A 55,378-nucleotide genomic window follows, 5' to 3' on the forward strand; every position below is an offset into this window, starting at 1 on the left:
GTTCCGGGCGGAATCGAGGTGATCGACCAGGCGCTCGTGTGGGCCGAAACCTATGGGCTCAAGGTACTGTTGGATCTGCACGCCGCGCCGGGGTGCCAAAACGGCTTTGACAACGGCGGGATGCTCGATGTCTGTGAATGGCACACCCAAACGGAATACATCGATTTTTCGGTCGAGCTGTTGGGTCGGATCGCTGAGCGCTACCGGGCAAGCCGCGCGCTCTGGGGGATCGAGCTTTTGAACGAACCGCGCTGGGATGTTCCGACGGCGATTTTGCTTGACTATTACCGCCGCGCCTATGACGCGGTGCGCCGCCACCTACCGCCGGAACGGGCCGCGGTGATGTTCCACGACGGTTTTCGCGATTGGCGTGAATACCTGGGGGCACTTCCCGCGCCCGAATATCAGAACGTCTGGTTCGACGTCCACCGCTATCAGTGCTTTACCCGCGAAGACCTCGACGCCGATATTTTCGAACATCTGCGCAAGACGGCGGTCGATCTGCGCCAAGAGGCCGATGCAATCCGGGCAACCTTGCAGCTGCCGACGATCTGCGGCGAGTGGAGCTTGGGGCTCGACCTCGAGGTGGTCTCGCTTTGGGCCGAAGGGCCGTTCAACCATCCGCTCGAACACCTCGACCCGTTCCAGCAGGAGGTGGCGATACGCGCGTTTGCCGCGACCCAGCTCCTGGCGTTCGAACGCTACGATGGTTGGTGTTTCTGGAACTACAAGACCGAGACAACACCGGCGTGGTCGTTTCGTGCCGCGGTGGAACGTGGGTGGCTGCCCCCGTCGTTCGCTGCGAACGCCTACCCATCGCTCGACTAGGAGCGAACGTCGCCTGGGTCAGTGGGGGCATCCGGTAGCGTCTCCGTTGCGTTGCGTGCCTCAGATGCCGATACGTGCGCCGTGACGATCACGACGCCAGGCGTTTTCTCGAGGGTGCGGCGAGTGTACGCGAGCGCTTCGAGGACCAGCGGGTCGGGCCAGTGGTCGCACTCGACCACCCACCATGCCGCAGGGGTGCGTACCAAGCGAACGAGGGCAAGCTGTCGCTGTTTGACGGGGGGCAATGTCCGGTTCCAATCTTCGCGTTGTTCCAGCCGAGGAACAAAAGGCTCGAGATGTAAGTCCCTGAGCGCCGCTTCGAGTGCGGCGCGCGTGCTCGGCGTCGGTTCGTTCGGATAGGTGAGTGCCGCAAGGAGCGTGCCCTCCGGCAGGTAAGGGCGGATCGGCAAGATCGCGACCGTCTCTCCTTCCGGATAGAGAATCCGACCGCTTCCCCATGACCAGAGACCGGCAAGCGATTTCATCAACGGGAGTTTCCCCTCTTCCGGTACCTTCCAGACGGTAAGGCGATGGGGAGGTGCGGTCGCGGAAAAATCGGCAAGGAGGGTCTGACCACCCAGAGTGGTGAGCGTGAGGTGTTCGACCGTCAGAGCCGAGACGGCGGCTGCACGCACGCACGGTGCGTCGAGAGGGCAGATTCGATCCTGTTTGTCGAGCTGTTGGAGGTTCTCCCAGAGATGGGTGAGCCGCTCGATCGAAGCGCGGCAACGCGCGATCTCCCCTTGGTTGTCGATCGGCCAGGAAAGGGCGCTGGTGAGTCGTTCGAATGCCTGTGCTGCCTGCATCAAAAGACCGAGCGAAATCGTTCCCAAGATATAGGGGGTAGCGAGCACCAAAAGGGGGAAAACCGGAAGGAGCGTCCCGTATGCGGTCGAAAAGGTGACGATTCCCAGGTAACCGCGGGTCTGTGCCCGCCACGCTTGCGCAAGCCATGCAAAAAGGCGAGCGGCCAATTGCCGTTCGTGGTGCTCGCCACGCGCGATCGCGATCGCTTCCGATTTTTCTCGGACGTGCGCGAGCGCGAAACGGAAGTCGGCTTCGCGGCTCTGCAGCCGATCGGTGGCATGGGTGAGAGGAAGGCCGAGGAGCCAACCGATACCACTCCCCGTTCCAGCGTAGAGCAGCGCAAGGAGAATCATCATCCCAGGTGGGCCGTAGTCGAGGTCGAGGGTGATTTGCCACAGGATGTCGGCAAAGAGGGTGATCGACAGCAACGAGTAGAGAAGGGAGTGAAAGAGCTCGATCGCTACTTCGGTCGCGATCCGCGCGTCTTCGGCGATTCGGGCGTCGGGGTTGTCCGCGGCGTCCGTCAAGTGGCGGAGCCGGTGGTAATGGCCCTTGTCGAGCCAATGGGCGATGAACCGTTCGGTAAGGAACTGACGCCAAGCAAGTTGCCATGCCCGTTTGATCCACAGGTGGGCGCTGGTGACGGCAACGATCGCGATCAAGAGCGCCGCGAAGCGCCAGATCAGTTCGGGAAGCTGCGTGAGCGCCCGGTTTTCGAATGCGTCGAAGAGCAGGCGCATGAAATGGTTGAGCGCAACGGCAAGCAGCACCTGCGCGACGGTAAGGACGATGAGCCCTACGGTGACGGTCCAAGCGCGCCACGCCGTTTCACCGCGATAGAAGGCAAAGAAAAGCGCTAACCAGATGCGCCAATGGGAACGCGCCGCTTTCGCGCTCATGACCGCGCTTCCTCGAAATGGGCGGGGGAGGGGTCGATCGCGACGGGTCGCCCTTCGCTACGGCTTTGCCGCCACCACAGCTCGGCGTAACGGCCATTGTGCGCCAAAAGCGTTTCGTGGGTGCCTCGTTCGACGATGCGGCCGTGTTCCAAGACCAGGATTTCGTCGGCGTCGCGCACGGTGGAGAGGCGGTGTGCGATCATCAGCGTGGTGCGGCCGGCGCGTGCGGTGGCGAGTTCTGCTTGGATTTCCCGTTCGGTTTGGCTGTCGAGCGCCGAGGTCGCTTCGTCGAGCACCAGGATGCGCGGGTTTTTGAGGAGGACGCGGGCGATCGCGACGCGCTGCTTTTCACCGCCGGAGAGCTTGAGCCCCCGTTCGCCGACCACGGTCTGCAGTCCGTCCGGAAGGCGCGCCACCAGCGCGTCGAGGCGGGCGGCACGAATCGCCCCCCAGAGCGCGTCGTCGCTTGCTGCGGGGTTTCCGTAGCGGATGTTGTATTCGAGCGTGTCGTTGAAGAGCACGGTATCTTGCGGGACGATGCCGATCGCGCGCCGCAACTCGGCTTGCGCGAGGTGCCGCACGTCGACGCCGCCAACCCGCACTGCGCCCGTCTGCACGTCGTAGAAGCGAAAGAGGAGCCGCACGAGGGTCGATTTGCCGCTCCCGGAACTGCCGACGACCGCGACGGTTTTCCCTGCCGGGATCGTGAAGGTGACGTCGTGGAGGATCGGTCGGCGGGGGTCGTAGGCGAACGAGACGCCGTCGAAGGTGACCGTAAGGGGGCCTTCGGGCAACGGCACGGGGTGGTCGGGGTCGCGCACTTCGGGCGGAACGGTAAAGAGTGCGAAGAGGCGTTCGAGATCGACGAGGCTTTGCCGGATTTCGCGATAGACCACACCCAGGAAGTTGAGCGGCATGTAGAGTTGCAGCATCAGGCCGTTGATGAGGACGAGGTCGCCCACGGTCATCGTACCGGCTTTAACGCGCGCGATCGCCTGCAGCAGCAACAGGGTGACGCCAGTGGCGATGATCAGCGCCTGGCCGAGGTTGAGCGCCGAGAGCGAATATTGGTTTTTGATCGCCGCCTCTTGCCATTGCGCGAGATCCCGGTCGTAACGCGCCGCCTCCCACGCTTCGTTGTTGAAGTATTTCACGGTCTCGTAATTGAGCAGCGCATCGACCGCGCGGGTATGGGTCTGCGCGTCGAGCCGGTTGAGGTGGCGTCGCAAGACGGTGCGCCAGTTGGTGACGATCACGGTAAAGAGGATATAGAGTGCGAGGGTTGCCGCGACGATCGTCCCGAAGCGGGCGTCGTATTGGCTGAAGAGGAGGGTGAGGACCAGCGCGATCTCGACGAGCGTCGGCGCGATCGAGTAGATGGTGAAGTTGATGAGTGTGCCGATCGCGCGTGTGCCCCGTTCGATGTCACGGGTGATCGCACCGGTTTGCCGTTCGAGATGAAAGCGTAGCGACAACGCGTGCAGATGGTTGAAGACGGCGAGCGACAACTGACGGCTGATGCGTTGGATCACGCGCGCAAAGAGGATTTCGCGCAATTCGGTGAAGAGCGAGACTCCGGTGCGCGCGATGCCGTACGCGACGACGAGCGCAGCGGGCGCGACCCAAAACGCCGGTTGCGGTGGGGTTGGGGCCAGGGCGTCCACGATCGCTTTGAATAGCACAGGATTGGCGACGAGCGCCACTTTCGCGGCGATGAGCGCGACAAAGCCCAAGAGGACGCGCACGCGATACCGCCAGAGGTGTTTGAGCAGCTGCTTGACCGCTTGCCACGGGGCGGTCGCTTGGGTGGCATCTGGCGGAGGAAGCGCGGATCGCATCTCAACCGGCAGCGCGTGCGCTCAGGGGCGCGTGCTGAGCAAGCAACGCCAGCAGCGTCTCCTCTTGGTAGGGTTTGCCCAAATAGTCGGTGGCGCCCAGCTCGAACGCGTGGGTGCGGTGTTTTTCAGCAAGGCGCGAGGTGATCATGATCACTGGGGTATCACGCGTCGTCGGGTGGGCACGGAGGTGACGCAGAAGCTCGAATCCGTCCATCCGCGGCATTTCGATGTCCGATAGAATCGCAGCCGGTGCGGCGTCTTCGAGTTTTTCGAGCGCGTCTTGGCCATCTTTGGCAGTCAGGACGCGATAGCCTTGGCGTTCGAGCAACCGCTGCGTGAGGCGCCGGACGGTGAGTGAGTCGTCGACGACCAGAACGAGCGGAGCGGCGTGGTGTGCTTCGTGCACCGCAGAACTGGCGTCGTCCGCGGTGGCAGCGCGCACCGTGGCGGATGCACTCTCTGCGGTGCGCTGCCGCGTGGTTGCGTGACGCGCCGTTCGGAGGAGCTGAGTTGGGTGGAGGATCAACGTGATCTCTCCGTCGGGAAGCAGCACGGCACCCAAGATCCCGCCGACGCGGCGCAGGAACGGCCCGGTTGGTTTCGCGGCGAGCTCTTGGCGGCCGGCGATCGCCTCGACCCAGATTGCGATCCGTTCGTCGCCGATCCGCGTGAAGATCACCCAATGGCGCCCTGCGCGCGCCGGTTCTGGGGCAGCGATCAAGGTGTGGAGTCCGACGAGGGGATAGGTTTCGCCCAGATGTTCGATCGTTCCGGCCGCCAAAAGGGGTTCGAGCACGTCGGCTTTGAGCTGTTGCGTATGGACGATCCATTCGGTGGGAATGCCCCAGCGGCGCCCATGACCCACAACCAGGAGGAGTTGCGTCAGCGCAAGTTCGGTGGGGATGCGGATCTGGAAACGCACCCCGCGGCCCCGTTCGCTGGCGACATCGATGCGCCCACCCAACGCGGCGATTTCGGCCTGGACCACGTCGAGCCCGACCCCACGCCCGGCGATCGGGGAGACGGTGTCGGCGGTGGAGAAGCCCGAGCGGAAGATGAAACGCAAGAGCTCGTTTTCCGTTGGGATCTCACCGGGTGCGATCCACCCTTTTTCACGCGCTTTGGCGGCGATCCGCTCGGCGTCGAGGCCGCGACCGTCGTCGGTGAGCACCCACTGCGTCTCCCCTTGGGTGGCTTGAACGGTGAGGGTGATGCGCCCGGTGGGGGGTTTGTTGCGCGCTTGTCGTTCGTCGGGGGGTTCGATTCCGTGGGCAACGGCGTTGCGTAAGAGGTGCTCGAGTGCTGGCGTGAGGCGCTCGAGCGCCGCGCGGTCGACACGGGTTTCGCCACCGACGAGCGCGAATTCGACCCGTTTGCCAAGGGTTTCTGCGGTTTGCGCGACGATGCGCGTGAAACGCTCGTGCAGCGTCGCGACGGGCACTGCGCGCAATGCGGTGATCTCTGCTTGCAGGTCGCGGGTTTGCCGCGATTGCCGATGGAGGCTCACCTCAGCGGCATCGACGGTGCGCACGATCGCTTGTTGCAACGTGCCGACGTCGGCGATCCCTTCGGCGAGGATCCGGGTGAGTTCCTGGAGCCGCGTGTAGCGGTCCATTTCGAGCGGGTCGAATTCGGTGTGTTGCGTTTCCGCGACTTGAATCCGCGCTTGGAGTTGCGCTTCGGCTTGGATTTCGAGTTCGCGCAGGTGGTGGCGAAGCCGCTGGACGTTTTCGGTGAGGTCGGTCGCAGCCCGCCGCAGGGTGACGAGTTCGCTTTCGGCGCGGGCCCGTTGGATCGCGATTTCGCTGAGTTCATTGACCCAGCGGTCGATCGTCGGTGCGGGAATCCGAAGCGTCATCGGCAGCACCGCAGTGGTGCCAAGCGGCGTTTCGGTTTCGGGCGCGTCGGTAGGCAGCGTGATCGGTCGAGCGTCGGGTGCTGCTTCGGCAGACGGTTCGGTCGGTTGGGTGAGGAGCTGGAGGAAGTGGGCGCGGGCAGCGGCAACGAGTTCGGGGAGCGTGCGCTGCGCAATGGCAACGGGCGTCTCTTTCAGGTGTTGTTCGATCTGGTGGATGCGGTCGCCCAGCGCGAGTGCGCCCGCCATTCGGGCGCTCCCTTTGAGGGTGTGCAAAAGCCGCAGGATCGGTTCGAAGGTTTCGGGTTGCGCCGAATCCGGCTCGGGAAGGTGTTCGAGCGCCGCTTCGAGTTGCGCGAAGAGGTCCCGCCCCTCTTCGGCAAAGATCGGCAGGAGCGCTGCGTCGAGGTGATCCTGCGTTTCGCCGCTTGGTTCGGTTTTAGGCGCCAGGTCAGGTTCCGGATTCGGTGCGGGGGAAACGGCGGAGGGGGTGGCTGCGGCTGGCGTTTCTGGCGTGCCCTCAGAGGAAGCTGCAGCGGGCGCTTCTGCTGGGACTGCGGAGGTGGCTACAGCGGACGGTTCTGGCGCAGCGGCGGGTGGCGTTTCGAGCGTGGCGATCAATTCGTCACGCCGTGGCGGGATTTTCCCGTCTTCGACAGTGACGAGGTCGTTGTGTAGCGCCGAGTGCACTGCGTGGAAAACCGTGAGGTCTTGGTCGTTCGGCGCTGCGCCCGCGCGTTGCATCGCCAAGAGCCGCAATTCCCACGCCCGGGCCAAGTCGTGCATTTCAGGGATCTGTGCGGTACCGCAAATGCTGGCCAGGGTATGGGCAGCACGCACGACAGCGTCCGAAGGGGTTTCGGGGTCGTGCAGGAAGCGTGCGAGCGTGGCCAGATGTTCGCGCGCTTCGGTGCGGAAGATTTCGAAGATGGCGCGCGAGACTTTGCGGTTGCCAAAGGTGAAATAGCGGTCGGGTTGGGGGGGTGCCGGCTGGCTGGGAACAGGTTCCGAAGTTGCGGCAGCCTCCGGTTCGAAATCGATGGTGTGCCAATCGGGATGCGGCGCGTGTTCTTCCTTGGCGGAGGTGGGGGGTTCCTGCGACTGCGGTGCAACGGGTTCGGGCGTGGCGGTTTCGCCGCGCTCTGCGTCGCTTTCGGCGCACGAAGTGGTGGGTTGGGACTTAGCGGCTTCGCTTTCTGATCGTGGCGTTGCGCGCCAGCGCTGCGCCGCTTCGACCAGCTCCGCGATTGGGACGGGGAGGTCTTCGCCACTTTGGGCGATCGTTGCGGCGGCTTGTGCGAACGCGTTTTCCGCGTTCGCCAGGAACGCGAGAAAGTTGGCCGAGGGGACGAAGTCGGTGTGGCGCAGGCAGTGGTTGAGTGTCTGCTCTACCTCCCACGCCGTTTCCCCGAGTTGGGTCAAGCCGACGATGCGGCTACTGCCTTTGAGGGTATGGACTTGCCGACGCCATTGGGTAAGCGCGTCCCGATTCGTCGGTTGCTGTTCGAGCTGAGCGCGGGCGGCGCCCATCGCCGCGAGGATCTCGTCGCATTCGGCGAGGAAGATCGCACGCAGCTCGGCGGTTTCGTCGGCTTTCGTGTCTGCGGCGCTAGGGTCGTGCGCTGTGACCACAGGGGAGGCACTCGGTGCCGGTTGGGGCACGTCGGTTAGGGGTTCGTGTGCCTCGGCTCGCGGTTCGTGCGGTGGCACGGGGACCTGCTTGGACTGGGTCGCATCGGTCGCGGTGGCTTCTGTCGCGGGGACAGACGCCGGGTGCTGGGGAAAGAGGCGATCCCACGGGATGGGGTCGGGATTCGGTTCGCTGTCTCTGGGCAGGGCAGGTTGGCTGATCCGTTGCGCCCAGGTAGCGATCTTGGCGATCAGCGGGTTTTGCGGGTCGAAGCGCTGTTTGCCCGCAGCGACGGTTTGCAACCAGTCGCGAACCGCGTCGATTTCGGAAAGCAGCGCGGTGTGGTCGGAGACGACGCAGATCGCGGCCAACTGGTCGAGCGCTTTCTTGATCGCTTTCAGGGGCAGGGTCGCGTCGGGGGTGCGCCAAAAGGTGTCGAGCGCGTGCTCGATCTCACCACACAGTTGGATGACTTCGGCGTCGAGCGCTTGCGCGAGCGATCCGTCCGATTCGACCAAAGTGGGTGCGTCCGTGCGGCTTTGCTGTCCAGAGCGCGCCGCTTGCCATTGGGTGACGAGCGGGCGGCACTGCGCTGCGGTGAGGGTTCCCGCTTGGGCGTCCCGTTCGAGCGCGAGCAGCGTGGTTGCGAGCAGAAGGGAGCGCTGTGGGTCGGTCGTCGCAGCGTCGGGTAACTGCTGAGCAAAGGTCTCCAACGCGGCTGCCAGCGCTTGGATCTCAGAGTCTGGGCGGTCGTAGAGTGCGCGTGCGACCGCAAAGAGCGCTTCGATCCGCTCTGGCCACGGGGCTTCTTGCTCCCAGAGCGCTTGGGCGTGTTGTGTTGCAGCGATCAATGCCTGGTCGAGCTCGATCAACGGCCGCTCGGGTAGCGGAAGCTCGGCGTCTTGGAGCCAATCGTGCGGGTGCCAATATTGGTGGATGAGACGCTGCAGGCGCGTTTGCGGCGCGCTTGCCGCAAGCGGCAAGAGCAATTGGCGAAAGAGCGTCAGACGGGATTCCGCGGTGAGCGGTCCTTTTTGCGCCCGCTGCAGCAAACGGAGGAGTCGTTGCGACTCGGGGTCCCTATCGAGTTGCTTGCGGATGAGCGCTTCGACGAATGCCGTCGCGGCGATCCAGAGGGGCTCGTCGTCGCGGCCCGCATCGAGTACGAGGCGACCGACCAGCGCTTCTCGGGCGGGCAAGAGCGCGACGGGGTCGCCCGTTTTGAGCCAACGCGCAAGGCTCCGGGTGAAGCGGTGCCGGAGTTTTGTTCGGGCGGCCTCTTCTGCTTCGGACGAGCGGATCTGCGGTGTGCCTCCCGGTTTGGGTAACGGAAAAGGCCAGAGATCGGCTGGATGCGCGTGGGTTTCCTTGACGTATTGCGCAAGTGCCAGATAGGGGTCACGGAGCCGTAACGACTGCCAACGGTGGTGGTGCGTCAGTTCGTACCAGAGGTTTTCGACCGCGACAAGCGCTCGCTCCACAGTTGCGAGGGCGGCGGACGAAAGGTCCGGAGCATCGAAGAGGGTGTCGATCGCCTTTTCCAAAAGCGCGAGGAACCGAGGAAGGGGCTCGATCGCTGCGACTTCGAGCACGCTTTTTGCGGCGAAGAGGTGGGTTTGCGCTTCGCGTAAATTGGCTGGGTCGAAGTGGGTGGTGCATGCCGCGACGAGCGTGCGCGCCGCTTGCAGCGAACGGGAAATTTCGTCGGCGATCCAGGAAAGCGCGTCGAAGTCGATGCGAGGCACGTCGCAAAACTCCCTCGGTTAGACCCGGAACCCGGCGACCGAACCGCGCAATTCCGCGGCTAGGTCGGCAAGCCGCGCGATCTCTTCGGCGGTTTGTTCGGTACCGGAGCGGGTGGTTTGGGTGAGCGTCAAGACGTCGCGCATCAGGCGGGAAATGGTTTCACCGCGCTGCGCTTGGGATTGGATCTCTTGCGCCACCCGCGCGATCTGCGCAGCCGTCTCGCGCGAGGTTGTCGCGATCTCGTCGAGTGCGCGGCGGGCTTCTTCCGAGAGCGCAGCCCCTTGCACCACCTCTTGCGTGGTCGCTTCCATCGCGGCGATGGTTTCGTGGGTGTCGGTCTGAATGGTGCGCACGATCGCGGCGATCTGTTTCGTCGCTTCCGCCGAACGTTCGGCAAGGCGTTGCACCTCCTCGGCAACCACCGAAAAGCCCCGTCCCGCTTCCCCCGCTGCAGCGGCCTGAATCGCGGCGTTCAACGCGAGCACGTTGGTCTGTTCGGTAATGTCGGAGATGAGTTCGACGATTTCGCCGATCTCCTGCGACGATTCGCCCAACCGTTTGATCCGTTTCGCGGTCTCTTGGATCTGCTCGCGGATCCGGTCCATCCCTTCCACCGACTGGTTCACCGCAAGCGTCCCTTTTTGCGACGCTTCGAGCGAGCGGCGTGCCGCCTGCGCCGCTTGGTTGGCGCTTTCCGCCGCCCGGGAAAGCGCTTGCGCCACTTCTTGGGTGATCGCGTCTGCTTCTTCGATCTCTTCCGACTGTTGTTGCGCAGCGGTCAAGAGGTTCGTCGAGCGGGCTTGCGTCTGTGCCGTTGCGTGCGCCACTGCTTCAGCGGTTTCGTTGATGCGGCGCACGAGGTTGCCAAGCTCTTCGATCGCGAAGTTCACCGAGTCGGCAATCGCCCCGGTCACGTCCTCGGTCACGGTCGCGCGAATGGTGAGGTCCCCTTCGGCGAGGTCGGCCATTTCGTTGAGGAGGCGCAAAATCGCTTCTTGCGTCCGCCGGTGTTCCGCTTCCGCTTTGGCCCGTTCGGCCTGTTCTTTCGCACTTTGCGCGGCTTGGAAATCGACGTAACGCTTCACTACCTGGACGAAGATCCCGACGAGCGCGATACCGGTGAGCATGAGAATCAAGTTGGTTGCCGAGCGGCCGGTTTCGAGTTCGAGCTCGACCAGGGTGTAGATCGTGTTCGCTTGCTGCTGAAGCTGTGGAATCCACTGCTGGAGCAATGCGGCACTGTCGTGCTGCACGAAATAGGTGGCGGCCGCGTTGAGTAGGGTCGTTGCGTCGTCGCGCAACGATTGGGCGGCGGCAACGAGCGCATCGAACCGGTCTTTGAGCGCAAAGGGGACGGCGCTGCGGTTCCGGTCGTTCGCCAGTGAGCCGAGCTTTTCGATTTCACTTTCCAGCGCCGCGAGCAGCGCTTCGCGGTCGGCCGGGGCAGCGGTAAGCAGCCGGTTGGCTTGTTGCGCCACGTTTTGCGCCGTGAGCGCGGTCATGAGCAGTTCGCGTGCAGCAGTGCGGTCTTCGAGTTGTGCCGCGATCGCTTTCGCTTCTTCACTGAGGTTGTCGGCTGCTTGGCTGATTGCGGTGAGCTGGGCGCGAAAATCGGCAACTGTCTGGTTGGCGACCAACAAAGTGCGCAATTCTTGCTGCGCCTGCTGCCACTGTTGGTAGAGCGCTGCGAGATGGTTTTCGATTTGTTCGGAGCGGTTGCCGCCAAACTCCGTCCAAAGGGCGAACCCGACGGTATCGCGCAATGCCGCGACGCTTTCGCGCAATTGCTGCAAACGGGCCTCCTGTTCGCTGGCGATCGTTTCCAGCGGCGTCGTGCTGCGACCACTCGTGGTCAATTGCGTCAAAGCGTTTTGGAACGGTAGCAGTGCGTTTTCGAATTCCCGCAAAAGCATGTCTTGCTTTTCGGCGATCTCGACTGGCGCAGAGACGAAACGCAAAGCGACGAGCGTGAAGAGCAACGTGATGACGAGCGCAATCGCGGGGCCGCGGAACAGATCCCAGCCGCTGGTGCTGGACGGCGAAGCGGGGATGGAACGGGGGGGGGAGTGCCGTTTGGAGCGTTGAAACAGCGACTGAAGCATGGCCGTCGATTCCTTTCGTGGGTGATTCACTCGTGCAGGGGTTCGGTGGTGAAGGCCTGGGCGGCTTGACGAAGCCAGAAGGGCAAATCGATCTCTTGCCAGACGGGGGCGTTGGGGTCCTCACTTTCTTGCCACATGGCAACAACGCCTTCTTTAGGCGTTGAATGGTCCAGCGGTCGCATCGCTTCAGGGCGGCGAAGACCGACGACCCGCGCAGCAAGCAGCGCAGTGCGCGGTGCGATCGCAGACTGCAACACGACGAGGCGGGCGGTTCCGCTCAGGGGGGTCTCGGTCTGGGTGAAGAGCGGTGCGAGATCGAGCACGTCGTGGAGCTCCCCACGGACGTTGGTGAGGCCGCGCAAGTGGGGCGGGGAAAAGGGGGTGGACGTGAGCGTGAATTCGTGGATAACGCCCGCGGTGGCCGACAGCGGGAGCAGCACCGGTTGGGCTCCGACCATCACGCCGAGCCAGCGCGCGGCGATCCCTTCGCTCTGGTGCTGCGCTGCCGCGAGCTTTTGCGCCAGCGTTTCCTGAAAACGGCGGATGTCGGTCCGTTTGGCCATCGAATCAACCCAGTTGTTTGAGTGCGTCCAAAAGCGCCGCCGGGTCGATCGGTTTGACGAGGTAGGCGATTGCCCCCTGCCGCATGCCCCAGATTTTGTCCGTCTCCTGGCCTTTGGTGGTACACATGATCACGGGAATTGCGCGCGTGGCTTCGTCGCGCGAAAGCTGTCGGGTCGCCTGAAAGCCGTTCAGCCCCGGCATCACGATATCCATGATGATCGCATCCGGTTTTTCGCTTTTGGCGAGCGCGATCCCTTCTTCGCCTGAGGCGGCAAGGATGGTTTCGTAACCGGCATCGCTCAGGATTTCTTGAAACGCTGCCCGTTCGGTGGGGGAATCGTCGACGATGAGAACACGTTTGATGGCCATAGCGGGTTGACTCCTTACGTGATGTGGCGGGCGACCGCCTCCAATAGTTCGCTTTTGGTAAAGGGTTTCGTGAGGTATTCGTCACAACCGACCAATGCGCCGCGGGCGCGGTCGAAAACCCCGTCTTTCGAGGTGAGCATGATCACGGGAATGTGCCGGAAACGGTCGTTTTTTTTGAGGAGCGCGCAGGTTTGGTAGCCGTCGAGCCGTGGCATCATCACGTCGATGAAGATCACATCGGGGGGATTGCCGACGATTTTGGTGAGCGCGTCGAAACCATCCGTCGCCAAGATGACGTGGTGCCCTGCCGATTGCAAAAAGAGCTCGGCGCTGCGGCGGATGGTGTTGCTGTCATCGATGACGAGCACGGTGGCCAACGCGTCCTCCAGGCAGAGGGGGAGGGGAAGCGGTATAATAAGAAATAATCCGCACTTTGCCAAGATCGATGACAGCATTCGCGCGCCATGCCACCGCCCGCCCGTTTTGGTACCTGATCACTCCAGACGACCCCGATGGTGCGCAGTGGCGGGCACGGGTTGCAGCAGCGCTCGAGGCGCGGCCTGATTGGGTGCAGTACCGTAACAAGGCCGCTACGCTTTCGGAGCGCCAGAAAGAGGCCGAATGGCTGTGTGCCCGTGCCGCAGCGGCGGGGGTGGCGGTGGTCGTGATCAACGACGATTGGCGTCTCGCGCAAAGCCTTGGAGTCGGTGTCCATTTGGGTCAGGGAGACGGTTCGCTGACTGAGGCTCGGCAGCGGTTGGGGCCGCAAGCAGTGATCGGGGCGAGTTGTTACGCGTCGCGGCTGCGCGCCGAAGCGGCAGTTGCCGAAGGGGCGAGTTACGTCGCGTTTGGTGCGGTCTTTCCCTCCCAAACCAAACCCGGCGCGCAGACCGCGCCGCTTTCGCTTTTTGCGGCGACGCGCGCGTTGGGTGTGCTGCGGGTGGCGATCGGTGGGGTGACGCTTGCGCGGGTGCCGGAGTTGCTCGCAGCTGGAGTAGACGGGGTTGCGGTGATCGCAGACCTATTCGCGCAACCGTCGCTGAGCGCGGTTGCGGTGCGCGCTGCCGCGTGGCGGGAAGCGTTCGACCGCTGGCAATGCGATTGCCCTTCGCAACAGATCGAACCGAAACGAGGAGCTGAAGATGGATGTCAATGAAGCGTGGTTTGCCCGAGCGCAACAGGTGATTCCAGGCGGGGTCAATTCGCCGGTACGGGCGTTTCGCTCCGTGGGCGGTACACCGCGATTCTTGCGTCGGGGGGAAGGGCCGTTCGTCTGGGACGAAGCGGGCGTGCGCTACATCGACTACGTGGGTTCTTGGGGGCCGGCGATCGCCGGCCACGCGCACCCGAAGATCGTGGAAGCGGTACGGGCGGCCGCGTGCGACGGCTTGTCGTTTGGGGCGCCGACGGTGCGCGAAGTGGAATTCGCCGAACGGCTGTGTGCGCTGCTGCCGTCGCTCGAGATGGTGCGGCTGGTGAGTTCCGGCACCGAAGCGACGATGAGCGCGATCCGCCTGGCGCGTGGGGTGACGGGACGCTCGCTGTTGGTGAAGTTCGAAGGGTGCTACCACGGCCACGCCGATAGTTTGTTGGTGAAGGCGGGTTCTGGAGCGCTCACCTTCGGCCATCCCAGCTCGGCGGGGGTGCCGGAGGCGATCGCGCAGCAGACCGTGGTGCTGCCGTACAACGACAGCGCAGCCGTCGAAGCGCTCTTTGCTGAGCGCGGTGACGAGATCGCCGCGGTGATCGTCGAACCGATCGCGGGCAACATGAATCTGGTGCGGCCGATTCCGGGTTTTTTGGAGACGCTGCGCCGGTTGTGCGATCGCGCAGGCGCGGTATTGATTTTCGACGAGGTGATGACCGGCTTTCGCGTGGGGCTCACCGGGGTGCAGGGGCTTACCGGGGTGACGCCCGACCTCACGACGTTGGGTAAAGTGGTCGGCGGCGGGATGCCGCTTGCCGCGTTTGGTGGCAAACGGGCGTTGATGGAGCATCTGGCGCCGCTCGGCCCCGTTTATCAAGCAGGCACCCTTTCGGGCTCCCCCGTTGCGGTCGCGGCAGGACTCGCGGCGTTGGATCTGATCACGCAACCCGGATTCTATGATGCGCTCGAGGCCAACGCTGCGAAACTGGTCACTGGGCTCACGCAAGCGGCGGCTGCGGCAGGCGTGCCGTTTGCCGCCGACAGCGTCGGTGGGATGTTCGGGATCTACTTCGCCGCGAAGGTGCCGACCTCTTACGCCGAGGTCACCGCGTGTGATGGCGAACGCTTCAAGCGGTTTTTTCACGGGATGTTGGCGCGGGGGCACTATTTTGCGCCGTCCGCATTCGAGGCGGGTTTTGTCTCCGCAGCGCACGGTGACGCGGAGATCGCGGCGACGATCGCGGCAGCGGAAGCGGTTTTTGCCGAACTAGCACGCGGTTGATGCGGCCAACTGCGTCCTGAGCGCCTGGAATACCGGTTCGGTCTCAGGGCGTACGCCGCGCCACAACCAGAAGCTTTCCGCTGCCTGTTCGACGAGCATCCCCAGGCCGTCGATCAGCCGCGCGGCCCCCTGTTGCTGCGCGGCCATCAGGAAAGGTGTCGGGGTGGCGCCGTACATCAGGTCGTACGCAACGGCGTCTGGTGCCCAAAGCGCGCGCGAAAGGGGTGGAGTGCTGCCCGCGAGACTTGCGCTTGTCGCGTTGAGCACGAGGTCGAACGGTGGCGTTGTTTCTCGGTGCACAAGTTGCGCCCACGGCAGTGTGGTGAGCGTGACATCAAATCGAACCGCGAGCGGCGCAAACGCGGTCGTCAGCGCTTCGGCGCGCGCCGCCGTGCGGTTGGCCACCGTGATTGCGCGCGGCCGCGCCGCGATGAGCGGGGCAAGGATCCCTTTCGCGGCGCCCCCCGCGCCAAGGAGTAGAATCCGTTTCCCTTCGAGTGATAGGCCCCAGCGGTTCGTGAGGTCGCGAATGAGGCCGACGCCGTCGGTGTTGTCGGCGTAAATGGCCCCGTCTGCGGTGAAAAGGAGCGTATTGGCCGCGCCCGCTTCTTGCGCCCGCGGCGTTGCGTCGTCGGCAAGCGCCAGCGCGGCCTCTTTGTGCGGGACGGTAACGTTCGCCCCTTTGCCGCCTTCGGCGAAAAACGCTCGAACTGCCGTCGTGAACGTTTCGGCAGGCGCGTCGATCGCGGTGTAGGTTAGATCCTGTCCCGTTTGCTGCGCAAACGCGCTGTGGATGAACGGGGATTTGCTGTGGTGAATGGGGTGGCCAAAGACGGCGTAACGATCGGTCATCGGTCGTGCTCCCAAAATTGTCGGGCTATTGTGTTGCAAAGCGGGCGTTGCGGGTGAAGGTCCAGCGCCGGGTGATCACGAGGATATCGGTCTCTTTGGCCATTTCGGGCGGAAAGCGCGCAAACGGTGCCGCCAGGCGAACGATTCTGAGCGCCGCGTCGTCAAGCACCTTGTGGCCGGAAGAACGGACCACCTTCGCATCGACAAGCCTTCCTTCGCGATCGATCGCTACTTGCAAAATGAGCGAACCGTAGATTTTGCCCTTAGCTTCGCTCGGGTAGTTGAGCGTTCCGATCTGTTCCACCTTTTGGCGCCACGCTTCGAGGTAGAGCGCATAGAGGTGCGAACGGGTCGAAGCGCCGACGTGGCGAACGCGGGGGCGCTCGGCGATCGCTTTGGTTTCCCGATCGATCTGCGCTTGCAACTGCGCGATCGTCTGCGCGGCGTTGAGGAGGTCGATGCCGCGCAGCGGCTCGGTGGGGTGCGGCGCGCGGCCCGTTTCGGTTGGTGCCGGAGCGTGATCCGTGCGTTTGGGGGGCTTTGGGGGCGTTGGTTTCGGTTGCGGTTGCGGTGCGGGGCGGGAAAGCGGAGCGGTTGGCGACGATGCCGAGTGCGTTGAGTGATCGACTTCGGTGGGTTTCGCGGCTTCGGGGGCGGCCCGCTGTTCGACAAGCGTCGTTTCCGCTTGCGCATCGGGTAGCGGCGGCAGCGGCGCGGTGGGGGTTGCCGGGGTGGAGGATTCGCCCCCGCCGTCGAGGTCGACCTGGGCAAAGCGCTTGGCTGTTTCGGGTGCGTGCTGGGTGCGGGCATTGACCAGAACGACCTGTAACGAGTCGTCGTGGCGAACGGCAGGTTGCGGCGGTGGCGCGACGAAAGTCAGGGAAAAGAGGAGTGCGTGCGCGACGACCGAGATCAGCAAGAACCGAACCAGGGTGGGGGGGCGCGCGTCGCTCATACGGTGGCAACGTACCGAACCTTGAGGTCGAGGTCGACGAGATCGACCGTTTCGATCGCGATGCGGACGCGCGTGCCGGACGCCAGGAGGGGAAGCGAGGGAACTTTTACCGCGAGCGGCGCGCTTTCGAGCCGGACCCAGTTTTCGCGCAGGACGAGCGCGGTGGTGGTTTCGACGCGCTCTTGACGCAGCCAACGCAGCGCCCAGTAGCGCTCCATATGCCGCTGCCACTCTTGATACTGCGCGTAGCGGGTTTCGAACGCGGGGATGAGCTCTGCCAAGCGATCCGCTGGGAGCGGTTCGCCGTGCCCCAGGGTGGCGAGCAATTGACGCTGGTTGGCGAGGTCGACGTAGCGACGCAGCGGCGACGTGGCCCACAGGTAGCAAGGAACCCCAAGGCCTTCATGCGGTTCGGTGTGGATCGACATCCGGACCTTCTCGCCGGGTGGTTGGCCGCGGTAGATCCCCGCGACGTCGTGCGCGCGCAGCCATTCGCCCCAACGGACGTTGGTGGCGATCGCCCATTCGCTGACCAGTTTGTCGAGCGGCGCGCCGCGGGGGCGAGGCACCAGCGTGACGAACCCTGGGCCGTCTTCGGTGGTGATTGCCCAATCGACGTAAAAGAGAAAGTCGACGATGCCGTTTTGTACCGACGGTTTGCCCCGTCCCGCTTCGAAAACAGTGGCGACGTCCCACAGGAGTTTCAGTTCGTCACGCCAGGGAAAAGGTTCCGGGAGCCCGTCGCTCAGAGTCTGTTCGTTGAAGTGGGGCTCCAGAGCGTTCAGACGAAGGTTGGCGGCAATGAAGACGCGTTCGAGTTGGGTTTCGGTGCGTTCGAGCGCAAGCGACGGCGCGAGGTCGAAATAGAGCGAGAGCGCCGGAACCCACTGGTTTTCGGCAAGGGTATGGGGGGCGATCGCGCTTGGGGGGAGCATCGTGATTTTGTGCCCCGGCATATAGATGGTCGAAAGGCGTTTCCGCGCCCAGCGGTCGAGTTCGGTGCCGTCGGCGATCGAGAGGGCAGGCGCGGCGATGTGGACCCCCACGCGCCAACCGCCGTCGGCACGGCGAAGCACTGAGAACGCGTCGTCGATTTCGGTGGTCGTGTGGTCGTCGATCGAAAAGGCAGGGGCATCGGCTTGCGGCAACGACGACCAGGCGGTAGCGAGCGCTTCGTCCCAATGGGGCGGCGCGGTCTCTTCGGGGAGGAGCTCCCGAGCAAAACGCCCGAAGTGGTAATCGTGGGTCGAGGCAACGGCACCAAGGTCGATCAAAAGCCGCGTGGGTGTGGTGTTGCGTTCGGTTGCCGCCGCTTCGAGCGCTTGGGTTTCGATCTGGTTGCGGTCGGGCGCGTACAAGAGCTGGTCAAGGAGCGGTGCCCATTCGGGGGGAATCTTCCCCGCGAGCAGTTCGATGCGCCACGCGTCGATCTGGGCTTGACGCTTGCGTTTTTTTTCGAGTCCAGCCAGTGCCGCTTGCAGGATCTCCGGTGGCGCTTTGCGAAAAAGACCTTTCCCTTTGCGGTGAAAGTAGATCGGGGCGCTGTGGAGCTTCAGCAACATCGCCGCCCGTTCGACCGCCGAGGCTTGTTTGCCGAAGTACGCTTCGGCAAGGGTCTCGAACGAGATCGTCTCCTCGGGGCTCACTTCCCAGAGAAAGTCGATATCGAGGGTTTCGGCAAGCGCTTCGGCCTCCGTCAGGAGTTGAGCGGGATTGGGTTCGCGAAAGCGCAGCAACACGTTGGCCGTTTTGACTTTGACGCGTCGGCCGCTCGCAAGTTCGACCTGGACCGAGGCATCCGTTGCGGTCCGTTCGATTCCCGTTTTGAACGCACCCGCTTCTTCGAAAAGGAGATACATAGCGCCTTGTCGTTCGCCGAAGAAAGGGAGAGTTTACCGTACTTGCGCGCAGACGCCCGCGCGGTGGCACCAATCGAGCACCGCGTCGAACGCAAAGGGAAGGGTTTCGGCGAAGCCCCCAGTGAACTGCTGCCAGGCCGACAACCAAACTTCGGCAACCGCGGTCAGAACCGGCAAACCAAGGTCGAGCGCGTACACGATTTCATCGCAGAACCCTTCGCCTTGCGCCTCCATTTCGCCGAATTTGCTGAAGAGGACGAGATCGGGACGGGGATGCTCGGACAAGATCGTGCGCACGCGTGCCGCAGCGAGCGCGAGCGTGGCCGGATCGAGGCGGCACGATTGGGCATGGCGGCCCAAATCTTGCGAAAGCGAAAAGCGTTCTCCGGTGGGAAGGATCTCCAGCGCCATCGCGCACGGGTCGTCCGGAATGCACAACCAGTGTTGCAAGGTGCCATAGACGGAGACGTTCTGACGCCGTAATGCGGTCACGACGTCCGCGAGTAAGGTGTCGGCGTGCTCCCCTTTGCGATAGCCGATTGCCGCGAGTTTCATCGCCTGCTCAAGTTTTTTCTTCACATGCCGATAATAGCGTCAAAGGACCGACAATGTGCACCCCGTTGCCGGGTGTGGGGTGTGCGCACGATGGGGGAAACGATCGTGTGGAAAGGTTTGGTGTCGCTGGCCGTGATGGTCGCTTTTCTGGGCTGGAGTGGACCCACGAGGGCAGCGTGGGTGACGGTGGCCAAAGACCGCGAGCGCGAAGTGCAGGTCGACACCGAAACGATTTTGCCTGCGGAGGCCGGTATCAAAGTGGCGTGGGGGCGTGTGATCCTTGCGCCGAGTGAAGCAGAGCGTCTGGGGTTTGCGATGATTCGGGCGCTCAACCGTTTCGATTGCCAGCACCGGACGTTTACCACGGTCAAACGGGTCTATCACGACGCCGAAGGGTTGCCGATCCGGGACGAAGCCGTCGCTCAGGAACAGGCGGTTCCCGTCGTCAAAGGGAGTGTCGATGAGCGGTTGTGGCGGGCGGTTTGCGAACCGATGTCGCCGCAAGCGTTGCAACGGGTAGCGGCGCAAGCGCTTGCTTCGGCAAAAAGCGCGATGGAACCAGGGGACCCCACGACGCATGAGGGGGCTTCACACGAGCGTGCCGCTCCTGCCCACGCCGCGCCAACCGCTGCGCAGGCAGCACCCGCTATGCAGCTTGCCGAAGGCGCCCAAAAAACACACGAACCGAGCGAGGGCGCCATCCCCATCGGCGTCGATTTGGCCGACCCGAGTCAGTTGCCGCCCGAGATCGCGCAATTGCCTGTGCCCAATCTGCTGCCGAAAAAACCGAAAATCGTCACAACGCCAGGCGCCCACGAAGCGGTGGCACCGAGCCCACCCTCCAAGATGGCGGCACAAAGCGCTGCGAGTGACCGTCACGCACCGGGGGGGCAGGTAGCGACGACGCACGAAGCGTCGACGCAGCACGGTGCGAATCCCCCGACCACAGAAACGGCGCATGCGGTGACGCCGCATCAACCATCGGCTCAGAAAACCGAACGGGGGGTACCCGCGGTCGCGGAGCATCGAACCTCAGCAGCGCCCAGCGTCACGCGCCAACCGCGCGCGCACACCGGAGCACAGACGGCGCTTACCGTAACATCCCAGCATCGCCCCGTGGCGACAGGCAACGCTTCCTCGGCACGCAGCCGTACGCGCCGCGTGCTGCCACCGCCCGATGCCTGGCGGTATGAAGGGGCGGGTGGTCCGGCGGTGTGGGATCGGATGGATCCCGAGTGGCGCATCTGCCGCGCGGGCAGGCGGCAATCGCCGATTACGCTGCGTGGTGCGATTCCTTCGTCCGTGCCGCCACCCGAATGGTTCGTGCGCCCTGCATGGCACACGGTTTCACAAAGCCCGCAAGGGGAGATCGTGCTGGTGCCCCGGGCGCCTCAGAGCCTGCGTTGGCGCGGCGTCGTTTGGCAGTTGCAGCGCGCTTCGTGGCACCATCCTGTGCTCCATCCGGGGCGCAGCGGTGGGCCTTGGCTGGGGTCTTGGGTGTTAGCGTTCGTGGGCAATGGGGCGCGCCTCTTCGTCGAGATCCCAGTTGCACAGAGCACACGCACCGCACCAGAGTTGGAAGCGTTGGCTCAGTGGGCGCAGGGTGGGCGTAACGCGTCCCGGTTGCGGTGGGATTGGCGTTCGCTGTTGCCGGTTTTCGATACCTTTTATCTCTACGAAGGGTCTGAGCCGTGGCCGCCGTGTCGCGAAGGGGTGGTGTGGCTGGTCTATCAGAGCGGAACGGAGGCAGAGGGGGGGGTGATTGCGCCACTCTTGGCCGGACCGCGAACCAGCCGCCCGCCGCAACCCGCAAATGGGCGCCTACTCCTTGAGGCGATCCGGTGATGGCCCAGCGCAGCAACACCCACTTTCGCGCGGCGCGGGAGGTGGGGCGGGCAGCCATTTTAGCCTGCCTGTTGCGGTTAGTTGTGGGGAAGGGGCAACCAGAAAGGGGCCGCTCCTTTGAGGAGCGGCCGTGCCCGTTCGGTGAGCGCGTAGCCACCGGCGTCAGTAAGCGTGAGCGCCCCTGTGAGCAACAGGGCTTGGAAGAGCCAGTGCCACCGTTCGGGCGGAATTCGTACGCCGACACCAAAGGTTTTGATGCGGTCGTACCCGGCGGCGACCACGCGGCTCGTCGCGTTGCCGCGCAAGACGTCGACGAGAAGCTGCGCGCCGTGTCGTTGGCCAGTGCGATAGACTGCCGAGAGCGCCATTTGGGCCGCTTCGCGGGCGTCCCACCGTTTCGGCGGTGCCAGGCAATGGTCACAGCGGCCGCACGGCCCGATTCGCTCCCCGAAATAGGCAAGAAGCGGCTGTCGGCGGCAGCCGGAGGCGAGCACGAGCTGGGCGAGCGCGTCGAGCCGCGCCCACGCAGCGCTTCGTTGTTCGGGGAGTAATTGCGTGTTCGTGTCGATCGCAATGCGCCAACGCGCTGCGTCTTCGCCGCGCCAAAAAAGCTGCGCGAACGCAGGCGCGCCGTCTCTCCCAGCGCGGCCAGTCTCTTGATAATACCCTTCCAGCGTACGGGGCAGGTCGAGGTGGGCGACAAAACGCACGTCTGGTTTGTCGATTCCCATGCCAAACGCGATCGTCGCGACCATCACCATGCCGTCGCGGTGTAGGAACTGGTGCTGTCGGGCGCGCCGCGTCGCAGCGTCGAGCCCGGCATGGTAGGCAAGCGCCGGGACCCCATGCGCAGCAAGCCAGGCGGCGATCCGTTCGGTCTTCGCGCGACTGCCGCAATAGACGATGCTGCTGCCTTCCAGTGGGCGCGCGCGCAATGCGGCAAGAAGCTGCCGTTTCCCGTCGCCACTGCGCGGTGTCATCGCGTAAAAGAGGTTGCTGCGGTCGAAACTGGTGAGGAAGATGCGGGCCCGGTGGAGGTTGAGCCGGGCGATGATCTCGTCGCGCGCCACGTGGTCGGCGGTTGCGGTGAGCGCGACGCGCGGCACCGTGGGGTAGCGGGTAGCCAAAAGCGCCAACTGCAGATACTCGGGGCGAAAGTCGTGTCCCCACTGCCAGACGCAATGCGCCTCGTCGATCGCAAAAAGCGCGAGCCGGTTGCGTTCGTGGAGCGCGTCGAGGAGTGCCAAAAAACGCGGCGTGGGGAGGCGTTCAGGAGCGACGAACAGGAGTTTGAGCCGCCCTTCGAACGCCGCGTCGAGCACCGAATCCTGTGCTGCTTCGTCCAACCCGGAATGGAGCGCCGCGGCAGGGATCTTTCGTGCGGTGAGCGCGCGTACCTGATCGTCCATCAGCGCAATGAGCGGAGAGAAGACGACCGCAAGCCCCGCGCGCAGCAACGCAGGCAGTTGGTAGCAGAGCGATTTGCCGCCCCCGGTTGGCATCAAGACGAGCGCATCGCCGCCTGCGGCGATATGGCACACGATCTCCTCTTGCTGGGGGCGGAACGACGCAAGACCGAAGCGCGTGCGCAGCAAGCGCCGCGCCCGTTCCGCGAGCGTCGGATCGGCCCCGTCCGCCGGGGCAGAGGCGGGCGGACGGTCACGCAACTGCGCTTCGCTCACGAAGCGTCGGACGCAGGAACGTAGAGTTCGCCCCCCAGCTTCTTGAACGTTTCGGCCTGGGATTTCATTCCCGCAGTGAGCGCTTCGGTCTCGTCGAGCCCCGCTTGCTCAGCGAACTGCCGCACCTCCTGCGTGATCTTCATACTGCAGAAATGGGGGCCGCACATCGAGCAGAAGTGGGCGACCTTCGCCGACTCCTTCGGCAGTGTCTCGTCATGGAATTCACGCGCTTTGTCGGGGTCGAGCGAGAGGTTGAATTGGTCGACCCAGCGAAACTCGAAGCGCGCCTTGGAGAGCGCATTGTCGCGGATCTGCGCGCCGGGGTGTCCTTTGGCGAGGTCGGCGGCATGCGCGGCGATCTTGTACGCGATGATCCCTTCTTTGACGTCGTCCTTGTTCGGGAGTCCCAAATGCTCTTTGGGCGTGACGTAGCAGAGCATCGCGGTGCCGTACCAGCCGATTTGCGCAGCACCGATCGCGCTCGCCAGATGGTCGTAGCCGGGCGAAATGTCGGTGACGAGCGGGCCAAGGGTGTAGAACGGGGCTTCATGACACCACGCCAACTCTTTCTCGACGTTCTCGGCGATGAGCTGCATCGGTACGTGACCAGGGCCTTCGATCATCACCTGGACGTCGTGTTGCCAAGCGATTTGGGTCAATTCTCCCAGCGTCTTGAGTTCGGCAAGCTGCGCTTCGTCGTTGGCGTCGTAGATCGAGCCGGGGCGCAGTCCGTCGCCCAAGCTGAACGCGACGTCGTACGCCTTCATGATTTCGCAGATCTCTTCGAAGTGGGTGTAGAGGAAGTTCTCTTGGTGGTGGGCCAGGCACCATTTCGCCATGATCGACCCACCGCGGGAGACGATTCCCGTAAGCCGATCTGCGGTGAGCGGAATGTAGCGCAGCAGCACGCCAGCGTGGATCGTGAAGTAGTCCACCCCTTGTTCTGCTTGCTCGATCAAAGTGTCGCGGAAGATTTCCCACGTCAGCTCTTCGGCTTTGCCGTCGACCTTTTCCAGCGCCTGGTAGATGGGCACAGTGCCGATCGGAACCGGGCTGTTGCGGATGATCCATTCGCGGGTTTCGTGAATGTGCTTGCCGGTGGAGAGGTCCATCACGGTATCGGCACCCCAACGGATCGCCCACGTCATTTTGTCGACTTCGGTTTGAATGTCGGAGGCGAGCGCCGAATTGCCGATATTGGCGTTGATCTTCACCAGGAAGTTGCGGCCGATGATCATCGGCTCCGATTCGGGGTGGTTGATGTTCGCCGGGATGATTGCGCGACCGGCAGCGACCTCTTGGCGAACGAATTCCGGGGTGATCGTTTCGGGAATGTGCGCCCCAAATCGCTGCCCTTGGTGCTGACGGGTGAGACGCTCGGCCAGTTTTTGCCCCCTCGGCCCGGCGGCGCGCAATGCTTCGAGATAGGCCTGCCGGTTGAGGTTTTCGCGAATCGCGACGAACTCCATCTCCGGGGTGATGATGCCGCGCCGCGCGTAGTGCATTTGGGTGACGTTACACCCCGGTTTGGCGCGCCGCGGTGTGCGTTTCAATCCGGGAAAGCGTAAAGGTTCGGTCGCTGGGTCGGCAAGGCGCGCCTGTCCGTATTGGCTGGTCGGGTGGGGTAGCAATTCGGTGTCGCCACGCGCTTCGATCCAACCCGCACGCAGTGGCGGCAGGCCATGGCGGATGTCGATTCGGGCATCCGGGTCGGTGTATGGCCCCGAGGTGTCATAGACGAAAATAGGCGGGTTGGGCTCGAAACCGCCGCCAGGAAGTGGGGTGGGCGCCTGGTGGATTTCGCGCATCGGGACGCGGATGTCGGACCGCGATCCGGTGACGTAGATTTTTCTGCTGTTGGGGAAGGGTTGAACCGCAGCGGCGTCCGGTTTCGCCAAGCGGGCATCGAAGGGTGCGTTCATCGCGCAACTCCGTTGTTGGGAAAATGGTACGTTAGCGCAACTCAGCAGGCGGTGCAAGTAGCAGGCAGATAGCGCATCGGCACACGGCGCACGTGACACAACAGTTCATAGCCGATGGTGCCCACGGCGCGTGCGACCTCATCGACCAAGACTTGCCGACCCCACAGTTCGACCGCGGCGCCCACCCCTACCGATTCGGGGAGATCGGTGAGATCCACGGTGACGAGATCCATCGAGACTCGCCCAATGAGCCGCGTGCGGTGACCCGCCACGGCAACGGGTGTTCCGGTCGGTGCGGTACGCGGATACCCATCGCCATATCCGATTGCGACCACACCGACGCGCGTCGCGCGCTCGGCAACGAAGGCCGCGCCGTACCCAACCGCTTCCCCCGCGGCGATCCAACGGGTTGCGATGATCTCTGAGCGCAGTGTCATCACCGGCGTCAATGCGGCGGGCAACGGTTCCGTGGCCAAGGGGTTCGCGCCGTAAAGCGCGATCCCGGGGCGCGCCCAGTCGCCATGCGCGGCTGGCCACGCAAGGAGCGCAGCCGAATTGGCGATGCTGCGTGGTACTTGGGCGTAGCGTTCGGGAAGTGCCTCCAATGCTTGGGCGAACCGTTCGAGCTGCGCGGCGGTGTGGGGGTGTTTGGGTTGGTCGGCGCACGCGAGATGGGTCATCCAGACGAGATGTCGGGGTTCGACTGCAAGGCGCTCCAGGCGGGCGATCACGCCAGAGAGCGCTTCCGGAGCAAAACCCAAGCGGTGCATGCCGCTATCGACCTTGACCCAGATACGCTCGGGGTGTGGCGCGCCGCGTCGGGCGTGGGCTTCGAGCCAGGCGAGTTGCGGTTCGCAGTGGACTACCGTCCAGAGCCGGTGCGCGCAACACGCGGCGTACTCGTCGGCTGCCAGACACCCTTCCAAGACGAGGATCGGCGCAGTGATGCCGTTTTTCCGCAGCGTCAGCGCCTCTTCGAGGAACGCTACCGCAAAGCCGTCGACGAAAGGCGCGAGCGCCGACGCACATTGCACTGCACCATGGCCATACGCGTCGGCTTTTACTACCGCTAGGGTGCGCCCTGGTTTTCCATGCTCCTGCAGCCAGCGGTAGTTGGCCACGAGCGCGTCGAGGTCGATCGTTGCGAGCGCAGGGCGCACGGTTCGGTCCGTCGCGTCAGTACGGAACGTGGTGGGTTGCGGCCGCGGCGTGATGGGTGCGGTGGCGCGGTGTCTCATCCGTTGGCGTGGGCGCTTTCGGCCCGAAAATGCTTCCTACGACCATCGCCACCGCTGCGGCAAGCATTCCGATCACTTGCGGCTCGATCGCCATCTCGGGGAGATAAAATTCGCCGAAGAGCCAGACGCCCAGCCCCGTGACCACCGCCATCGTCGCCCCGAAGTTGGTCGCGCGCCGCCAGAAGATCCCGAACGCCAAGGGCACGAACGCGCCTGCCAACGTGACGCGATAGGCATTCTCCACCATTTTGTGGATCGAGTCGTTGGTGGAAAGCGCGTACGCCGTGACGAGGGCCGCAAACCCGACGACCGTCCAGCGGGTGATCCGCAGCAGTTGCTGGTCACTCATTCCGGGCCAGACGCTTTTGACGATGTTTTCGGTGAAGGTCACCGATGGTGCCAGCAGGGTGCCGCTCGCGGTACTCATGATTACGGACAAGAGCGCGCCGAAGAAGACGATCTGCAGCCACAGCGGCATCTCCACGGTCACGAGCGTCGGCAGAATCAACTGTGAATCTTCCTGGAGCAATTTCGCGGTGGTCTCCGGGGCGATCATCGTCGCGCTGTAGGCGATGAAGAGCGGCACCGCGGCAAAGAGGAAATAAGCGACACCCCCGAGCGTCGTCCCCCAAACCGCGACGAACTCGTTTTTCGAGCTATTCACCCGCTGAAAGACGTCCTGCTGCGGAATCGAACCGAGCGCCACCGTGACGAGCGCTGCGAACCAAGTGAGGACCGCCTGTGGATCGGCAAGGGAGGGAAACCATTCGAGCTTGCCCGCCGCTTTGGCGTGGTCGAGCACTGCTGCGACGCCGCCAGCCTTCTCCCCAGCAAAATAGGCAACGAGCAACAACCCGACGACGATCAGGATCATCTGGATGAAGGTGGTCCACGCAACAGACCACATGCCACCGAAAACCGTATAGACGAGCACGACCGCGCCGCCGATGAGTACACCGGTATGTTGTGAAATTGCGCCATCGGAAAGTACGTTGAAGACGACCCCAAGTGCCGCGAACTGCGCGCTGACCCAGCCCAGATAGGAGATCACGATGCAGAAAGAGAGCACGATCTCGATGGTGGGGCTAAAGCGGCGACGAAAGAAATCGCCCAACGTCAGCAGGTTCATGCGGTAGAGCGGTCGCGCGAAGATCAGACCGAAGAGCACGAGACAGAGCGATGCGCCCAACGGGTCGGAGGCGAGTCCCACCAACCCTTCCTCGAGAAATGTCGCGCTGATACCCAGCACCGTTTCCGAACCGAACCAGGTCGCAAAGACCATCGCCAGCACGACGATGAAGGGGAGGTTACGCCCCGCGACGATGTAGTCGCGGGCGTTATGCACCTTGGTTGCGGCCCAGAGGCCGATCGCAACCGAAACCAAGAGGTAGAGGATAACGAACGTCAGGAGCATCTCGGCCTCCTTAGAACGAGCACAAGGTGAACACGGAAAAACCCGCTTCCCGTAGTCGTGCGCTGCCGCCCAACGCGGGCAGGTCGATGATCGCCGCGGTCTCGACCACGTTCGCGCCCAGACGGGTGAGCAAATTGGCTGCAGCGACCATCGTACCGCCGGTTGCGATCAGGTCGTCGATCAGCAAGGCGCGCGCGCCCGGCTCGATCGCGTCGGTGTGGATTTCGACTTCGGCCTCACCATATTCGAGCGTATAACGTTCGCGCAGCGTCGTGAACGGGAGTTTACCCGCTTTGCGGATTGGGATGAACCCGGCGTTCAGTTGGTGGGCGACGACACTCCCGATGATGAACCCGCGCGCGTCGATTCCGGCGACGCGGTCGATCTTTTCGTGCATATAGCGGATCACGAAGGTATCGACGAGCAGGCGAAATGCTTGCGGGTCGAGGAGCAACGGCGTGATGTCGCGGAACAAAACGCCCGGTTTGGGCCAATCGGGAATCGTCCGGATGCGCGCAACCAGCGGCGCCGGGTCGGGCAATGGGGGCGGCAGCGCACTCATGGGCGGGTCTCCTTACCACAGCGCGAATTTGACGAGGAAGAGCGCTGCGATCACCGCAACCGCGATCGGCAGTTCTTTGATGCGGCCGCTCAAAATCTTGAGCGCCGCGTAGGTGATGAAGCCGAACGCGATCCCGTGCGCGATGGAGAAGGTGAAGGGCATCGTGATCGCGGTGACCGCCGCAGGGGCGGCTTCGGTGAGATCGTGCCAATCGACTTCGGCAAGCCCGCGCGACATCAAGATCGCCACGTAGAGGAGCGCCGGCGCCGTTGCGTACGCGGGGACCATCGCCGCAAGCGGCGAGAAAAAGAGCGCCAAGAGGAACAGCACCGCGACTACCACCGCGGTGAGCCCCGTGCGCCCCCCTACGGCGGTGCCTGCAGCTGATTCGATGTATGCGGTGGTCGACGAGGTGCCGAGCGTTGCCCCGACCACGATCGCCGACGAATCGGCAAGCAGCGCCCGCCCCATCCGGGGGAGTTTTCCTTCGGCGTCGAGAAGTCCCGCGCGATGAGCCACCCCGATGAGCGTTCCCGAAGCGTCGAAGAGTTCGACCAAGAAGAACGTCATCACGACGGAAACCAAGCCGACGTGCAGTGCCCCGGCGATATCCATCGCGAGGAACGTCGGAGTGAGCGACGGCGGTGCGGCGACCACCCCCTGGAACGGGGTCAACCCCAGCCCAACGGAGAGGAAGGTGATCGCGAGGATCCCGATCAAGATCGCCCCTTTGACGCGGCGCGCTTCCAACGCCAAAATGAGCACGAAGCCGAGGCAAGCCAACAAGGCCGGGGTTTGATGCAGGTCGCCCAAGGTGACGAGGGTGGCGGGATGGGCGACGACGATGCCAGCGTTTTTCAGCCCGATGATCGCGAGGAAGAGGCCGATGCCAGCGGAAATCGCGTATTTGAGGCTTTTGGGAATCGCGTTGATCACCCATTCACGGACCCGGAAGAGCGAAACCAGGATGAAGAGAACCCCCGAAATGAACACGGCACCCAACGCCTGCTGCCACGTGAAGCCGAGCGTTCCCACCACCACGAACGCAAAATAGGCGTTGAGCCCCATCCCTGGGGCGAGCGCGATCGGCAGGTTGGCCCACCATCCCATGATGAAGGAGCCGATCGCGGCGGTCAGACAGGTGGCGACGAAAACGGCGCTCTTCGGCATCCCGGTGGTCGAGAGAATTTCCGGGTTGACGAACAGGATATACGCCATCGTCAAGAACGTGGTCAGACCCGCAAGAAGCTCGGTACGCAGCGTCGTTCCATGCGCCGCGAGCGCGAACTGGCGTTCCAGGAAAGTCGGCATTGTCGTTTTCTCATTCAAGTGGTTGATCGCGGAGCGAATTGTACCGGTTATCGGGCGCGACTTGCCATGGGGGGGTTCCCTGGATATGATGTTCCTGAAGGAGTGCGTCATGGCGATCTCGGCAGTTTCCGCTATCGCTTCCCTGCCACCCAGGGTGGGCTCGGTGCAGCAAAGTACTTCAGATGCTTGGGGTGCGCGCACTCCGGTGCGGCAAGACGCCGAAACGGCGCAAAAGGTGGCTCGGTTGCGTGAAATCGACCGCAAGGTGCGCGCGCATGAAGCGGCGCATGTCGCTGCGGGCGCTGGATTGGTGACACGGGGCGCACAATTCACCACGGTGCGTGGCCCCGATGGTCAGCAATACGCCGTTGCCGGTGACGTGCGGATCGACGTTTCGCCAGGCAAGACGCCGGAAGAGACGCTCCAGAAAGCGGAGCGGATTCGCGCAGCAGCGCTTGCACCAGCCGACCCGTCTCCGCAGGATCGCAAAGTGGCGGCGCAAGCGGCGCAGATGGCAGCGCAAGCGCGAATCGAATTGGCCAAAGCGCAGCAGGAAGCGACGCAGCGCGGGCAGGACCCCACCCAGCCTGAGGACTCGACCCGTTTTCAGGCGCAACGCGCGCTTGCCCGCTACCGCGCAAACGGCGCCTGACGGCGCCGCAACGCCCAGACGCCCACCGCTGCAATCCCGGCATAAGCCAGAAATGCCCAATTCGCGAGCGACAACCCGAATAGCACCAAGCCGGGGTCGCTGCAAAAACCAGTGGGCAGAAAGAGCGTTTCGGATAGCGACGCCAGCCATTCCACGAACTGTTCGAGCGGCGAGAGCTCCGCGCCCCCGCACGTGAATGATTCGGGTCGCCACTGCAAGAGCGACTGATACCCCGCAACGCCTAGGCCAAAGAGCGCGGTGAGAATGGTGCCGACAGCAGTGAAGCGCAACAGCAAGCGAGAACGTGCGCAACTGAGCGCCGCACCGCTTGCGAAAACGGCGAGAACCAGGAACAGAAACCGCTGCAGGATGCACAAATGGCACGGCGCCAAACGCAAAAGATGGGTGAGCACGATGCTGGCAACGGCAAGTGCACAAGCGACCGCAGCGATCCCCCACCACGGTGCGGTTGGGGCGCGGCCAAGCGTAACGAAAAAAGTGCGCCATCGAGCCATGCGTTTTTGTCCGGATCGCTCAGAGTTTCGGGATAATAACGCGTTTTGACGCAGACAAGGGTACGCAGATGCGCAGAGGCAAGACGACGACGCGAACGGTTCGATGGCCACGCCGCATGGTGACGCTGATCGCAGCGGTTCTGTTGGCGCTCGCCGCCTGGTTCGTGCCCGATGCGCGGCTGCCCGCAGACGATCCCTACGGTTGGCCGCACGGTGGGAGCTGGTTCGCAACGACCCTGGTCAATCCCGGTTTCGTCGTCCGCTACAGCGAATGGCACGGCGTTCCCGAGTGGGTTGCGTACCGTGCCGATCCGCCGCCGCGCTATCGTCTGGAGCCGCGTCCCGATCGTTTTTCGCCCGACTCACGCACCTGGCGCTGCCGGTTGCATCTGGGGTGTGTGACGCACGAAAGCTATAGCCGTTCCGGGTTCGATCGCGGCCACATGGCGCCCAACTTCTTGATCGGGACGCGCTACGGGCGCGACGCCCAGCACGCGACCTTTCGCATGAGCAACATCGCGCCGCAAAAACCGGAGCACAACCGCGGCAGCTGGGAGCGGCTCGAACGGCTCGAAGCAAACCGTTTTGCGCCCGGTGCCAGCAAGCTTTGGGTGATCGTCGGGCCGATGTGGGGGGAGAATCCTCCGCGCTTTTCATCGGCGTGGGTGGCGGTTCCGAACGCCTACTATCGCATCTTGCTGCGCGAAGAGACGGACGGTTCGCGGCGTGCGATCGCGTTTCTCGTGCCGCAGGATGCCCCTGCGGACAGCGACTTGCGCGACTTCATCGTCGCGATCGACCGAATCGAGGCGCTCACCGGCTTGGACTTTTTCCCGGCGCTACCGGAAAACGAGCAGGCGCGGTTGGAGTCCGTCGAAGCCGACCCGATTCAGTGGGGACTCGACGACGCTTGGGCGCGTCAGCCAGCGGGGTACTTTGGCGGAGATCGGGCCTTGCCGTGATTGGGTTTAGGAATGTTTGGGAATCGTGAACATGCGCACGAAAGGATTGTTGGCGCGCTCCTCGCCAAAAGTGCTCTGCGGCCCGTGCCCCGGTATGAAAAGGACGTCGTCACCCAACGGGAAGAGCTTGTGCTGAATGCCTTGGATGAGCGCCTGGTGGTCTCCGCCAGGAAAGTCAGTGCGTCCGATCGAACCGGCAAAGAGCACGTCGCCTACCAGCGCCAGCCGATATTCCGGTTGAAAGAAGACCAGATGGCCGGGGGTATGGCCGGGCAGGTGGATCACCTGAAAGGGGATCTCACCTGCCATGACCGCTTGGGTTTCGTCGAGCCACTCGTCCGGCGTGAACGCCACCGTTGGCGGAAAACCGAAATAGGTTGCTTGCTGCGGAAGTCCTTGTAGCCAGTACTCGTCCGCCGGATGGGGGCCGAGAATCGGGATGCCGCCTACGGCTTTAGCAAGCGCAGGCGCGCCCGCGGCATGGTCGATATGGCCGTGCGTCAGCCAAATGGCGCGCAGCGCGATCCCATGCGATTCCGCGGCGTCCAAGATCTTGGGGATCTCTCCGCCCGGGTCGACCGCGACCCCTTCCTGGGTTTCGCGATCCCAGAGCAGCGTGCAATTCTGCTCGAACGGTGTGACGGGAATGACGATCGCACCCAGACGGCTCTTCTCTTGGCTTCCGGTTGCGGTGTATGGTCGACTCATCGCAACAAGCTCTTGACGTGGCTGTCGAGTGCGAGCACGCTGTCTTGCGCGGCAAGGATCGTCCCCTGGGTGGGGTCGACCAGCTTGGTGTTGATATGGACCGCGCGTTTCCCCACCGCATAGGTGCCGACCAAGACCGCCCGCGCCGATTGTTCGCGGGCGATCTGCCCGATTTCGCGGCTGAGGAGCAGTTCCCCCGTATCCTGCTTGACGAAGAGGCTCGCGCGCAGTTTGACTTCGACCACCGGAAAGCCCAGTTGCACCAGACGGGTGCTCGCCTGTTCGGTGATCGCGCGGCCCAATGTCGAAGAATGCTCCAATTGATCGACGTCGACGAACGTTGCAACCAGCACCGGGCCATTCTTGACCCAAGCGGGCGCCTGTTGCGCGATCGCGTCGATCAGCCCGTAGGTGGTGTCGAGCACGGCGCTGGGGTTTTCCTCAGGGGCGCGCAGCGGCTCAGGCTGCGTCGTGAGGCAACCGCTTACCAGCGCAGCGCTCACCAAGAGGAAGGCAGCGGTTCGATTGCGGTGGTTCCAGCGCATGGCTCAGCTCCCGCGGACCGGCAAGACCATTGGGGCGGGGTACGGCGCAGGCGGCGGTGTGTAGAGCGCCAGGTCGCTCTCTGCGATATAGAAAACCTCAGAGGTGCGCGCCAGATAGACCCCCTCCCGAACGGCGGAAACATTGACCATCAGTTCGACTTCTGGGGTCGGCCCTTGCGCGAACTGACTCGTTTGCCAGCGCCAGAGATCCGTTGCGGCAAGACCGACGAGCGCAGAGGCACCCGGCGAGACGTGTTCCCATACGCCGATGTTTTTGTCGTCGCTCAGCACCCAGAGGCCCGCCCCCAAAGCGGCAGCGCTGGTGAATTTGCCGTCGGCAGGGCGGTTGCGAAAGCGGTTCGCCTGGACGTCCAAGCGCAGCGTGATATCGGCAGGCAATTCGGTTCGTACTTTCCAGCCGTGGCGCACCAATTCGGTGGTGATTGCGGCGATCAGCGCACGTTCGAAGGGCGATGGGCGATCCGGCGATGCGAACGCGAGCGTCGGGCACGCGAGCGGCGCGGTGCGGCACCCTTGCTCTTGTTGCAGGGCTTGCGTGATCTGCGCGGCGATGCCTTCGGCGATCACCTGCCAGTGGTGTGCCGATTGCAGTTTTTCTTGGGTGGTGGTCGGAAAATTGGTGGCTACGGGCACTTCGCTGTACGGCGTCATACAAGCGGTTGCGCCAAGGGCGATCGCGCCAAAGATCAGCGCACGCGACACGATTGGGCGGTTCATCGGTTCCCTCTCCTCGTTTCTGCCCTGCTATCGTACAGCGAAAAAGGCGATTTCGGCAAGAGGCACGCCGTTGACACCAGTCAGGTCAGCGGCGGTAGCGCAACGGCATCTCTTCCTCCGGAATGCGGTATTCGTGCGTGTCGGATTCGACGGTTTCGGGCGTTTCCTCCGTGAGCGCGAGCAGTTCGACCATTTGGCGCGCGAATTGTCGCGCTGCGTTGTTGAGTGGTGTGGGCAGATGCGCAGGGATCTGCTTCAGCAAGAGCAGCTTGGTGGCCGAAAGTGCAGGAACAGGCCGCAAAATTCGGTGTCGGTACGGGCCCATCATCTGCGCGACCAGTTTGTCCGCGGCCTGGCGCTGCCAGCGGTTGCTCACCGGCCACTGTGACGGCACGGCGTACGCGCGGGGGTACTGTTCGAGGTCGCGGATCACCGTACGGATGTCCTCGGCCGATTCGCGAAAGGGTAGGAGCGCCAGGTCTGCGATACCGTAGAGCCGTTTGTCGATTTCGGGGCGGTTGCCGCCGCCGTCGAGCACGCCCACCCAATCGTCGAGCGTGCGCAGCTTGGTGACGATCCGTTCGAGCGTTGCCGCAGAACGGGCGTCGGCGATGACGTAGCGGCGCCCTTCGGGGCTCAACGGTTCGCGCGCGGTGTCGGTGAGGATACAGGCCGATTTGTATCCGAGCAACCCCAGACCGTGGCAGAGCAGATGGGACAGGGTGGTTTTGCCGGTCCCGCCTTTGTTGCCGATGATCGCGATCAAAATGGCCATTGCCGCGGCTCCTCTCCGTTCGTCGTCACAGCTTCTGCGTAGACTATCGGCAACCGAGGTCGGTTCTTGAGCGAAAAAGTGGGGAAAAAGCGGGGCAAATCAGAACGGGTACCAATAGAGCGTGCGTCGTCCGGCCTCGTCGAGCGGTTGAACCCGGCCGGGTTCCCGATCGGGCAGGGGAAAAGAGTTGCTGATCAGCACCGCGCCAGGCGTCAGTTCCTTGCGCGCTTTGCGCGCCACCCGACCCATCGGTGCAGGCGAAAGGAATGCATAGACGAAATCGTACCCCTGCCACGATTCGGCAAAGATATCGCCGCTGCGATAAACGAGGTTGGGTTGTCCCTGCGCTTGCCAGCGCGCCCACCAAAGCGGCAACGGCGCGCTTTCGATGCCGACGAAGATGCCGTTGGGAAAGCGGCGCGCAAGCGGCAGAAGGAGCGCACCGGTGCCGCTCCCCAGGTCGAGAAACCGAAAGGGGCGATCGGTGGGGAGCTGCTCCGCGATCGCCTCGACCGCCTGCGCGTTGGAGAGGTAGAGCGGTACGCGCGTCCGGATGGTGTTGCGAAAGATCAACCAAGACGCCACGAATGCCACGAGGTACCAGTAGGGGGCGATCTCAAGCCGTTGCGCGGCGATGATCGCGGGCATGAAGGCCAGATGGATCGGGATCCACCAGCGGTCGCTCGCAAGCAGCCAGGCGATGCCCGCAGCGCCGGCGGCTTGGATGGTGATGATCCAGGCCGGGGAGAGTCCACTTTCGCCCAGCGCACCCAGACGCGCTGAGACGTAGGCAAGCAGCCACCCCCCCAGTTGCGCGAGGAGCGCTTTGGCAATGGGGGGGAGTGCATGGAGCGAAAGGGTCATAGGTAAGCGTGCGGTTCGCCTTTGTCAGAAGGGGATGCTGGGGTGGAGCCGCGCGTCAGCGCAGCGTTTGCGCGCCATTTTGGGTGGTGTCATTCACGCTGACTGGCGCGTTGGTGTTGAGCGCATAGAGGTTCTGGGCGCGCTGCACCGCAAACGGCGTCTGGGTCGCTTCGGGTTGTGTCGGAGGCGTTGTGCTGTTGGGGGGTGGGGTAGGCGCACCGGCGGTGGCTTGCTGTGCAGCCGCCGAGAGGGAGACCCGAACGCTGGCCGGTGCTTGGGTCGGTTCGTTTACGGGGGGTGGTGGCGGTTGGCCAACGGTCGGATTTGGATTTCCGGGTTGCGGTTGCGTGAGGCGCTGCACCTCCGCTGGCGACGCTGCCGAGGTGCTGAGTCGCTCGCCCGTTGGACCGATGATTCCGAAACCAGCAATGGACATGGTTCGCTCCCGAAAGAAATGGATGTGGCTATTACCAGTATAGAAGCGAATGCGAAGAAAGGCAATGTGGTTCCTCAGTAGGAAAGGACCAGCGCTAACGCCAAGGGTAACACGACAAGCGCCGCGGCGTTGCCGACGAGTACCATCGAGGCGACGATCTCAGGCTCTTGGCGGTAGCGTTCCGCGAACAGGTAGTTGAGGACCGCTGGCGGGAGCGCGCCAAACAGGAGGATTTGCGCGGCGTCCCGTGGCGAGAAGGGGTGACCCAATGCGTTTGCTGCGAACAAAACGCCGATCGCGAGCGCCATTCCCGCAAGCGGGCGGGCGATCGCGACGATCAATCCGTCGACGAACGCCGTGATCTGCGCGGTGGCAAGGCGCACCCCCAACGCAAAGAGCATCAATGGGATCGCGATCTGCCCCACCATCTCGATCGCGGTTTGTAGCGGTGGCCACAAGGTGACACCGCTCATACCCACCGCAACGCCGGCGAACGAGGCGAGCACCACCGGAACCCGCCACACCTGCCACCAACGGAAGCGGTGGTCGAGCAGCCAAACGCCGTAGGAGAAGTGGAGCAGGTTGCTGACCAAAAAGAGCGTGACGGCAGCGGGTACGGCGCTTTCGCCAAACGCAAGGAGTGCAAGTGGAATGCCCAGGTTGCCGCAGTTGTTGAACATCATCGGCGGCACGACGGTCTGCGCTGGACGTCGCATCGCTTTTGCCAAGAGCCAGCCGGCGGCGCCCGAGCCGATCACCAGCACGAGGGCCGCGAGCGCCAACGGACCGAACTGCGACCAGACGATCGGTTTGCTCGCAAGCGCATGAAAAACAAGCGCCGGAACGAAAACGTCCATGTTGAGGCGGTTCGCCACGCCCATCTCCGGGCGTTGTCGGGCGCCCACCCAGATCCCCAGAGCGACGATCGCAAACAGGGGAAAGAGGATCGCAACGATCCGGTTCGCCAGTTCCATCGCCGTCTGCTGTCACGAACGCAGTGGCAAAACCGTAGGGCGGGGCGTCACAGGACGTAACGCGCGAGATCTTCGCTCTGCGCGAGATCGCTCAGGCGTTGGTCGACGTCCGGTGCGTCGATCGTCACCGCATTGGGACATTCCGGGGTGCCCGCAAGGAACGCAATCTCTTCGAGCAGTTTTTCCATCACGGTGTAGAGGCGGCGTGCGCCGATGTTTTCGACGCGTTCGTTCACTTGCCAGGCGATTTCGGCCAGGCGGCGGACCGCAGCGTCGGTGAAAGTGAGCGTGACCCCTTCGGTGGCGAGCAGCGCCTGGTATTGGGTGATGAGGTTCGCCTCGGTTCGGGTCAGGATATGGACGAAGTCGTCGACGGTGAGCGGGTCGAGTTCGACGCGGATTGGGAACCGCCCTTGCAGTTCGGGGATGAGGTCGCTGGGTTTGCTGAGGTGAAAGGCCCCAGAGGCGATGAAGAGGATGTGGTCGGTGCGCACCGTACCGTATTTGGTGGTGACACTGGTGCCTTCGACGAGCGGCAGGAGGTCACGCTGCACCCCTTGTCGCGAGACGTCGGGGCCGCGTCCGCCGTCGGAGCCTGCGACTTTGTCGATCTCGTCGAGAAAGACGATGCCATTTTGTTCCGCGTTCGCGATCGCGCGGCGCTTGATCTCCTCTTCGTCGAGGAGTTTTGCGGCCTCCTCTTCGGTGAGCGCCGCTTTGGCTTGGGCAATCGTCATTTTGCGCCGTTTTTTCTTGCCGCCGATCGCTTGGAAGAGCCCTTGCAGCTGTTCGGTGATCTCCTCCATGCCCGGAGGCCCCATCACGTGCGCCGCGAGTGCCGCTTCACGCACCTCGACCTCGATCTCCTTGTCGTCGAGCGCGCCCTGAAGCAGCTTTTCGCGAAATTTGGCGCGCGTTGCGCTCTCTTCCCGTGGAGGAGGTACGGCGGTTTCGTCGGCTGCGTTGGCAAAGAGGGCGGCGAGCCCGGTCGGTTCGGGTTCTTTGCGGGGGGGCGGAAGGAGGATATCGAGGATCCGCTCGATTGCCGCGGCTTGTGCTTTTTCACGGACCGCGGCGATGGCGCGTTCCCGCTCCTCTTTGACCGCGACTTCGACGAGGTCGCGGATGATGGTATCGACGTCTTTGCCGACGTAGCCGACTTCGGTGAATTTGGTCGCTTCGATTTTGACGAACGGCGCTTGCACAAGCCGAGCCAAGCGGCGTGCGATCTCCGTTTTTCCGACACCAGTTGGGCCGATCATCAGGATGTTCTTCGGCGTGATTTCGTGGCGTAGGGGCTCCGGAACCCGGGCGCGCCGCCAGCGACTGCGCAGTGCGAGTGCGACCGCGCGCTTCGCCGCGTGTTGCCCGACGATGTATTTGTCCAGTTCGGCGACGATCGCACGACAGGTGAGCGGGTTGTCACTCATTCCAGCACCTCGATCACGTGGTTCTCATTGGTGTAGATACAAATTTCGCCGGCAACCTTGAGCGCTTCGGCGACGATCGCTTGTGCCGAAAGCTCGCTGTGACGCAGGAGCGCTTTCGCAGCGGCGAGCGCGTAGGCGCCGCCCGAGCCGATCGCGACCACGTCGTCTTCGGGTTCGAGCACGTCGCCGGTACCGGTGAGGATGAGGAGGTGTTCGCGATCGGCCACCGCGAGCATCGCTTCGAGTCGCCGCAGGACGCGGTCGGTGCGCCAATCTTTGGAGAGCGCGACTGCGGCGCGCAGGAGGTGCCCTTGGTGTTTTTCGAGTTGCGCTTCGAAGCGCTCGAAGAGGGTGAAGGCGTCCGCCGTCGCGCCGGCGAAGCCGGCTAGGACTTTACCGTGGTAGAGGGTGCGGACTTTGCGAGCGGTTCCTTTGACGACGATCGCGCCAAGGGTGACTTGGCCGTCGCCGCCCAGTGCGACTTGACCGTTGCGGCGCACGCCGACGATCGTGGTGCCGTGGAGTGTGGTGGACATAGTGAAACGGTTTGGTGGGTTCAACGAGAAGTAGAGGCGTTATTGTCGGCGAATTGCACGAATGGTGCAAGGCCGGCCAATGCAACGACCAATTGGAGCCACAGCGGCGCGTGAAGGAGCCGCAGAACGGGTTGCGCGGTGGACGAAAGACGGGGCGTGACTTGCCGGCGGATGAGGTGGCCAAAGCGCGCGAGGCTGCGAAACGGCCACGTCTGGAGCCGCCGTGCCTGGCAGTTGAGTGGTAGGTCTCCGGTGACCGCCGCGTCACCGATCCGCTTCAACAGGACGGTGACATGGTGGTCGGTCATTTGTGCCGGTAAGACCACGAGGTGGTCGGTCGCGGTGTCCGTTTCTAGGGCAGGTTGCGTTGTTTCTGGTTCGTCGGCGCTCTGGTTGGCGACGCGATCGAAACACCAATCGGGTGGGGTGCTGTCGAAGCGCAGCGCGTATTCGAGCGCGAGCGCTTCGGCTTCCTCTTCCCGCTTCGCGGCACTGAGCCAGAGCAGCAGCAATTGGATCTCTTCGGGGGTATGCAGAAGGGTGTTCGGGGATAGCAACACCAAGATGCCGTTGTCAAGGCCGCGCCAGCGCAGTCGCTTTCCCGCACGCAGCGTTTCGGCGAGCGCCTGCGTCAGTTCCGCTGCGGCTTCCGAAGCGATGGTGTGTACGTCCGAAAGGTCGAAGTGGAGCGTCGGGCTGTTGGGCCAGTGGGTGACGAAATCGTGTGCGTTTTGTGCGTTCAACTCCGCCGGCCACCGGATCCAGCTTCGTCGCTCGCTGTGGGTTTGCGCTGTGTCAGCCGCGGTAAGTGCAAAAGGGGCCAGTTCGCCGAAGGTGGCTGCGTAGTGTTCCGAGAGTTGCTCCAGCGCTTCCGCGGATCCGTCGAGCGTCAGCAGTTCATAGGCCAGTTGCCACAACGCGTGGTTTTCGGTTTTCGCAGCGATACGGGGTTTGAGAAGTGCCCATGCACTGGCGGTATTGCCATTGGCAATGTCGAGGGCGATCGCTTCGGTTTCCGTTGCGGAAAGACGAACGATCGCTTCCACGCCCTCTGCGAGCGCGGTGAGGTAGGGGGGCGGCGCGCCGAGCGCCCATCCGTTCGTGGCAAACCCATCCATGCGCACAATCCTAGCACGAGCAAGGGGAGAGACGCCAGTGGAGTAGCAAAGACGGAGCTTTCTTTGCTATAATTGCACACTCTCTGTCTTCGCCTTCTTGGTTACGATGTCGCAAACCGCCGATCTTTCGCTTACTCACCTTGTCTTGCAGGCAAGCCTTCCGGTACAGCTGGTGATGGCGCTGCTCGTGGGGCTTTCCCTGCTTTCGTGGTATTGGATTTTCCTCAAAATGTTGCACATTCGTGCGGCGCGTCGCGCCACGCAGCGGTTCGAGGTGCAGTTTTGGAACGCAGCCCGTTTGGATCAGTTGGCGGAACGGGTGGAGGCGCGGCTCGATCAGGCTGGACCGATGGAGTTGGTTTTTCTGGCAGGGTATCGGGAATGGCTGCGGCAAAGGGAGCGCGGCGGCGCGATCGACAGTATTCGGCGTGCGATGCAGGTGGCGTATCAGCGCGAGTTGGACGCACTCGAAGCGCATCTGGCTTTTTTGGCTTCGGTCGGGTCGGTGTCGCCGTACATCGGCCTGTTTGGTACGGTGTGGGGCATCATGAACGCGTTTCGCGGGTTGGCGAACATGACGACGGCAACGCTCGCCCACGTGGCGTCGGGAATTGCCGAAGCTCTGATCGCCACTGCGATTGGTCTCTTTGCCGCAATTCCTGCGGTAATCGCGTATAACCGTTTCACCCACGATATCGAGCGGCTCTCGGTGAAAATCGAAACCTTCATCGACGAGATGACCAATTTGTTGCAACGCCAAATCGGGCGTTGACGAGCCAGGCAAGGGAGCGAAGCGATGGCGCGTCGACGGGCGTTGATGAGCCAGATGAACGTCGTGCCCTACATCGACGTGATGCTGGTGCTGCTGGTGATCTTCATGGTCACCGCGCCGATGATCCAACTGGGGGAGGTGCAGCTTCCGAGCGTCGCGCAACTTCCCGCACCGACCTCGGAAGCCGCGGTGGTGGTGATCCGCGCCGACGGTTCGATCGGCTTGAAAAAGACCGCAACGGCCCCAGAAGTGGCGATGGAGCCGCTCGCGCTGTTGCGCGCCTTGCGCGCGTTACAAGCGGAGCGCCCCGATTTGGCGGTGGTGATTGCGGCGGACCGCCGAGTGACGTACGAAACCGTGATGGGGATGCTCGATCGCCTGCGTGGCGCCGGATTTGCGCGTGTCGGGCTGCAGACGAGCACCGGCGAAGGTAGGAAAGACGCCGCCCCGCGGCCGGCGTCATGATCCGTTGACGATGAACGTATTGCGCCGTTCTGATGGCTTTCGTCGCGCGCTGGCATGGACGCTGGCGATGGCCGTCCATCTCTTTTTCGCAGCGGTTTTGCTCGTTTCGCTCGACTGGCAAAGCGCACCGCCCGCACCGGTCGTGGTCGATTTGGTGGCGCCGATCGCTGCGACCACGGAACGGGCGCGGACAGTGACGCCAGGGGATGGTGCTGCGGCGCGCGTTACTCCGAAACCGGAACCGAAGCCGGAACCGAAGCCGGAACCGAAGCCGGAACCGAAGCCGGAACCGAAGCCGGAACCGAAGCCGGAACCGAAGCCGGAACCGAAGCCGGAACCGAAGCCAGAACCGAAGCCAGAACCGAAGCCAGAACCAAAACCGGTGCCGAAATCGCAGCCGCAGCCTGAGCCGCAGATGGCAGTGAAAGCGGAACCGAAGCCAATGCCCAAACCGGAGCCGAAACCGGAGCCGCAGGCGACGAAGGCAGAGCCGAAGCCTACGCCAAAACCAGAACCGAAAACAGAGCCTAAGCCGGAACCTAAGGCTGAGCCCCAGCCAAAACCAGAGCCTAGGCCGGAACCCAAACCGAAGCCAGAGCCCAAGCCGAAGCCAAAACCAGAGCCGGTAGACGATTTTCAGCGGCTGGTGCAGCGGCGTCTGGCTGCGGAACAGAAACCGCCGCAGGCGGAGTCACCGCATTCCGATCCAGTTCGGGAGCGGTTGATGGCGCTTGCCCAGGGGCGCAGTGGGGCGCCGTCTGGGATCAGCGAAGTGGCGCGGGCCAGTTATATCGATGCGATTCGCGCCAAAGTGCGCCAACACGTCGTAGTGCCGCCTGGCGTCGTTGGGAATCCGGAAGCGGTTTTCGACGTGGTGCAACTGCCCGACGGCACGGTCGTTGAGGTGCGTCTGGTGCGCTCGTCGGGGTTTGCGGCGCTCGATGTGGCGCTCGAACGAGCGATCCGCGCTGCGAGTCCGTTGCCGACTCCACCGGATCATCGTCTTTTCGCCCGTGAGCTGCGTTTGATTCTGCGGCCGCTGGCACAGTGACAATGTACTTGGTTTCGCTATAATATCTCGTTCTGTTTCGAGGGATACCGGTGAGGTACCGATGGTCGGCATGATGCGCACTCTGGCCTGTTTGATGATGCTTTGGTGGCTGGGCATTCAGGTCGCTATGGCTCAGCTCGCGATCGAAATCACTGGCTCGAGCGGCCGGCAGATCGCGGTGGCCCTTCCTTACTTGGTAAACGAAGAGGCGCTCCCGCAATCGCTTACTGAGATCGTCCGTTCCGACCTCGAGCGGAGCGCACTTTTCCGCGTGGTCGATGTCGGCTGGATGCGGGTTCCGGAAGACCTGATTCCCGACTATGCCGCGCTCACGCAACGAGGTGCCGAAGCGGTGCTTGCGGGGTCGGTCTATGCGACGGCACCGGGGGTTTGGGAAGCGCGCCTCCGTCTTTTCGATACGGTGCGGCGCAGCGAATTGACCAACCGGGTGGTGCAGTTCAACGCAGGGCAATTACGCGCCGCTGCGCATCGCATCGCCGACCTGATCTATGAAGCATTGACCGGGGTGCCAGGGTATTTCACGACGCGGTTGGCGTATGTCGTCAAGAGTGGAAACCGTTACGAACTCAAGATCGGTGACTATGACGGCAGCCATGCCGCAACGGCGCTGGTTTCTCCAGAACCGATCATTTCGCCCTCCTGGTCGCCCGACGGGCATCAGCTTGCGTACGTTTCGTTCGAAAACAAAAAGCCGGTGGTTTATATCCATGAGGTGGCAACTGGCAGGCGGCGGGTCGCGGCCAATTTCCGCGGCTCGAACTCGGCGCCTGCCTGGTCGCCCGATGGGCGCAAATTGGCGGTGACGCTTACCCAGGATGGGATTTCGCAGATTTACGTGCTCGATCTCACGCTCAATCGGGCGTTTCGCGTTTCGCGTTCCGGTTCGATCGACACCGAACCGGTCTTTTCTCCCGATGGGCAATGGCTCTATTTCACCTCGGATCGCGGTGGGTCGCCTCAGATCTACCGCATGCCAGCCACCGGGGGCGACGCGCAGCGCATCACCTTCGAGGGCAGCTACAATGTAAGCCCGGACGTCTCCCCCGACGGACGCGCCCTCACCTATATCACCCGAATCGACGGGCGGTTCCGAGTCGTCTACCACGATTTGGCCACGGGCTATCGGCAAATCCTGACCGATTCCGAGCGGGACGAATCGCCCGCGTTCGCCCCGACGGGTCATATGATCGTCTATGCCACCGAGGTCGGTGGCCGAGGGGTTTTGGCTGCGGTTTCGACCGACGGCCGGGTGCGTTTGCGTTTGAGCGCTTCCGGTGCCGACGTGCGGGAACCTGCGTGCGGGCGTTTGCCACGTTAAAAATTGTCTTCAACCTGTTCAACGAAAGGAGCTTGTCATGGGTCTTCATCTGCGCCAGTGGATGGTGGTTATGGTTGCACCGGCCGTTTTGGCAGCCTGTTCTTCGACACCAACCGAAGAGGGTAATGTTGGGGTGTCTGATCGCGATGTGGCTGCATCTGCGGTTGCAAGCGGTTCTCCGTCCGAGGCTCTGTTGGCGGAGATCAAGAATCCAGCCCATCCTGCGCACCAACGCAGCATCTATTTCGATTTCGACCGCTACGAGATCAAGCCCGAGTACCAGTCGCTGGTGGTGGCGCACGCACAACTGATGCAGAAATACCCGACGGTCAAAGTGCTGATCCAAGGCAACGCCGACGAGCGAGGGAGTCGCGAATACAACCTGGCGCTGGGACAAAAACGTGCCGAAGCGGTAAAGCAGGCACTTGCAGCACTCGGGGTTGCGGCCGAGCGTATCGAAGCGGTGAGCTTGGGCGAAGAGAAACCGGTCTGTACGGAACGGAACGAATCGTGCTATGCACAGAACCGGCGTGCCGATATCCTCTACGAAGGGGAGTTTTGAACCCAAAGGAGTCTAGCGTATGCGCGCGATACGGTGGGGAATAGTCTTCGCACTCTCGTTGGCGAACCTGTCGCCTGCGTGGGCGCTGTTCGGTGACGACGCCAAACGGCTCGAAGCCCTACAGGGGCAGGTGCAGGCGCTCGAGGAGCGGGTCAACCGTCTCGCGCTCGACGCAGCAAACCGCGAAAACGCTCGGCAGCAGGAGCTAGCCCGACTGCAAGGGGCGATCGAAGAGCTGCGCTACCGCCTGGAACAACTCGAGAAGCGGCAAAAAGATTTTTACCTCGATCTCGATCAACGGTTGCGCGCGTTGGCTGGTGGCGAAGGGGCGTCGTTTGGGGCGCCGCCAGCTTCCGGCGCGCCATCGAGTGAGATCGGGGGGGGCGCTGGTGGTGGCACAGCGGTGGCCCCCGCTGCCAGTTCTGGTGCGACCGCGCCCCAACCGTCTCGCGCCGAGGCGGCAGCGCTCTTTGGACAAGCGTTGCGCGAACTGCAAGCGCAGAAAACGGACGCGGCGCTCAAGGATTTCGAGACGTTCCTGGCTCGCTATCCGTCGGACCCGCAAGCGGTCGAAGCGCGCTTTTGGGCCGGTACGGCCGCGTTGCAACTCAAACAGTACGATAAGGCGCGGCAACATTTCGCGCGGGTGGTCTTCGACCACCCGGGGCACGAGCTCGTTCCCGACGCGATGCTGGGATTGGCCAATGCCCTGCAAGGTCTGGGCGACCGTAAAGAGGCCAACGACATGTTGAATCGTCTGGTCGAGCGCTATCCGAACACGCCAGCGGGTAAGATCGCGCGCGAGCGGCTGGGGCGATGAGTGAAGCGGTGCTGCGCGTCAGCGAGATTTTCACGTCGATTCAAGGGGAGTCGTCGCGTGTTGGTTTGCCGACGACCTTCGTTCGGCTGACCGGCTGCCCGCTGCGTTGCCACTGGTGCGATACCGCCTACGCGTTTCAAGGTGGCTTGCGGCAAACGGTATCCGAAGTGGTTGCCGAAGTGCGCGCACGCGGTGTGCGTACCGTCTGTGTCACCGGTGGCGAACCGTTGGCGCAACCGGCGGTACATCAGCTGCTGCGTGCGCTTGCGGACGCGGGATACGACGTTTCGTTGGAAACGAGCGGTGCGTTGCCGATTGCCGACGTCGATCCACGCGTTGCCGTGGTGATGGACCTCAAAGCCCCCGGCTCGGGAGAGCACGAGAAGAACCTTTGGCAGAACCTCGTTGCGCTCAAACCCACCGACGAGATCAAAATCGTGATCGCCGATCGTGCCGATTACGAATGGGCGAAAATGGTGATTGCCGAACATCGGCTCACCGAACGGTGCGCCGTGCTCTTGTCGCCGGTGGCCAACGCTTTACCGCCACACCAGTTGGCAGAGTGGATCGTTGCCGATAAGCTGCCGGTGCGGTTTCAGCTGCAATTGCACAAGGTTTTGTGGGGTGAGGAGCGCGGGCGATGACCGGGTACACGAAACCCAAAGCCGTGGTGCTCCTTTCCGGGGGGTTGGACTCGACGACGGTGCTTGCCGAAACCGCAGCGCGTGGCTACCAGCTTTATGCGCTCACCGTCGCGTATGGGCAACGGCACGCCGCCGAAATCGCCGCAGCGAAACGCGTGGCGCGTGCGTTTGCGGTAGTCGAGCATCGGATCGCGCAGGCCTCACTCGATGCGTTTGGCGGCTCGGCGCTCACCGATGCCGCGTTGGCGGTACCCGAAGACGGCTCGACGCGCACGACGATCCCCATCACCTATGTCCCGGCGCGCAATACCGTGCTCTTGGCGTTGGCGCTCGCGTGGGCGGAAGTGGTGGGCGCCACCGATCTCTTCATCGGCGCGAACGCCGTCGATTATTCGGGATACCCCGATTGCCGTCCGCCGTTCCTGGCGGCGTTCGAACACCTGGCCAACGTGGCGACGAAAGCAGGGGTAGAGGGGGCGCGCTATCGGGTGCATGCCCCGTTGCTCTACCTTTCCAAGGCCGAGATCATCCGTCGCGGCGTGGCGCTCGGGGTCGACTATGGGCTCACGGTGAGCTGTTATCAGGCCGACGCCGAGGGGCGCGCGTGTGGCCGCTGCGATTCCTGCCGTCTGCGTGCCGCGGGCTTTGCTGCGGCTGGCGTCCCCGATCCCACCCACTACCAGACGGGGTGACGCCCGATGCCCTCGCCCCAGGATCGTCGTCGCTACGATCTGTTGCTTGCGGGGCTCGACCTCCTCGATCAGGCGATCGCGGTTTTCGACGCCGAACCGAAACTGGTTGCGTGGAACCAGGCCCTGTCCCGCTTGCTCGACTTTCCGCCGGAGTTGGTCCGTGAAGGGACCCCTTTCGAGGCGTTCGTGCGCTTCAACGCCGAGCGGGGGGAGTATGGAGACGGCGAGATCGAAAAGCTGGTCGCGGAACGGATGGCGGCAGCGCGCTCGTTTCAACCCCACTATTTCGAACGGCAACGCCCCAACGGTCAAATTCTCGCGGTGCGGGGCGTCCCAATCCCCAACCTTGGGTTCGTCTCCCTTTGGACCGACATCACCGAACTGCGGCGCAACGAACGGCTGATCGAAGAGCAGAACCTGCAGCTCGAGGCGCGCGTCAAGGAACGGACTGCGGAGCTGGCGCGCGCCTACCGCGAGCTCAGGGAAGCGCAGCAAGAGCTCGAAGCCACCGCAGAGGCGCTGGCCTATTCGGAAGCGCGGTTGCGCTTGATCCTCGATTCGATCCCAGCGATGGTCGCCTACGTCGATCGCGACCAACGCTACCGCTACGCGAACCGCGTCTACGCCGAATGGTTCGAGACGACGCCCGAGGCGATCGTCGGGCAGACGATCGCCGAGGTGGTGGGGGCGGAAGCCTATGCGCAAATCGAAACCCATCTCGAGCGGGCGCTTGCCGGGGAGCGGGTCACCTACGAATACCACCGCACCCGCGCCAATGGCAAACGGGTCTTTGCCCGCAGTACCGTCGTTCCGGAAAAGCGGGGCGAGGAGGTGGTCGGTTTCTTCGTACTCTCGTTCGATATCACGGAGCAGCGGGCGCAACAAGAGGCGCTCATCCAGGCGCAGAAGATGGAGGCGGTGGGGCAGCTCACCGGCGGCATCGCGCACGACTTCAACAATTTGCTGACGATCATCCTCGGCAACCTGGAGGCGCTCGACGAAGCACTGACCGCGCGCGGGTTGGCGTCGCTGGCGCGCGAACATATCGCGCCAGCGGTTCGCGCGACACGCCGCGGCGTCGATCTGGTCAAGCGTTTGCTCACCTTCTCGCGGCGGCAGCCGATGGCTCTGGCGCCGGTGGAGGTGGGCGAGCGGGTACGGGGGTTGGGAGTGCTCCTTGCCAGAACCTTGGGCGAACTGGTCACGCTCGACCTGCGCTTGCCCGAAGCGCCGCTCTACGCCCATACCGACGGCCACCAATTGGAAAATGCGCTCCTCAATCTGGCACTCAACGCGCGCGACGCGATGTCGCCAGCAGGCGGAACCCTGACGATCCGGGTGTTGCCGTGCGAAATCTTTGCCGATTTGGCGGAGCGTTACGGCCTTACGCCAGGGCGTTACGTGCAGTTCGACGTAATCGACACCGGCTGCGGGATGGCGCCGGAGGTGCTCGCGCACGCGTTCGAACCGTTCTTTACCACCAAACCCTTCGGTCGCGGTAGTGGCCTTGGGCTTGCGATGGTCTACGGTTTCGTGCGCCAGTCGGGGGGCGCGATTCGTATCCGCAGCGAGCCGGGGGTTGGTACGACGGTCACCTTTGTCTTGCCGCAGTGCGAACCGCCTGCGCCATCCAGCGACCCTGGGCCTGCCGCGAAACCCGAAACCGCGCCGTGCGCCCTTACGGTGCTACTCGTGGAAGACGAACCGGAGGTCCGCCACCTTTTGCGTCAGATGCTCATGCGCCTGGGGCACCGCGTGCTCGAAGCCGAAAATGGTGCCGAAGCGCTCGAGCTCATCGAACACGTTGCGGAGATCGACGTGATAGTCACCGACGCGGTGATGCCGGGCGGGTGCGACGGCGGCACCCTGATTGCCCGGGCGCGGACGGTGCGCCCGGGGTTGCCTGCGGTCTTGGTGAGCGGTTATTGGCACGAAGCCCCAGCACTACCCGATGTTCCGGCGTTGGCGAAACCGGTAAGCCAAGCGGCGTTGGCCGAAGCGCTGCGATCGGTTACCATCGCCCATGTGGCCCAAACGGTAACGCCGGAGGAGAAGCGGTGAGCGCGGTTCCCACGCTGATCGTCGAGGACGAAGCCGACGTCGCGCAATTGATCGCCCGGGCGCTCGAACCGTTCGGCTTTGCGGTGACCCTGGTTGGCACTGCGCAGGCCGCACTGGCGCATTGTGAAACCACCCCGCCCGAATTGGCGATCATCGACCTTGGACTACCCGACCGCGACGGCTTAGACCTGTTGCGAGAACTGCAGACCCGCTACCCTTGCGCGGTGATCATCCTCACCGGGCGTGCCGCGGTGGCCGACCGGGTGCTCGGCCTCGAACTGGGGGCCGACGACTATCTGGTGAAACCCTTCGACCCGCGTGAACTTGCCGCGCGGGCCAAAACGGTGATGCGGCGCTACCAGGCTGCTGGAAGCGGCGAGAAGGGGGCTGCGACGCCTGGCGCGATAGCAGCTACGAACGCCGCGGACGAACGACAGGTAGCGCACTTCGGCGCGTGGCGTTTCGATGCCGCTACCTTCGCGTTGGTCCGCGACGACACTGAGCCGCTGACCCTTTCGACCGCCGAAGCGGAGCTTTTGCTCCGTTTCCTGCGGCAACCCAACCGCATTCTCTCGCGCGAACAGTTGGCTGGCGTGCGCGCGCTCGAAGCCTACGACCGCAGTATCGACGTGCGGGTCTCTCGCCTACGCAAAAAACTGGGGGACGACCCCCACGCGCCGAAAATCATCAAGACGGTTTATGGCGCCGGTTACCTCTTCGCGCTACCCGTCACGTGGCAAGCAGCATCGTGAGCGTATTCGATAGGAGTCCATCATGAGTCAAACGGAGCAACGACCATTTCGCATCTTGGGCGTACAGCAGATCGCATTGGGGGCGCTCGATCGCGCCCGACTCGAAAAACTCTGGGTTGAGTGTTTCGGGCTGCCGATCACGGGAACCTTCCGCTCCGAGCGGGAAAACGTCGACGAAGCGATCCTTGCGCTGGGTAGTGGCCCGTTCAAGGTCGAGGTCGATCTGATGCAGCCGCTCGATCCCGAAAAGAAACCCGCAGTCCATCAGACCCCGCTCAACCATGTCGGGCTGTGGGTCGACGACCTGCCCGCAGCGGTCGCCTGGCTGAGCGCGAAAGGGGTGCGCTTTGCGCCGGGCGGGATCCGCAAAGGGGCAGCGGGGTTCGACATCTGTTTCATCCATCCGAAGGGGAGCGACGAGGCGCCGATCAGCGGCGAAGGGGTGTTGATCGAACTCGTTCAGGCGCCGCCGGAGGTCGTTGCGGCGTTCGAGCGGTTCGCTGGCGCAGTTTCCTTCAGCTAGTTAGACCGCATGAAGACAGCGCCTGCCGTTGTCATCTACGAAGGGGGTGAAGCTCGCGTCGAGGTGCGGCTCGACCGTCGGCGCTTCACATATAACGTTGCTCTGAGTGCAAAGAACTTTCCCGTTGAACGACCCCGAAACCTTTCTCTGGTACGATTTCGAAACGTACGGCAGTGACCCGGCGACGACGCGCATCGCGCAGTGTGCGGCGATTCGCACCGATGCAACCTGCACGCAGATCCTCGAGGAACAAGTTTGGTACTGTCGGGCCGTACCCGATTTCCTTCCGGATCCGGTCGCGTGTGCAGTGACTGGGCTTACGCCGCCGTTGGTCAATGCACGCGACGACGCGCTTACAGAGCCGGCATTTGCCGCGCAGTTGCTTCGCGTCTTGAGCCAACCGGGCACCTGCTGGGTTGGGTACAACAACGTCCGTTTCGACGACGCCTGTTTGCGTTACCTCTTGCATCGCAATCTCCTTGACCCGTTCGCCCATGAAAACCGCCTCGACACCTCCCGCTGGGATCTCCTGGACGTGTTGCGGCTTGCATACGCGTTTCGTCCCGAAGGCATCGAATGGCCTTCTCGCACCGACGATCCGGAAGCACCCAGTTTCAAGCTCGAAGACCTGGCAGCGGCAAACGCGATCGCGCAACCCCGCGCCCACGATGCCCGATCCGACGTGTTGGCACTCATTGCGCTCGCGAACTTGGTTCGCACGCGACAACCGAGACTCTTTGCGTACGCACTCGGTTTGCGCACGCCCGCGCGGGTCGATGCGCTCCTGAGTGCGCGCGCGCCCCGTGAGCCATTGTGGTTGATTTCGCCGTTCGTTCCGGCAAGTCAAGGGCATTTGAGTCCGGTGGTCGTGTTGGGAAAACGCCCGGGGCGGCGCAACGAATGGTTGACGCTCGATCTGCGCGAACCGGTGGCGCGTTTTCTCGAGACACCGCTGGAGACGCTGCATGCATGGCGGTTTTGTCCCGAAGTGTCGCTGCCCGAATCGGCTTATCGCTCCCCCGTGCGGACGATTTCGGTGAAGAAAACGCCGATGCTCGCCAATTGGGCGGCGATCGGTGCAACCGATCCGGCGCGGTTCGGGCTCGATCTCGACGCGATCCAATCGCAGTTTGCCGTGGCGCAGCGCTACCGGGACGCGTTGCATGAGAAAGCGGCGGCGTTGCTCGCACGGGGCGAAGCGGAGTTCATCGGCCAGACGCGCGATCCCGAAATCGCGCTCTACGGGGCTTTTCCCAGTTCGCGCGATCGCGCGCGCTTGGCCGCAGCGTGGCAGGCGGCACCCGACAGTGGGCCTGACGCCGCGGCAATGCAGACGCTGGAAACGGCGCTTGAGCAGCCGACGTTGCGCGAACTGGCGTTTCGTATGCGCGCACGCTGGTACCCCGAATCGTTGTCCGACGACGACGCGACGCGTTGGACGCAGTTACGCTGTGCCCGCGTCTGTCACGGCGCGGCGGGGGCGTCGCTTTCGCGGGCAACCTTTCGCGAACGGTTTGCGCAAGCCGCTGCCGCCCTTTCCGAAGAGCGGCGGGCGGAATTGGCGTCTTGGGAAACCGAAGCTAGCGCAAGGTGTGATTGCGAAGCCGTCGCTTCGGCAGCTACGGCTTTCCCGCCGGTTGAGGCGTGAGGCGGAGCAATTTGCCGTTTGCTTCGTCGGTGAGGAGATAAACCAACCCGTCTGGACCTACTCGGACGTCGCGCACCCGCGCTCCGACCGGAAGGATCGCTTCGTGCAAAACGCGGTCGCACACCGTCTGAAGCCAGCGCACCTCACCGAACTTGAGCGAGCCGACGAGCACCGCTCCTTGCCATTCGACCCCGTACCGGTCGCTTGCAAGGAACGCCATCCCCGAGGGTGCGATCGACGGGGTCCAGTGGATGAGTGGCGGTTGGTAGGGAGTGGGGTGGACCTTCCCCTCGCCGATGGGCCCACCGCCGTACTCCTCGCCGTAGGTATAGTGGGGCCAACCGTAGTTTCCGCCCGGCGTGAGGCGGTTGAGTTCGTCACCCCCCTGCGGGCCATGTTCGACGATCCACGGTTGGTTCGCGCCCGGGTGCCAAATGGCGCCTTGCACGTTGCGGTGGCCCCAAGTGAAAATCTCGGGTTGTGCGTGGCACGCGTTGCGGTCACCGCGTTGGCACCGCTCCTGCCAAAATCGCCCCATCAGACCGGCCCCGTTCTCTGGGTCGATGCGTACCGTTTTTCCCAGATGGTTGGTGAGATTCTGGGCTTCATTGCGCGCCTGGTAGCGCTCGCCCAGTGTGACCAGCAGCGCTTTGCCGTCGGGTTCGAAGAGCAGGCGGCAACCGAAGTGGAGTTCGCCAGGCAGTGGGGGTTCCTGGCGAAAGAGGATGCGCACGTCGGTGAGGGCGCGGTTGTCGGGCGTCATTACGGCGCGTGCTACGGCGGTCCGGGCGTGTGTGCTGCCCACCGGTTCGGCGAAGCAGAAATAGAGGGTGCGGTTCGTGGCGAAATCGGGCGCAAGCACCAAGTCGAGCAATCCCCCTTGACCTTGTGCAAAAACCGGTGGCCCACCGGTAACCGTGTGCCGTTGACCCCTTCGGGGATCGAAATGAACGAGGCGCCCGGGGCGTTCGGTGAGGAGCAACGTTCCGTCAGGAAGGAACGCGACCGCCCACGGATGGGTGAAGCCGCTTGCTACCGTTTCGATCGCAACCGCAGGCGGAGCAACTGCGGTGAGCGGTGGGGCGAGCGGTTCTGCGGGGAGCGCGTAGGGGGAGGACATAAACGACGACGCGGACAATAGCGGGCAACGCGGCGGGTTGCCTTGAGGTTAGACGTTGAACAGGAAGTGGATCACGTCCCCGTCTTGTACCACGTACTCTTTGCCTTCGGCGCGCATTTTACCCGCTTCCCGTGCCCCCGCTTCGCCGCGGTAGCGGATGAAGTCGTCGAACGCGATTACCTGCGCGCGGATGAAACCGCGTTCGAAGTCGGAGTGGATTACGCCGGCGGCTTGCGGCGCGGTCGCGCCGATCGGAATGGTCCAGGCGCGGACCTCCTTGACGCCCGCGGTGAAAAAGGTGTGTAGGCCCAGCAACCGGTACGCCGCCCGAATCAAGCGGTTGAGCCCGGGCTCGCTCATCCCCATCTCTTCGAGGAAGATTGCTTTGTCTTCGTCGGGCAGTTCGATGATCTCCGCTTCGATCGCTGCAGAGATTGCGACCACTTGCGCCCCTTCTTGCGCAGCGTGTTCGCGAACGGCCCGCAGGTGGAGGTTGTCGTCACCGAAACCGTGTTCGTCGACGTTCGCGGCGTAGAGGACCGGTTTTGCGGTCAGCAGGCAGAAGGGTTTGAGCAGCGCCCGCTCTTCGTCACTCAACGCGAGGGCGCGAATGGGGCGGCCGGCATCGAGTTGCGCGTGGCACCGTTCCAAGACCGGTACGAGTGCTTTCGCTGTTTTGTCCCCCGCTTGCGCCGGTTTGCGGTAGCGGTTGAGCGCTTTGTCGACCGTGGCAAGGTCGGCAAGCGCCAGTTCCGTGTCGATCACTTCGATGTCACGCAGGGGATCGACGCTACCTGAGACGTGGACGATGTTGCTGTCTTCGAAACAGCGAACGACATGGACGATCGCATCGGTTTCGCGGATATTGGCCAAAAATTGGTTGCCAAGCCCTTCTCCTTGTGATGCCCCCTTGACCAAGCCCGCGATATCGACGAATTCGACGATCGCCGGGACCACGCGTTGCGGTTTGACGATTTCGGCCAGTTGCTTCAGGCGCGGATCGGGAACTTCCACGACGCCGACGTTCGGTTCGATCGTGCAGAAGGGGTAATTTGCCGCTTCGATACCCGCTTTGGTGAGCGCGTTGAAGAGCGTCGATTTTCCAACGTTGGGCAATCCGACGATGCCACATTTCATGACCGGTTCTCCTGGGGCGTGAGCGAGGGGGTGGGCGGTGCCAACGCATGGATCCGTTGCTGCGCCCGCGACCAGTCGCCACGAGCAATCAAGGGCCAACAGGCCAGCGTATCGGTGAGCACCTGCTCAAGCAGCGCCCGCTCCTCGGCGCGGGGCGGATGGAGGACGTAGTTCGCCACTTGGCTGCGGTCGCCGGGGTGTCCGATGCCCAGGCGCAACCGCCAGAAACGGTCGCTGCCCAATTGCGCGCGAATGTCTTTCAAGCCGTTGTGGCCCGCCGTGCCGCCGCCGAATTTGAGGCGGGCGCGTCCGGGCGGGAGGTCGAGTTCGTCATGAACGACGAGGATCGCTTCCGGAGGAATGCGGAAAAAGCGCGCCAATGCCGCGACCGCTTGCCCGGAGCGGTTCATAAAGGTGGTGGGTTTGAGCAGCCGCAGCGTGCCGGAGCGCGCAACTTCACCGAAAAAGCGCGCTTCTGGGTGAAAAATTGCGCACAACGTGCGCGCCAACTGGTCTACCCACCAAAAACCGATGTTGTGGCGCGTCGCTTCGTATTCGCGGCCGGGGTTACCCAACCCAACGACCAATTGCGGAGGAATTGGGTGACCACTCATGCCGCGACGCGTATCGAAAGGGAAAGGAAAGAAGGTGAGTTACGCTTCGCCTTCGCCTTCCACTTCACCCTCACCGCTGGTTTCCCCGCTGGAAACTTTCACGGCGGTGGCAACGACCGGATCCTCTTCGCCATGGCTCACCACCGTGACCCCTGCCGGAAGGGTAATGTGGGAGACATGCACCGAATGGCCCGGTTCGAGCTGCGAGAGGTCGACCTCGATGTACTCGGGGATGTCTTTTGGCAAGCAACGCACGTCGAGTTCGGTCAAGACGTGGTTGACGATACAGTGGTGGAGCTTCACGACGGGCGATTCCGCTTCGCCGACGAAGTGCAACGGCACTTTGATGTGGATCACTTCGTCAGCCGCCACGCGCTGAAAGTCGGCATGGAGCACGATCGGCTTGAAGGGGTGGTATTGCGCGTCACGCAACAGCACCGAGGTCGGGGTGCCGTCGATTTCCAGCGTGATCACCGCAGTATGGAACGCCTCGTTGTCCAAGAGGTGGTAGAGCTCGTTGTGGTCGAGCGCGATCGGTTGCGCTGGTTGATTGCCCCCGTAGACGATCGCGGGGACGAGACCCGCGCGACGCAGGCGGCGGCTCGCACGCGTACCCTGGTCGTCGCGACGCTGGGCTTTGAGGTTGAATTGCATGATACGCTCCTTACAGTGACAAACCGCACCTCGCCGCCGCGACCAGCAGACGAGGTGCTTCCCAAAACCTCATTCGGTGAAAAGCGAACTCACCGACTCTTCGTTGCTGATGCGCAGTAGCGTGTCGGCAAGAAGCGGTGCGATCGTGATCTGACGGATCTTAGCGCACGATTGCGCGTCCTCTTTGAGCGGGATCGTATCGGTGACCACGAGTTCGTCGAGTACCGATTCGCCGATCCGGCTGGGCGCGGCGCCAGAAAGGACCGGGTGGGTGCAGTAGGCGATCACCCGTTCGGCGCCGTGTTCCTTGAGCGCAGCCGCAGCTTTACAGAGGGTGCCGGCGGTATCGACGATGTCGTCGACGATCACGCAGGTGCGCCCTTTGACATCGCCGATGATGTTCATCACTTCGGCCACGTTCGCTTTCGGGCGCCGTTTGTCGATGATCGCCAGGTCACAGTCGAGCCGTTTCGCGAAAGCACGCGCGCGCACCACACCGCCGATGTCGGGTGAGACGACCGTCAGATTGTCGTGGCGCTGTTTTTCTATGTCGTTGATCAAAACCGGCGTCGAGTAGATGTTGTCGACCGGAATGTCGAAAAAGCCCTGGATCTGATCGGCGTGGAGATCGACGGTGAGCACCCTTTGAACGCCGACGGCTTGCAGCATGTTCGCGACCACTTTCGCAGTGATCGGAACGCGTGCCGAACGCGGGCGACGGTCTTGCCGGGCGTAACCGAAGTAGGGGATCGCGGCGGTGATGCGCCACGCAGAGGCGCGCTTCAGCGCATCGGCAAGCACCACCAGTTCCATCAAATTGTCGTTGGTGGGCGTGCACGTCGGTTGGAGTATGAAGACGTCTTGTCCGCGGACGTTTTCGAGGATCTCGACGTTGATCTCGCCGTCGGAAAAGCGACCGACAACAGCCGAACCCAAAGGGATCCCCAAACGCCGAACCACGTCTGACGCGAGTTTCGGGTTGGCGTTGCCGGTAAAGACCATCATACTG

General features: G+C 63.4%; 51 protein-coding genes (2 of these 51 running past the window's edge). 18 read left to right on the plus strand and 33 right to left on the minus strand.

The window, feature by feature from the left end:
- Positions 1-828 carry the 3' portion of a glycoside hydrolase family 5 protein gene (locus ACYQ4Z_RS07895; protein WP_459860601.1) on the plus strand. Its footprint begins 291 nt before the window's first position, so 828 of the gene's 1,119 nt are visible here — the last part of the coding sequence; the start codon falls outside the window, past its left edge; the stop codon is at positions 826-828.
- On the opposite strand, the gene ACYQ4Z_RS07900 is transcribed toward ACYQ4Z_RS07895, so the two are convergent.
- The 7 genes from ACYQ4Z_RS07900 to ACYQ4Z_RS07930 are packed head-to-tail and all read right to left on the minus strand — an operon-like array spanning position 825 to position 13,015.
- Entirely contained in the window at positions 825-2,534 is a 1,710-nt protein-coding gene (locus ACYQ4Z_RS07900; RefSeq protein ID WP_459860603.1) for an ABC transporter ATP-binding protein/permease, read from the minus strand. The genes ACYQ4Z_RS07895 and ACYQ4Z_RS07900 overlap by 4 nt on opposite strands.
- On the minus strand, positions 2,531-4,372 hold the full coding sequence (locus ACYQ4Z_RS07905; protein WP_459860604.1) for an ABCB family ABC transporter ATP-binding protein/permease: 1,842 nt from the start codon (positions 4,370-4,372) through the stop codon (positions 2,531-2,533). The genes ACYQ4Z_RS07900 and ACYQ4Z_RS07905 overlap by 4 nt, the downstream gene beginning before the upstream one ends.
- Before the next feature lies 1 nt (position 4,373).
- Positions 4,374-9,602 (minus strand): hybrid sensor histidine kinase/response regulator, encoded by a 5,229-nt coding sequence (locus ACYQ4Z_RS07910; protein ID WP_459860606.1) that lies wholly within the window; start codon positions 9,600-9,602, stop codon positions 4,374-4,376.
- 18 nt (positions 9,603-9,620) lie between these two features.
- Entirely contained in the window at positions 9,621-11,705 is a 2,085-nt protein-coding gene (locus ACYQ4Z_RS07915; protein WP_459860608.1) for a methyl-accepting chemotaxis protein, read from the minus strand.
- Between the two features lie 26 nt (positions 11,706-11,731).
- Positions 11,732-12,268, minus strand: a complete 537-nt coding sequence (locus ACYQ4Z_RS07920) for a chemotaxis protein CheW (protein ID WP_285614654.1) — start codon at positions 12,266-12,268, stop codon at positions 11,732-11,734.
- Between the two features lie 4 nt (positions 12,269-12,272).
- A complete protein-coding gene (locus tag ACYQ4Z_RS07925) occupies positions 12,273-12,638 on the minus strand; it encodes a response regulator (protein WP_119335732.1) in 366 nt (121 codons plus the stop codon).
- Between the two features lie 14 nt (positions 12,639-12,652).
- Positions 12,653-13,015: a response regulator gene (locus tag ACYQ4Z_RS07930; RefSeq protein WP_349497524.1), complete on the minus strand. Its 363-nt coding sequence runs from the start codon at positions 13,013-13,015 to the stop codon at positions 12,653-12,655.
- 68 nt (positions 13,016-13,083) lie between these two features.
- Here ACYQ4Z_RS07930 and ACYQ4Z_RS07935 point away from each other — a divergent pair, with 68 nt between their 5' ends.
- Both ACYQ4Z_RS07935 and hemL read left to right on the plus strand, forming a co-directional pair.
- Entirely contained in the window at positions 13,084-13,794 is a 711-nt protein-coding gene (locus ACYQ4Z_RS07935) for a thiamine phosphate synthase (protein ID WP_459860610.1), read from the plus strand.
- Positions 13,781-15,067 carry a glutamate-1-semialdehyde 2,1-aminomutase gene (gene hemL / locus ACYQ4Z_RS07940; RefSeq protein ID WP_219972134.1) on the plus strand — a complete coding sequence of 429 codons (1,287 nt, stop codon included), beginning with the start codon at positions 13,781-13,783 and terminating at the stop codon, positions 15,065-15,067. Before ACYQ4Z_RS07935 ends, hemL begins: the two co-directional genes overlap by 14 nt.
- Here hemL and aroE read toward each other — a convergent pair.
- From aroE to ACYQ4Z_RS07960, 4 genes are read right to left on the minus strand one after another with little or no spacing between them, the layout of a single operon-like run.
- Positions 15,053-15,919 carry a shikimate dehydrogenase gene (gene aroE, locus ACYQ4Z_RS07945; RefSeq protein WP_219972135.1) on the minus strand — a complete coding sequence of 289 codons (867 nt, stop codon included), beginning with the start codon at positions 15,917-15,919 and terminating at the stop codon, positions 15,053-15,055. The genes hemL and aroE overlap by 15 nt on opposite strands.
- A 25-nt stretch (positions 15,920-15,944) precedes the next feature.
- Entirely contained in the window at positions 15,945-16,874 is a 930-nt protein-coding gene (locus ACYQ4Z_RS07950; protein ID WP_219972136.1) for an energy transducer TonB, read from the minus strand.
- Positions 16,871-18,733, minus strand: a complete 1,863-nt coding sequence (locus ACYQ4Z_RS07955) for a ribonuclease catalytic domain-containing protein (RefSeq protein ID WP_459860611.1) — start codon at positions 18,731-18,733, stop codon at positions 16,871-16,873. The genes ACYQ4Z_RS07950 and ACYQ4Z_RS07955 overlap by 4 nt, the downstream gene beginning before the upstream one ends.
- 33 nt (positions 18,734-18,766) lie before the next feature.
- On the minus strand, positions 18,767-19,288 hold the full coding sequence (locus ACYQ4Z_RS07960; RefSeq protein ID WP_219972138.1) for a DUF2478 domain-containing protein: 522 nt from the start codon (positions 19,286-19,288) through the stop codon (positions 18,767-18,769).
- Positions 19,289-19,378: 90 nt separating this feature from the next.
- Between ACYQ4Z_RS07960 and ACYQ4Z_RS07965 the strand changes: the two genes are divergently transcribed.
- A complete protein-coding gene (locus tag ACYQ4Z_RS07965) occupies positions 19,379-21,133 on the plus strand; it encodes a surface-adhesin E family protein (protein ID WP_459860612.1) in 1,755 nt (584 codons plus the stop codon).
- 77 nt (positions 21,134-21,210) lie between these two features.
- On the opposite strand, the gene ACYQ4Z_RS07970 is transcribed toward ACYQ4Z_RS07965, so the two are convergent.
- The 6 genes from ACYQ4Z_RS07970 to ACYQ4Z_RS07995 are packed head-to-tail and all read right to left on the minus strand — an operon-like array spanning position 21,211 to position 29,262.
- Positions 21,211-22,815, minus strand: a complete 1,605-nt coding sequence (locus tag ACYQ4Z_RS07970; RefSeq protein ID WP_219972140.1) for a RecQ family ATP-dependent DNA helicase — start codon at positions 22,813-22,815, stop codon at positions 21,211-21,213.
- Positions 22,812-24,737, minus strand: a complete 1,926-nt coding sequence (thiC, locus tag ACYQ4Z_RS07975) for a phosphomethylpyrimidine synthase ThiC (protein ID WP_459860613.1) — start codon at positions 24,735-24,737, stop codon at positions 22,812-22,814. The genes ACYQ4Z_RS07970 and thiC overlap by 4 nt, the downstream gene beginning before the upstream one ends.
- 41 nt (positions 24,738-24,778) lie before the next feature.
- Complete coding sequence (gene alr / locus ACYQ4Z_RS07980; protein ID WP_119336162.1) at positions 24,779-25,897, minus strand: alanine racemase; 1,119 nt, start codon at positions 25,895-25,897, stop codon at positions 24,779-24,781.
- A 16-nt stretch (positions 25,898-25,913) separates the two neighbouring features.
- Positions 25,914-27,389: a high affinity choline transporter 1 gene (locus ACYQ4Z_RS07985; protein ID WP_459860614.1), complete on the minus strand. Its 1,476-nt coding sequence runs from the start codon at positions 27,387-27,389 to the stop codon at positions 25,914-25,916.
- 10 nt (positions 27,390-27,399) lie between these two features.
- On the minus strand, positions 27,400-27,951 hold the full coding sequence (locus ACYQ4Z_RS07990; RefSeq protein ID WP_119335721.1) for an adenine phosphoribosyltransferase: 552 nt from the start codon (positions 27,949-27,951) through the stop codon (positions 27,400-27,402).
- Between the two features lie 12 nt (positions 27,952-27,963).
- Positions 27,964-29,262 carry an NCS2 family permease gene (locus ACYQ4Z_RS07995; RefSeq protein WP_459860615.1) on the minus strand — a complete coding sequence of 433 codons (1,299 nt, stop codon included), beginning with the start codon at positions 29,260-29,262 and terminating at the stop codon, positions 27,964-27,966.
- A 109-nt stretch (positions 29,263-29,371) separates the two neighbouring features.
- On the opposite strand from ACYQ4Z_RS07995, the gene ACYQ4Z_RS08000 reads away from it, so the two are divergent.
- Positions 29,372-29,914, plus strand: a complete 543-nt coding sequence (locus ACYQ4Z_RS08000; protein ID WP_219972143.1) for a putative metalloprotease CJM1_0395 family protein — start codon at positions 29,372-29,374, stop codon at positions 29,912-29,914.
- Here ACYQ4Z_RS08000 and ACYQ4Z_RS08005 read toward each other — a convergent pair.
- On the minus strand, positions 29,893-30,429 hold the full coding sequence (locus ACYQ4Z_RS08005; RefSeq protein ID WP_219972145.1) for a disulfide bond formation protein B: 537 nt from the start codon (positions 30,427-30,429) through the stop codon (positions 29,893-29,895). The genes ACYQ4Z_RS08000 and ACYQ4Z_RS08005 overlap by 22 nt on opposite strands.
- 68 nt (positions 30,430-30,497) lie before the next feature.
- Between ACYQ4Z_RS08005 and ACYQ4Z_RS08010 the strand changes: the two genes are divergently transcribed.
- Positions 30,498-31,391, plus strand: coding sequence for a DNA/RNA non-specific endonuclease (locus ACYQ4Z_RS08010; RefSeq protein ID WP_219972147.1), 894 nt, complete (start codon positions 30,498-30,500; stop codon positions 31,389-31,391).
- Between the two features lie 6 nt (positions 31,392-31,397).
- Here the strand turns inward: ACYQ4Z_RS08010 and ACYQ4Z_RS08015 are convergent, their stop codons facing one another.
- From ACYQ4Z_RS08015 to ACYQ4Z_RS08060, 10 genes are all read right to left on the minus strand, one after another.
- Positions 31,398-32,099: an MBL fold metallo-hydrolase gene (locus ACYQ4Z_RS08015; protein ID WP_119335716.1), complete on the minus strand. Its 702-nt coding sequence runs from the start codon at positions 32,097-32,099 to the stop codon at positions 31,398-31,400.
- Positions 32,096-32,644 carry a FlgO family outer membrane protein gene (locus ACYQ4Z_RS08020; RefSeq protein ID WP_459860616.1) on the minus strand — a complete coding sequence of 183 codons (549 nt, stop codon included), beginning with the start codon at positions 32,642-32,644 and terminating at the stop codon, positions 32,096-32,098. The genes ACYQ4Z_RS08015 and ACYQ4Z_RS08020 overlap by 4 nt, the downstream gene beginning before the upstream one ends.
- 3 nt (positions 32,645-32,647) lie before the next feature.
- Positions 32,648-33,382: a hypothetical protein gene (locus ACYQ4Z_RS08025; protein WP_119335714.1), complete on the minus strand. Its 735-nt coding sequence runs from the start codon at positions 33,380-33,382 to the stop codon at positions 32,648-32,650.
- An 85-nt stretch (positions 33,383-33,467) separates the two neighbouring features.
- On the minus strand, positions 33,468-34,157 hold the full coding sequence (locus ACYQ4Z_RS08030) for a nucleotide-binding protein (protein WP_119335713.1): 690 nt from the start codon (positions 34,155-34,157) through the stop codon (positions 33,468-33,470).
- Positions 34,158-34,256: 99 nt separating this feature from the next.
- Positions 34,257-35,021 carry a class I SAM-dependent methyltransferase gene (locus ACYQ4Z_RS08035; RefSeq protein ID WP_219972149.1) on the minus strand — a complete coding sequence of 255 codons (765 nt, stop codon included), beginning with the start codon at positions 35,019-35,021 and terminating at the stop codon, positions 34,257-34,259.
- 55 nt (positions 35,022-35,076) lie between these two features.
- Positions 35,077-35,457 (minus strand): hypothetical protein, encoded by a 381-nt coding sequence (locus tag ACYQ4Z_RS08040; RefSeq protein WP_219972151.1) that lies wholly within the window; start codon positions 35,455-35,457, stop codon positions 35,077-35,079.
- A 74-nt stretch (positions 35,458-35,531) separates the two neighbouring features.
- Positions 35,532-36,425, minus strand: a complete 894-nt coding sequence (locus ACYQ4Z_RS08045) for an AEC family transporter (RefSeq protein WP_119336161.1) — start codon at positions 36,423-36,425, stop codon at positions 35,532-35,534.
- Positions 36,426-36,478: 53 nt separating this feature from the next.
- The gene (gene hslU / locus ACYQ4Z_RS08050; RefSeq protein ID WP_219972152.1) at positions 36,479-37,861 is read right to left on the minus strand and encodes an ATP-dependent protease ATPase subunit HslU; all 1,383 of its coding nucleotides are present in this window, start codon (positions 37,859-37,861) and stop codon (positions 36,479-36,481) included.
- A complete protein-coding gene (gene hslV, locus ACYQ4Z_RS08055) occupies positions 37,858-38,397 on the minus strand; it encodes an ATP-dependent protease subunit HslV (RefSeq protein ID WP_119335709.1) in 540 nt (179 codons plus the stop codon). Before hslV ends, hslU begins: the two co-directional genes overlap by 4 nt.
- A 20-nt stretch (positions 38,398-38,417) precedes the next feature.
- A complete protein-coding gene (locus ACYQ4Z_RS08060; protein WP_459860617.1) occupies positions 38,418-39,515 on the minus strand; it encodes a hypothetical protein in 1,098 nt (365 codons plus the stop codon).
- Between the two features lie 106 nt (positions 39,516-39,621).
- On the opposite strand from ACYQ4Z_RS08060, the gene tolQ reads away from it, so the two are divergent.
- The 12 genes from tolQ to sbcB all read left to right on the plus strand — a co-directional run bounded on the left by tolQ (position 39,622) and on the right by sbcB (position 50,844).
- Positions 39,622-40,287 carry a protein TolQ gene (tolQ, locus tag ACYQ4Z_RS08065; RefSeq protein ID WP_459860619.1) on the plus strand — a complete coding sequence of 222 codons (666 nt, stop codon included), beginning with the start codon at positions 39,622-39,624 and terminating at the stop codon, positions 40,285-40,287.
- Positions 40,288-40,311: 24 nt separating this feature from the next.
- Positions 40,312-40,752, plus strand: coding sequence for an ExbD/TolR family protein (locus ACYQ4Z_RS08070; protein WP_459860620.1), 441 nt, complete (start codon positions 40,312-40,314; stop codon positions 40,750-40,752).
- Between the two features lie 10 nt (positions 40,753-40,762).
- The gene (locus ACYQ4Z_RS08075; RefSeq protein WP_459860744.1) at positions 40,763-41,803 is read left to right on the plus strand and encodes an energy transducer TonB; all 1,041 of its coding nucleotides are present in this window, start codon (positions 40,763-40,765) and stop codon (positions 41,801-41,803) included.
- 70 nt (positions 41,804-41,873) lie between these two features.
- Complete coding sequence (gene tolB, locus ACYQ4Z_RS08080; RefSeq protein ID WP_459860621.1) at positions 41,874-43,142, plus strand: Tol-Pal system beta propeller repeat protein TolB; 1,269 nt, start codon at positions 41,874-41,876, stop codon at positions 43,140-43,142.
- Between the two features lie 37 nt (positions 43,143-43,179).
- Complete coding sequence (gene pal / locus ACYQ4Z_RS08085; protein ID WP_219972156.1) at positions 43,180-43,704, plus strand: peptidoglycan-associated lipoprotein Pal; 525 nt, start codon at positions 43,180-43,182, stop codon at positions 43,702-43,704.
- A 19-nt stretch (positions 43,705-43,723) separates the two neighbouring features.
- The gene (ybgF, locus tag ACYQ4Z_RS08090; RefSeq protein ID WP_219972157.1) at positions 43,724-44,524 is read left to right on the plus strand and encodes a tol-pal system protein YbgF; all 801 of its coding nucleotides are present in this window, start codon (positions 43,724-43,726) and stop codon (positions 44,522-44,524) included.
- A complete protein-coding gene (gene queE / locus ACYQ4Z_RS08095; RefSeq protein WP_459860623.1) occupies positions 44,521-45,168 on the plus strand; it encodes a 7-carboxy-7-deazaguanine synthase QueE in 648 nt (215 codons plus the stop codon). The genes ybgF and queE overlap by 4 nt, the downstream gene beginning before the upstream one ends.
- Complete coding sequence (gene queC, locus ACYQ4Z_RS08100) at positions 45,165-45,860, plus strand: 7-cyano-7-deazaguanine synthase QueC (protein ID WP_119335703.1); 696 nt, start codon at positions 45,165-45,167, stop codon at positions 45,858-45,860. The genes queE and queC overlap by 4 nt, the downstream gene beginning before the upstream one ends.
- Before the next feature lie 6 nt (positions 45,861-45,866).
- Positions 45,867-47,921, plus strand: coding sequence for a PAS-domain containing protein (locus tag ACYQ4Z_RS08105; RefSeq protein ID WP_459860625.1), 2,055 nt, complete (start codon positions 45,867-45,869; stop codon positions 47,919-47,921).
- Entirely contained in the window at positions 47,918-48,673 is a 756-nt protein-coding gene (locus ACYQ4Z_RS08110; RefSeq protein WP_219972161.1) for a response regulator transcription factor, read from the plus strand. Before ACYQ4Z_RS08105 ends, ACYQ4Z_RS08110 begins: the two co-directional genes overlap by 4 nt.
- Positions 48,674-48,695: 22 nt before the next feature.
- A complete protein-coding gene (locus ACYQ4Z_RS08115) occupies positions 48,696-49,196 on the plus strand; it encodes a VOC family protein (RefSeq protein ID WP_219972162.1) in 501 nt (166 codons plus the stop codon).
- Positions 49,197-49,320: 124 nt separating this feature from the next.
- Complete coding sequence (gene sbcB, locus ACYQ4Z_RS08120; protein ID WP_459860628.1) at positions 49,321-50,844, plus strand: exodeoxyribonuclease I; 1,524 nt, start codon at positions 49,321-49,323, stop codon at positions 50,842-50,844.
- On the opposite strand, the gene ACYQ4Z_RS08125 is transcribed toward sbcB, so the two are convergent.
- The 5 genes from ACYQ4Z_RS08125 to ACYQ4Z_RS08145 form a co-directional block, all read right to left on the minus strand.
- Entirely contained in the window at positions 50,816-51,964 is a 1,149-nt protein-coding gene (locus tag ACYQ4Z_RS08125; protein ID WP_459860629.1) for a PQQ-dependent sugar dehydrogenase, read from the minus strand. The genes sbcB and ACYQ4Z_RS08125 overlap by 29 nt on opposite strands.
- Positions 51,965-52,012: 48 nt before the next feature.
- On the minus strand, positions 52,013-53,101 hold the full coding sequence (ychF, locus tag ACYQ4Z_RS08130; RefSeq protein WP_119335697.1) for a redox-regulated ATPase YchF: 1,089 nt from the start codon (positions 53,099-53,101) through the stop codon (positions 52,013-52,015).
- Positions 53,098-53,715 (minus strand): aminoacyl-tRNA hydrolase, encoded by a 618-nt coding sequence (pth, locus tag ACYQ4Z_RS08135; RefSeq protein ID WP_219972165.1) that lies wholly within the window; start codon positions 53,713-53,715, stop codon positions 53,098-53,100. Before pth ends, ychF begins: the two co-directional genes overlap by 4 nt.
- Before the next feature lie 39 nt (positions 53,716-53,754).
- Positions 53,755-54,369 (minus strand): 50S ribosomal protein L25/general stress protein Ctc, encoded by a 615-nt coding sequence (locus ACYQ4Z_RS08140; RefSeq protein ID WP_459860630.1) that lies wholly within the window; start codon positions 54,367-54,369, stop codon positions 53,755-53,757.
- A gap of 69 nt (positions 54,370-54,438) precedes the next feature.
- Positions 54,439-55,378, minus strand: the 3' portion of a protein-coding gene (locus tag ACYQ4Z_RS08145; RefSeq protein WP_119335694.1) for a ribose-phosphate pyrophosphokinase. The gene runs 11 nt beyond the window's last position; the window shows 940 of its 951 coding nt (coding positions 12-951); its start codon lies beyond the right edge, outside the window — the gene reads right to left on this strand; its stop codon occupies positions 54,439-54,441.

This window comes from Hydrogenophilus hirschii (assembly GCF_054656675.1).

What these genes read in the sequence shown, in the direction of transcription:
- thiC (WP_459860613.1), bottom strand. Translation starts at nt 24,737, where the DNA reads ATGAACGCACCCTTCGATGCCCGCTTGGCGAAACCGGACGCCGCTGCG.
- hslU (WP_219972152.1), bottom strand. Translation starts at nt 37,861, where the DNA reads ATGAGTGACAACCCGCTCACCTGTCGTGCGATCGTCGCCGAACTGGAC.
- ACYQ4Z_RS07950 (WP_219972136.1), bottom strand. Translation starts at nt 16,874, where the DNA reads ATGAGCGACGCGCGCCCCCCCACCCTGGTTCGGTTCTTGCTGATCTCG.
- ACYQ4Z_RS08010 (WP_219972147.1), top strand. Translation starts at nt 30,498, where the DNA reads ATGCGCAGAGGCAAGACGACGACGCGAACGGTTCGATGGCCACGCCGC.
- hemL (WP_219972134.1), top strand. Translation starts at nt 13,781, where the DNA reads ATGGATGTCAATGAAGCGTGGTTTGCCCGAGCGCAACAGGTGATTCCA.
- tolB (WP_459860621.1), top strand. Translation starts at nt 41,874, where the DNA reads ATGATGCGCACTCTGGCCTGTTTGATGATGCTTTGGTGGCTGGGCATT.
- ACYQ4Z_RS08030 (WP_119335713.1), bottom strand. Translation starts at nt 34,157, where the DNA reads ATGGCCATTTTGATCGCGATCATCGGCAACAAAGGCGGGACCGGCAAA.
- ACYQ4Z_RS07915 (WP_459860608.1), bottom strand. Translation starts at nt 11,705, where the DNA reads ATGCTTCAGTCGCTGTTTCAACGCTCCAAACGGCACTCCCCCCCCCGT.
- ACYQ4Z_RS08105 (WP_459860625.1), top strand. Translation starts at nt 45,867, where the DNA reads ATGCCCTCGCCCCAGGATCGTCGTCGCTACGATCTGTTGCTTGCGGGG.
- ACYQ4Z_RS08040 (WP_219972151.1), bottom strand. Translation starts at nt 35,457, where the DNA reads ATGTCCATTGCTGGTTTCGGAATCATCGGTCCAACGGGCGAGCGACTC.
- ACYQ4Z_RS08025 (WP_119335714.1), bottom strand. Translation starts at nt 33,382, where the DNA reads ATGAACCGCCCAATCGTGTCGCGTGCGCTGATCTTTGGCGCGATCGCC.
- tolQ (WP_459860619.1), top strand. Translation starts at nt 39,622, where the DNA reads ATGTCGCAAACCGCCGATCTTTCGCTTACTCACCTTGTCTTGCAGGCA.
- ACYQ4Z_RS08060 (WP_459860617.1), bottom strand. Translation starts at nt 39,515, where the DNA reads ATGGATGGGTTTGCCACGAACGGATGGGCGCTCGGCGCGCCGCCCCCC.
- ACYQ4Z_RS08140 (WP_459860630.1), bottom strand. Translation starts at nt 54,369, where the DNA reads ATGCAATTCAACCTCAAAGCCCAGCGTCGCGACGACCAGGGTACGCGT.
- ACYQ4Z_RS07955 (WP_459860611.1), bottom strand. Translation starts at nt 18,733, where the DNA reads ATGTATCTCCTTTTCGAAGAAGCGGGTGCGTTCAAAACGGGAATCGAA.
- hslV (WP_119335709.1), bottom strand. Translation starts at nt 38,397, where the DNA reads ATGTCCACCACACTCCACGGCACCACGATCGTCGGCGTGCGCCGCAAC.
- ACYQ4Z_RS08015 (WP_119335716.1), bottom strand. Translation starts at nt 32,099, where the DNA reads ATGAGTCGACCATACACCGCAACCGGAAGCCAAGAGAAGAGCCGTCTG.
- ACYQ4Z_RS07990 (WP_119335721.1), bottom strand. Translation starts at nt 27,951, where the DNA reads ATGAGTGCGCTGCCGCCCCCATTGCCCGACCCGGCGCCGCTGGTTGCG.
- pal (WP_219972156.1), top strand. Translation starts at nt 43,180, where the DNA reads ATGGGTCTTCATCTGCGCCAGTGGATGGTGGTTATGGTTGCACCGGCC.
- ACYQ4Z_RS07925 (WP_119335732.1), bottom strand. Translation starts at nt 12,638, where the DNA reads ATGGCCATCAAACGTGTTCTCATCGTCGACGATTCCCCCACCGAACGG.
- ACYQ4Z_RS07995 (WP_459860615.1), bottom strand. Translation starts at nt 29,262, where the DNA reads ATGCCGACTTTCCTGGAACGCCAGTTCGCGCTCGCGGCGCATGGAACG.
- queE (WP_459860623.1), top strand. Translation starts at nt 44,521, where the DNA reads ATGAGTGAAGCGGTGCTGCGCGTCAGCGAGATTTTCACGTCGATTCAA.
- ybgF (WP_219972157.1), top strand. Translation starts at nt 43,724, where the DNA reads ATGCGCGCGATACGGTGGGGAATAGTCTTCGCACTCTCGTTGGCGAAC.
- ACYQ4Z_RS08020 (WP_459860616.1), bottom strand. Translation starts at nt 32,644, where the DNA reads ATGCGCTGGAACCACCGCAATCGAACCGCTGCCTTCCTCTTGGTGAGC.
- ACYQ4Z_RS07920 (WP_285614654.1), bottom strand. Translation starts at nt 12,268, where the DNA reads ATGGCCAAACGGACCGACATCCGCCGTTTTCAGGAAACGCTGGCGCAA.
- ACYQ4Z_RS08005 (WP_219972145.1), bottom strand. Translation starts at nt 30,429, where the DNA reads ATGGCTCGATGGCGCACTTTTTTCGTTACGCTTGGCCGCGCCCCAACC.
- ACYQ4Z_RS07900 (WP_459860603.1), bottom strand. Translation starts at nt 2,534, where the DNA reads ATGAGCGCGAAAGCGGCGCGTTCCCATTGGCGCATCTGGTTAGCGCTT.
- pth (WP_219972165.1), bottom strand. Translation starts at nt 53,715, where the DNA reads ATGAGTGGTCACCCAATTCCTCCGCAATTGGTCGTTGGGTTGGGTAAC.
- ACYQ4Z_RS07985 (WP_459860614.1), bottom strand. Translation starts at nt 27,389, where the DNA reads ATGCTCCTGACGTTCGTTATCCTCTACCTCTTGGTTTCGGTTGCGATC.
- ACYQ4Z_RS07965 (WP_459860612.1), top strand. Translation starts at nt 19,379, where the DNA reads ATGGGGGAAACGATCGTGTGGAAAGGTTTGGTGTCGCTGGCCGTGATG.
- ychF (WP_119335697.1), bottom strand. Translation starts at nt 53,101, where the DNA reads ATGAAATGTGGCATCGTCGGATTGCCCAACGTTGGAAAATCGACGCTC.
- ACYQ4Z_RS08075 (WP_459860744.1), top strand. Translation starts at nt 40,763, where the DNA reads ATGAACGTATTGCGCCGTTCTGATGGCTTTCGTCGCGCGCTGGCATGG.
- ACYQ4Z_RS08035 (WP_219972149.1), bottom strand. Translation starts at nt 35,021, where the DNA reads ATGACCCTTTCGCTCCATGCACTCCCCCCCATTGCCAAAGCGCTCCTC.
- ACYQ4Z_RS08115 (WP_219972162.1), top strand. Translation starts at nt 48,696, where the DNA reads ATGAGTCAAACGGAGCAACGACCATTTCGCATCTTGGGCGTACAGCAG.
- ACYQ4Z_RS07935 (WP_459860610.1), top strand. Translation starts at nt 13,084, where the DNA reads ATGACAGCATTCGCGCGCCATGCCACCGCCCGCCCGTTTTGGTACCTG.
- ACYQ4Z_RS08000 (WP_219972143.1), top strand. Translation starts at nt 29,372, where the DNA reads ATGGCGATCTCGGCAGTTTCCGCTATCGCTTCCCTGCCACCCAGGGTG.
- ACYQ4Z_RS07905 (WP_459860604.1), bottom strand. Translation starts at nt 4,372, where the DNA reads ATGCGATCCGCGCTTCCTCCGCCAGATGCCACCCAAGCGACCGCCCCG.
- ACYQ4Z_RS08125 (WP_459860629.1), bottom strand. Translation starts at nt 51,964, where the DNA reads ATGTCCTCCCCCTACGCGCTCCCCGCAGAACCGCTCGCCCCACCGCTC.
- ACYQ4Z_RS08070 (WP_459860620.1), top strand. Translation starts at nt 40,312, where the DNA reads ATGGCGCGTCGACGGGCGTTGATGAGCCAGATGAACGTCGTGCCCTAC.
- queC (WP_119335703.1), top strand. Translation starts at nt 45,165, where the DNA reads ATGACCGGGTACACGAAACCCAAAGCCGTGGTGCTCCTTTCCGGGGGG.
- ACYQ4Z_RS07960 (WP_219972138.1), bottom strand. Translation starts at nt 19,288, where the DNA reads ATGAAACTCGCGGCAATCGGCTATCGCAAAGGGGAGCACGCCGACACC.
- aroE (WP_219972135.1), bottom strand. Translation starts at nt 15,919, where the DNA reads ATGACCGATCGTTACGCCGTCTTTGGCCACCCCATTCACCACAGCAAA.